The 49,610-nt window shown below is 69.5% G+C and carries 38 protein-coding genes and 1 pseudogene; 27 read left to right on the top strand and 12 right to left on the bottom strand.

The annotated features are described in order from the left end of the window. Positions 1-1,030, bottom strand: a 1,030-nt coding sequence (locus O3Q52_RS05345) for a helix-turn-helix transcriptional regulator (RefSeq protein ID WP_269647622.1), incomplete at its 3' end; no start/stop codon positions are given. 59 nt (positions 1,031-1,089) lie between these two features. Next, the gene (locus O3Q52_RS05340) at positions 1,090-4,782 is read right to left on the bottom strand and encodes a S8 family serine peptidase (RefSeq protein ID WP_269647621.1); all 3,693 of its coding nucleotides are present in this window, start codon (positions 4,780-4,782) and stop codon (positions 1,090-1,092) included. A 259-nt stretch (positions 4,783-5,041) separates the two neighbouring features. Here O3Q52_RS05340 and O3Q52_RS05335 point away from each other — a divergent pair, with 259 nt between their 5' ends. The 6 genes and pseudogenes from O3Q52_RS05335 to O3Q52_RS05310 all read left to right on the top strand — a co-directional run bounded on the left by O3Q52_RS05335 (position 5,042) and on the right by O3Q52_RS05310 (position 12,320). After that, on the top strand, positions 5,042-5,491 hold the full coding sequence (locus O3Q52_RS05335; protein WP_269647620.1) for a hypothetical protein: 450 nt from the start codon (positions 5,042-5,044) through the stop codon (positions 5,489-5,491). Further along, positions 5,488-7,230 (top strand): cell wall metabolism sensor histidine kinase WalK, encoded by a 1,743-nt coding sequence (locus O3Q52_RS05330; protein WP_269647619.1) that lies wholly within the window; start codon positions 5,488-5,490, stop codon positions 7,228-7,230. The genes O3Q52_RS05335 and O3Q52_RS05330 overlap by 4 nt, the downstream gene beginning before the upstream one ends. A gap of 326 nt (positions 7,231-7,556) precedes the next feature. Then, entirely contained in the window at positions 7,557-8,633 is a 1,077-nt protein-coding gene (locus tag O3Q52_RS05325) for a lytic polysaccharide monooxygenase (RefSeq protein ID WP_269647618.1), read from the top strand. Positions 8,634-9,222: 589 nt separating this feature from the next. Then, complete coding sequence (locus O3Q52_RS05320) at positions 9,223-10,446, top strand: RNA-guided endonuclease TnpB family protein (RefSeq protein ID WP_269647617.1); 1,224 nt, start codon at positions 9,223-9,225, stop codon at positions 10,444-10,446. 61 nt (positions 10,447-10,507) lie between these two features. Then, positions 10,508-10,858 (top strand): annotated as a pseudogene (locus O3Q52_RS05315) (glycoside hydrolase family 92 protein); the annotation flags it as partial. Between the two features lie 97 nt (positions 10,859-10,955). Continuing rightward, positions 10,956-12,320 (top strand): hypothetical protein, encoded by a 1,365-nt coding sequence (locus tag O3Q52_RS05310; protein ID WP_269647616.1) that lies wholly within the window; start codon positions 10,956-10,958, stop codon positions 12,318-12,320. Between the two features lie 46 nt (positions 12,321-12,366). Here the strand turns inward: O3Q52_RS05310 and O3Q52_RS05305 are convergent, their stop codons facing one another. Then, a complete protein-coding gene (locus O3Q52_RS05305; protein ID WP_269647626.1) occupies positions 12,367-16,107 on the bottom strand; it encodes a GH92 family glycosyl hydrolase in 3,741 nt (1,246 codons plus the stop codon). A 611-nt stretch (positions 16,108-16,718) separates the two neighbouring features. Here O3Q52_RS05305 and ngcE point away from each other — a divergent pair. The 9 genes from ngcE to O3Q52_RS05260 all read left to right on the top strand — a co-directional run bounded on the left by ngcE (position 16,719) and on the right by O3Q52_RS05260 (position 28,929). Continuing rightward, complete coding sequence (ngcE, locus tag O3Q52_RS05300; RefSeq protein WP_269647615.1) at positions 16,719-18,170, top strand: N-acetylglucosamine/diacetylchitobiose ABC transporter substrate-binding protein; 1,452 nt, start codon at positions 16,719-16,721, stop codon at positions 18,168-18,170. Between the two features lie 49 nt (positions 18,171-18,219). Further along, positions 18,220-19,146 carry a carbohydrate ABC transporter permease gene (locus O3Q52_RS05295; protein WP_269647614.1) on the top strand — a complete coding sequence of 309 codons (927 nt, stop codon included), beginning with the start codon at positions 18,220-18,222 and terminating at the stop codon, positions 19,144-19,146. Between the two features lie 3 nt (positions 19,147-19,149). Then, positions 19,150-20,073 (top strand): carbohydrate ABC transporter permease, encoded by a 924-nt coding sequence (locus O3Q52_RS05290; protein ID WP_269647612.1) that lies wholly within the window; start codon positions 19,150-19,152, stop codon positions 20,071-20,073. 195 nt (positions 20,074-20,268) lie between these two features. Further along, entirely contained in the window at positions 20,269-21,468 is a 1,200-nt protein-coding gene (locus tag O3Q52_RS05285) for an ROK family transcriptional regulator (RefSeq protein WP_055614337.1), read from the top strand. Between the two features lie 133 nt (positions 21,469-21,601). Continuing rightward, entirely contained in the window at positions 21,602-22,705 is a 1,104-nt protein-coding gene (locus O3Q52_RS05280; protein WP_269647625.1) for a substrate-binding domain-containing protein, read from the top strand. 219 nt (positions 22,706-22,924) lie between these two features. After that, positions 22,925-23,716: an ATP-binding cassette domain-containing protein gene (locus tag O3Q52_RS05275; RefSeq protein WP_186001212.1), complete on the top strand. Its 792-nt coding sequence runs from the start codon at positions 22,925-22,927 to the stop codon at positions 23,714-23,716. Beyond that, on the top strand, positions 23,713-25,005 hold the full coding sequence (locus O3Q52_RS05270; RefSeq protein WP_269647611.1) for a sugar ABC transporter permease: 1,293 nt from the start codon (positions 23,713-23,715) through the stop codon (positions 25,003-25,005). Before O3Q52_RS05275 ends, O3Q52_RS05270 begins: the two co-directional genes overlap by 4 nt. 307 nt (positions 25,006-25,312) lie before the next feature. Continuing rightward, positions 25,313-27,268, top strand: coding sequence for a 1-deoxy-D-xylulose-5-phosphate synthase (dxs, locus tag O3Q52_RS05265; RefSeq protein ID WP_269647610.1), 1,956 nt, complete (start codon positions 25,313-25,315; stop codon positions 27,266-27,268). A gap of 137 nt (positions 27,269-27,405) precedes the next feature. Continuing rightward, positions 27,406-28,929 (top strand): amino acid permease, encoded by a 1,524-nt coding sequence (locus tag O3Q52_RS05260; RefSeq protein WP_269647609.1) that lies wholly within the window; start codon positions 27,406-27,408, stop codon positions 28,927-28,929. A gap of 318 nt (positions 28,930-29,247) precedes the next feature. On the opposite strand, the gene O3Q52_RS05255 is transcribed toward O3Q52_RS05260, so the two are convergent. After that, the gene (locus O3Q52_RS05255) at positions 29,248-29,622 is read right to left on the bottom strand and encodes an NTP pyrophosphohydrolase (RefSeq protein WP_269647608.1); all 375 of its coding nucleotides are present in this window, start codon (positions 29,620-29,622) and stop codon (positions 29,248-29,250) included. 69 nt (positions 29,623-29,691) lie between these two features. Between O3Q52_RS05255 and O3Q52_RS05250 the strand changes: the two genes are divergently transcribed. Further along, positions 29,692-30,711, top strand: a complete 1,020-nt coding sequence (locus O3Q52_RS05250; RefSeq protein ID WP_269647624.1) for a hypothetical protein — start codon at positions 29,692-29,694, stop codon at positions 30,709-30,711. 281 nt (positions 30,712-30,992) lie between these two features. Next, positions 30,993-31,481, top strand: a complete 489-nt coding sequence (locus O3Q52_RS05245; RefSeq protein ID WP_269647607.1) for a helix-turn-helix transcriptional regulator — start codon at positions 30,993-30,995, stop codon at positions 31,479-31,481. A 96-nt stretch (positions 31,482-31,577) separates the two neighbouring features. On the opposite strand, the gene O3Q52_RS05240 is transcribed toward O3Q52_RS05245, so the two are convergent. The 4 genes from O3Q52_RS05240 to O3Q52_RS05225 all read right to left on the bottom strand — a co-directional run bounded on the left by O3Q52_RS05240 (position 31,578) and on the right by O3Q52_RS05225 (position 37,067). Continuing rightward, a complete protein-coding gene (locus O3Q52_RS05240; RefSeq protein ID WP_269647606.1) occupies positions 31,578-32,483 on the bottom strand; it encodes a TIGR03620 family F420-dependent LLM class oxidoreductase in 906 nt (301 codons plus the stop codon). A gap of 68 nt (positions 32,484-32,551) precedes the next feature. Next, positions 32,552-34,690 (bottom strand): 3-hydroxyacyl-CoA dehydrogenase NAD-binding domain-containing protein, encoded by a 2,139-nt coding sequence (locus O3Q52_RS05235; protein WP_269647605.1) that lies wholly within the window; start codon positions 34,688-34,690, stop codon positions 32,552-32,554. 12 nt (positions 34,691-34,702) lie between these two features. Further along, the gene (locus O3Q52_RS05230) at positions 34,703-35,905 is read right to left on the bottom strand and encodes an acetyl-CoA C-acetyltransferase (RefSeq protein ID WP_269647604.1); all 1,203 of its coding nucleotides are present in this window, start codon (positions 35,903-35,905) and stop codon (positions 34,703-34,705) included. Positions 35,906-36,011: 106 nt separating this feature from the next. Next, the gene (locus O3Q52_RS05225) at positions 36,012-37,067 is read right to left on the bottom strand and encodes an AraC family transcriptional regulator (protein ID WP_269647603.1); all 1,056 of its coding nucleotides are present in this window, start codon (positions 37,065-37,067) and stop codon (positions 36,012-36,014) included. A gap of 113 nt (positions 37,068-37,180) precedes the next feature. Between O3Q52_RS05225 and O3Q52_RS05220 the strand changes: the two genes are divergently transcribed. Next, entirely contained in the window at positions 37,181-38,320 is a 1,140-nt protein-coding gene (locus tag O3Q52_RS05220) for an acyl-CoA dehydrogenase family protein (protein ID WP_269647623.1), read from the top strand. Positions 38,321-38,577: 257 nt separating this feature from the next. Here the strand turns inward: O3Q52_RS05220 and O3Q52_RS05215 are convergent, their stop codons facing one another. From O3Q52_RS05215 to O3Q52_RS05205, 3 genes are all read right to left on the bottom strand, one after another. Beyond that, positions 38,578-40,143, bottom strand: coding sequence for an NAD(P)/FAD-dependent oxidoreductase (locus O3Q52_RS05215; RefSeq protein WP_269647602.1), 1,566 nt, complete (start codon positions 40,141-40,143; stop codon positions 38,578-38,580). Continuing rightward, on the bottom strand, positions 40,140-40,610 hold the full coding sequence (locus O3Q52_RS05210) for a cupin domain-containing protein (RefSeq protein ID WP_269647601.1): 471 nt from the start codon (positions 40,608-40,610) through the stop codon (positions 40,140-40,142). The genes O3Q52_RS05215 and O3Q52_RS05210 overlap by 4 nt, the downstream gene beginning before the upstream one ends. A gap of 147 nt (positions 40,611-40,757) precedes the next feature. Next, positions 40,758-41,525 (bottom strand): IclR family transcriptional regulator, encoded by a 768-nt coding sequence (locus O3Q52_RS05205; protein ID WP_269647600.1) that lies wholly within the window; start codon positions 41,523-41,525, stop codon positions 40,758-40,760. Between the two features lie 100 nt (positions 41,526-41,625). On the opposite strand from O3Q52_RS05205, the gene O3Q52_RS05200 reads away from it, so the two are divergent. From O3Q52_RS05200 to dmpG, 7 genes are read left to right on the top strand one after another with little or no spacing between them, the layout of a single operon-like run. After that, a complete protein-coding gene (locus O3Q52_RS05200; protein WP_269647599.1) occupies positions 41,626-42,507 on the top strand; it encodes an SDR family oxidoreductase in 882 nt (293 codons plus the stop codon). Further along, complete coding sequence (locus tag O3Q52_RS05195; RefSeq protein WP_269647598.1) at positions 42,507-43,010, top strand: cupin domain-containing protein; 504 nt, start codon at positions 42,507-42,509, stop codon at positions 43,008-43,010. Before O3Q52_RS05200 ends, O3Q52_RS05195 begins: the two co-directional genes overlap by 1 nt. Continuing rightward, positions 43,007-43,885: an alpha/beta fold hydrolase gene (locus O3Q52_RS05190; RefSeq protein ID WP_269647597.1), complete on the top strand. Its 879-nt coding sequence runs from the start codon at positions 43,007-43,009 to the stop codon at positions 43,883-43,885. Before O3Q52_RS05195 ends, O3Q52_RS05190 begins: the two co-directional genes overlap by 4 nt. Continuing rightward, entirely contained in the window at positions 43,882-44,817 is a 936-nt protein-coding gene (locus O3Q52_RS05185; RefSeq protein WP_269647596.1) for a 2,3-dihydroxyphenylpropionate 1,2-dioxygenase, read from the top strand. The genes O3Q52_RS05190 and O3Q52_RS05185 overlap by 4 nt, the downstream gene beginning before the upstream one ends. A 1-nt stretch (position 44,818) precedes the next feature. Then, positions 44,819-45,631: a 2-keto-4-pentenoate hydratase gene (locus O3Q52_RS05180; protein ID WP_269647595.1), complete on the top strand. Its 813-nt coding sequence runs from the start codon at positions 44,819-44,821 to the stop codon at positions 45,629-45,631. Further along, positions 45,628-46,575 (top strand): acetaldehyde dehydrogenase (acetylating), encoded by a 948-nt coding sequence (locus O3Q52_RS05175; protein WP_269647594.1) that lies wholly within the window; start codon positions 45,628-45,630, stop codon positions 46,573-46,575. The genes O3Q52_RS05180 and O3Q52_RS05175 overlap by 4 nt, the downstream gene beginning before the upstream one ends. Next, the gene (gene dmpG / locus O3Q52_RS05170; protein WP_269647593.1) at positions 46,572-47,633 is read left to right on the top strand and encodes a 4-hydroxy-2-oxovalerate aldolase; all 1,062 of its coding nucleotides are present in this window, start codon (positions 46,572-46,574) and stop codon (positions 47,631-47,633) included. Before O3Q52_RS05175 ends, dmpG begins: the two co-directional genes overlap by 4 nt. Before the next feature lie 242 nt (positions 47,634-47,875). On the opposite strand, the gene O3Q52_RS05165 is transcribed toward dmpG, so the two are convergent. Then, entirely contained in the window at positions 47,876-48,397 is a 522-nt protein-coding gene (locus O3Q52_RS05165; RefSeq protein ID WP_266494421.1) for a MarR family winged helix-turn-helix transcriptional regulator, read from the bottom strand. A gap of 75 nt (positions 48,398-48,472) precedes the next feature. Between O3Q52_RS05165 and O3Q52_RS05160 the strand changes: the two genes are divergently transcribed. Together O3Q52_RS05160 and O3Q52_RS05155 are read left to right on the top strand one after the other, a co-directional pair. Beyond that, positions 48,473-49,342: an alpha/beta fold hydrolase gene (locus tag O3Q52_RS05160; protein WP_269647592.1), complete on the top strand. Its 870-nt coding sequence runs from the start codon at positions 48,473-48,475 to the stop codon at positions 49,340-49,342. A 61-nt stretch (positions 49,343-49,403) separates the two neighbouring features. Further along, the coding region (locus O3Q52_RS05155) for an NAD(P)-binding domain-containing protein (protein ID WP_269647591.1) at positions 49,404-49,610 on the top strand (207 nt) is incomplete at its 3' end.

The following is a 49,610-nucleotide window of genomic DNA, read 5'->3' as shown; positions in this document are numbered from 1 at the left end:
ACACCCAGCCCCGCTGGGCGGCCCGTACGCCCAGCTGGAATCTGCTGGCCGCGCCCAGCCGTTCCTGGAGTTCGCTCACCCGGCGTCGCAGGGTTCTGAGGCTCACGCCCAGATGGCGGGCCACCGCCTCGTCCTTCATACCGGCCGCCAGCAGCCGGATCAACACCCGCTCGCCCTCGGGGAGTTCACCGTTCCCCGCCGTCTGGCCGAGCGGTGTCGCCTGCTGCCAGGCCATTTCGAAGAGCTTCTGCAGGGCTTCGGTGACCGCCGAGTGCCACACCACGACGGCGCAGTAGCCGCCCGCCGCCGAGGCGGTCAGCGGCAGCATCGCCCGGCACCCGTCGACCACCAGCAGTTTGAGGGGCACGGACGGCAACACCCGTGCCTGCTCACCGAGTTCCACCATCTTCCAGGTGCGGGACAGTATCTTCGGGTCCTCCAGGGCCGTCGCCGCGTACACCCCACGAGAGACGATCCCGCGGCGCAGCAGATCGGCCTGGAGATCCGCCTGCGGTGCCGGCGGGGCGAGATACGGCGGCGTGTCGAAGAGGCACACCTCCCGCTCGGCGCGTGCGTACATCTCCTCCAGACGTGCCGCGATGGCGCCTTCGCCGGAGGCGACCTCGATCAGCCGGGACGGTTCCTCCCGCAGCAGCCCGGCCTCGTACGCGGTGCCCATCTCCTCGGCGGTGGCGGCGAGCAGTTCGGACTCCGTCTCGCGCCGGCGGATCAGCGCGCGCACCGCGACCCGTGGGTCGACCGCCCGTAACCCGCCCATGGAGTCCGGCGGCTGGAGCAGCCCGAGCCCGAGGAGTTGGTTGCAGGTCTCGCGCACCTGGGCCGGCGAGGCGCCGGTCAGCAGGGCCCAGCCGGCGGCACCGGCGTCGGGCTGATGGAGGATCGCCTGGTACACCCGCTCCTCGAAGGCGGACACCCCCACCGCGGCCCAAGGGCTCGCGGCAGGGGCGCGTCCCGCCGTGTTCTGTCCCGCCGTGTTCTGCCCGGCCGTGCCATATGCCGTGTTCACCATGGCTCGGCACGGTAGGCGATCTTTGTTAACTCTGCTGTCGTACCGGTCCGGGCCGCCGTCTACTTCAGGCCGAAGGCCCGCAGGACGGTCTGGTCGACCGTGTTGCCCTCCCGGTCGGCGGCCCGTACGCGCAGGGACACGAACTCGGCGCCCTTCGGGTGCTTCAGTTCCGCCTTGCCGTCCCGGACCTTCACCGTCTTCCAGGACGCGCCGTCGTCGTACGACACCCAGGCCTTCAGTTCACGGGCCGTGATGCCCGACTTCTGGTCCCGCACGGAGAGTTCGAGCTTCGACTTCCGCTTCGCCTCCGCCCGGTTGAGCAGGTCGAGCCCGTCCAGGCCGTAGTCGACGGAGAGCAGCGGCAGCGCGGTCTGCTGGTTCGTGTGCGCCGACGCGAAGGACCATTCGGTGTGGGTGCTGGTGGAGTACGTGGCCCAGCCGGCCTTGCGCTGCGCGTCGAGCACGAAGCGGTACGAGGCCTTCGTCGCCGGGACGTCGAAGGTGCCGTAGCCGCCGAGCACGCTGTTGCCGACCAGCTTCCCGTCCGCGTACAACGTGCCCTTCGCGGTGTCCTGGGCGCCGTCCACACTCGCGTAGTGACCCGGTGTCGCGTCGCTCAACTCCGGCACCCTGAGGGCGAGTTTGTCACCGGTGCGCTGGGAGAGGCCGTACCGCTCGCTGGTCGCCGGGCGGACGACCTGCCGCAGCCACTCCTCGCTGGGCGCCTTGCCCGCCTTGTCGAAGGTCCGCAGGTCGTTCCACTGGCCCCTGTTGGTCTGCCAGTTCGGGGAGACGGTGTTCCAGATGCGGGTGTCGGGATCCACGTTGTAGTACTCGGTACGTGTCGTGCCGAGGGGGACGTACTGGCTGGTCTCGATGGCGGCACCCTGCCACGGGCGGTACCGGTAGACGGCGTCCCTGCCGACGTCACCTTCCCGGCTCCCGTGGTAACGGACCTTCTGCTTCACGGTGGTGGAGCTGTTCAGTGCGTACGTCTGGTTCTTCGAGATGGCACCGGTCTGCGGGAACATCACGTTGTAGACGTACGGGCTGACCGCGGTGCCGTCCAGTTTCAGCGTGACCTTCTTCCCGCTCTTCAACAGCGCGCCGAGCTTCGCGCCGTCCTCGCCGGTGGCGACCATCAGCGGGATCGTCGTGCTGTCCACCCAGGAGATCCAGTAGCCGGGCTTCTCCTGGTACGCGATGACGTAACCGGCCCCGGCCTTGGTCGCGTTGGCCACCGCCTCGTCCGCCGTCTTCCCGGCGGCTAGCCGGACCACCGCCACCTTGCCCTTGACGTCGAGCCCCTGGAAGTCGGCCGCGGTGCCGCTGCCGGCGTCCACCGCCCGCACCGTGCGCTTACCGTTGATCTTCACCGGAAGGCTCTCGCTCTGCGAGTAGTCGAGAGGCAGCGCGTACTTCTCGGGGCTGCTGACGCTCGCCGTCAACTCCTTCTCGTACAGACGGAACTTGGGGGCGAACTCGAACAGGCCCTCGGTGACCTTCTCGGTCGGAGCGACATAGACGCGGTCGGTCCACCAGTTCTGGGCGTAGGTCGCGCCGAAGGCGGTGCCGGGCCCTTCGCGGTGCCACGAGGTGCTGAAGCTCTGGAACTCGGAGTTCTCCTTCGTCCTCGGCTTGATCTCGACGGCCTTGCGGGCGTCGAAGACGACCTCGGTGTCCTTGTCGACCTTGATCTCCGGATCACCGACGACGGAGGTCGCGACCTCCAGTCCGGCCGCGTCCCGTTCCGGGATCCAGGTCGCCATGGAGTACGTACCGGCCGGCACCTTGAAGGTGTAGCCGCGGCCGAGGAACCCGTGGGTGTCCGGGTACGCGCCGTTCAGCTCCTGCAGCACGAAGAGCGACGCCGAGGTCGACGGCTGGCCACTCCGGTTCACCAGCGAGACCTTCAGGTCGTAGGTCTTCGGCAGTTTCTCGAAGCCGACGGCCGTGGTGACCCGGACGCCGTCGGCGCTCGCGGTGACATGGCCCGTGTACCGGCCCTCGGTCTCCTCGGCCGGGTCGACCGTGACCGCGACGGTGGCGGTGCCCTTCGCGGGGACCGTCACGACATCCGCGCCCAGGGCGGCCTCGGTGAGCGAGGACGCCAGCTTCAACTCCACTGCCTTGTCGGTGGTGTTGGTGTACGTGATGTCCTTGCTCGCGGCCTCGGCTCCGTCGGCCTCGTATTGGCCGAAGCTGAGCGCCGGGGTGGCGAAGACGCCCTGCCCGACGGCCCGTACGGCGTCGACGCGGCCGTCGCCCTGCTCGAACACAGAGGCGTCGGGGCTGGTCTCGGCAGTGGTGGCCAGGGCCTGCTTGATCTGCTGTCCCGTCCAGTCGGGATGCGCCTGCGCGACCAGTGCCGCGGTGCCCGAGACATGCGGGGTCGCCATCGACGTGCCGCTCACCCTCGTGTAACTGTCGCCGACAGGCGTGCTGCCGGGCATGTTGGTTCCCAAGGCACGGGCAGCCGCGATTCCCACGCCCGGCGCGGTGATCTCCGGCTTGATGGCGGAGTCGCCGAGCCGTGGCCCGCGGCTGGAGAACGAGGCCAGCTTGTCGGACTTGTCGACCGCGCCCACGGTCAGCGCGGAGTCCGCGATACCCGGGGTGCCGAGGGTCTGCTCGGACGGGCCGGAGTTACCGGCCGCGATCACGAAGAGAGCACCGGTGGACGCGGACAGCTCGTCCACGGTCTCACTCAGCACGTCGGAGGGGCCGGACGCGTCACCGCCCAGCGACATCGAGACGATCTTCGCACCGGAGCGCGCGGCCCAGTCCATGCCGTCGAGGATCCAGGAGGTCTGACCGCGGCCGTCGTTCGCCAGCACCTTGCCGACCAGCAGCTCCGCACCGGGTGCCACGCCCTTGAGCCTGCCGTCCGAAGCCGCGCCCGAGCCGGCGATCGTGGACGCCACATGGGTGCCGTGGCCGTGACCGTCCTGCACGGCCTCGGTCGGCACGAAGCTCTTCGTCTCCGCGAGCTTCCCCGCCAGATCCGGGTGGCCGGTGTCCACGCCCGTGTCCAGGACGGCGACCTTGACGCCCTTGCCGTCGTAGCCCGACTGCCACACCTCGGGCGCGCCGATCTGCGGGACGCTCGTGTCGAGGGACACCTTCACCTTGGCGTCGAGCCAGATCTTCTTGATGCCGTCGCCGAGTTGCCGCGCGGCCTTCGTGGTGGGTCCGGTGCCGAGCGCGGGGGCGATGTCCGCCCAGAAGGCGGTGGACTTCCTCGCGCTCAGCGCTGCTCCGTCGATCCCGGGCAGGGCGAGCGTGCGGCGTGCGCCGTCGGGCGTCGCGCTGCCCTTGGTGTAGGTGGCGATGAGCGGGGTGGTGCCGGTCGTGGAGTCGGTGTACCCCTGCTTCACCAGCTGGGTGATGTTGAACAGGGCCGGATCGAGGCGGCCCGCCTGTACCAGCGGGAGCGCGTCCGCCGGCAGCACGCTGATCTCGCCGTCGCGTTCGGTGGACAGGAAGGTGGCGGCCTCGCGGCCCTTGCCGCGCCGGACGTCGACGGCGTGCTTGCCGTCCGGACCGGCGGTGAGGGACACGGTGTCACCGGTGATGAGGGTGACGGTCTGTGTGGTCCCGGCGCGGGTTTCCGCGCCGGTTCCCGCACCGGTCCTCGTGGTCGCGTCGGACTTGGTGACCGGGTCTCCGGGACCGGCCGTCGCGGGCGTGACTGCCCCCGCGAGCAGTCCGGCAGCTCCGGCCACGGCCCAGAGGGCGTGGTGTCTTCGCATGGGTGGACGTCCTCCCCTGAACGCTGACAAACGCTTCCGGCCTGGTGGGCGGAAGCCAGTGATCAGAGTGGGCGCCGTGCGGCAGGGGGCTCAAGGGATTCGCGTGGCCGAGGAATGCCAATGCCCCTTTTGGCCAGGGGAGTTGGCGGGTGCGCTACGCCCGGGGACGGGTCGCCGTCTGCCCGGGCCCACCGGGTCGCACGGCTGCGGCTCAGGCGGAACACAGGGTTCTGCCAGCGAACCGGGACAGGATCAAGACATGTCTGGCATCCGAAGGGAGCACGTCCGTGTGCTGAACGTCGACGACGAAACCGGCCACACGGGACCGCGCTCCGCGGCCGGCACGGGGTCCGTTGCCGCGGCGGGCACTGGGTCCGTCACCGCGACCGGTGGGCGGCCGTGCCGGGTGGCGGACGGTGCGCCCCTGCCGCGCGTCGCGCACAACGGCAGCGCGCACGGCGGCAGAGCGCACATCGGCATCGCGCGCAACGGCATCGCGCGCAACGGCATCGCGCGCAGCCGCATCGCCCGCGGCGGCGTCCCGCATGCCGACGTCCTCGACGGAATGCGACACGACACAGCTGGGCCTGCGCACCGCACGGCCGGGCAGGAACCCCGCCCGGACGGACTCACTTCGGCGCCGGCGCCGACGACCCGCTCCGGGCGAGGTGCCGAGGATGACGGCAGATCGACGGAGGCCGGGAGATGAGTTCGCGGCTGCGGCTGCGGCTCCGGCTCCGGCCTCATGGGCGGTCGCAGCGGGACCGGCCCCCGCGCGGGCGCTCGCTGCGGGCCAGCCTTCCGCTGCTCGTCGGAGTCACCCTCGTCGCCGTGTGCGCGGTGACGGCGCTCACCGTTTTCCTCGTCCAACGCGCCTATCTGCTCGGTGACCTGGACCAGCGCGTCACCAACGCCGCCGAGCGCGTCCAGGTCGGGACCCAGGGCACGACCCGCGGTACGACTCAGACCGGACCGGCGGCCGACACGGACCTGGCGTTCCCCGACCAGCGAGGTCAGGCAGTCGGCACGATCGCGGCCACGCTCGAAGCCGACGGGTACGTATCGGCCGCCCGGGTCGTCCCCCAGGACGGCGACCCGCGAAATCTCAGCGCCGCCCAACGCGCCGCACTCGACGGCATCGAGGCCGACGGCTCCCTGCACACCCGGACCGTGCCCGGCCTCGGCACCTACCGGGTCACCGCCCTCGCCGACAGCGGGCAGGCAGTCCTCACCGGCCTGCCGATGGACGGCGTACGGGACATGATCCGGAGCCTGGTCGTGACCGAGACCGTGGTCGCCGTCGCCGCACTCGCCGCCGCGGGCTGCGTCTGCGCGGTCGTCATCAGGCGCCAACTGCGGCCGCTGGGACGGGTCGCCGCCACCGCCGCCGAGGTCTCCCGCTCGCCCCTGGACCGGGGCGAGGTCACCGGCCCGACCCCCGCATCCGGACTCACCCGCGTATCCGAACGGGACACCGACCCCGCCAGCGAGGCGGGCCAGGTCGGCGCCGCGCTCAACCGCATGATCGACCACGTGGAGTCCTCGCTCGCGGAGCGGCAACGCGGCGAGGAGGAGATCCGCCGCAGCGAGGAACGCGTACGCCGCCTCCTCGCCGACGCCAGCCATGAACTCCGTACGCCGCTCGCGGCCATCGCCGGATACGCGGAACTGATGAACCGAGGCGCGGGCATGATCGAGCCCACGCTGGCCTGGCGCAGGGTCTCCGCCGAGTCGGCCCGCATGACCGGCCTCGTCGAGGACCTGCTGCTGCTTGCCAGGCTCGACGAGGGACGGCCGCCGCGCGCGGCCGAGGCGGACCTCGCGGCCCTGGTCGCCGAGGCGGTCTGGGACGCGCGGGCCGCCGGGAGGGACCACGACTGGCAGCTCGGGCTGGTCCTCGACACCCCTGCGCTCGTCGTCGGCGACGAGGCCCGACTGCACCAGGTGGTGGCCAGTCTGTTGGCCAACGCGCGTATGCACACACCTGTGGGCACGACCGTCGTCACCTCGGTCGAGGCCACGGACGAGCGCCGCGTCATCCGGGTACGCGACAACGGCCCCGGCATCCCGCCCAACCTGCTCCCCAGAGTCTTCGAACGCTTCACCCGCGCCGACGTCTCGCGCTCCCGCCCGGACGCCAGGTCCGGCGGCTCCGGTCTCGGCCTCGCCATCGCGGCGGCGATCACACAGGCACACGGAGGCCGGATCGGAGTGGAGAGCGAGCCGGGACGCACGGAGTTCACCATCGAACTGCCACCCGTCGGGATGCCCCAACTGCTGTCCGTGGACACGGTCTCGGCCCCCTCACAGCCGCAACCCCAGCACCCGCACCCGCACCCGCAGCGACCCCCGCACTCGCCATCACAGCAGCAGCCGACGCAACCGCCGACGCGCTCATCGGTACGAGCACCTGCCCCGGCATCCTCACAGGCCCAGACCCGTTCCTGACACCAGGCACTGGCCCAGGTTTCCTGACACCGCCTCATCACCCACGTACCGAGAACGGCGAGCCTCCCAGTCGTCGCCCGGGCCGCACCCGCCCGGGTGCGGCCCTTGTGCGCCAGCCGTTTACAGGTGTAGAGGTCCGCGCTAGCGTCAAAACCACGTGGGGTGGGAGCGCTCCCACATCGGTGGACCGGAACCCGCCCAGGGTTCGCTCCCATCTCGCGCATCCGCACACGGACGCCAACCGCACACGGACGGCAACGGACACCCCACGCCCCCTGAACGAAGGGACGGTCAGATCTGTCATGGTCCTGACAAGCCCATCGCCCATGCCCACCCCACGGCCCCCACGGCGATTACCGCTCCCCGCCCGCGGCAGAGCCTTCCTCCTCATCCTGCTGGCCCTGGTCGTCACGATCCCGGCGCTCGGTCTGGTCGTATCGGCCGGCGGCGAGGCGAAAGCCCACGGCACCCCCATGAAGCCCGGCAGCCGCACCTTCCTGTGCTGGCAGGACGGGCTCACCGACACCGGTGAGATCAAGCCGATCAACCCGGCCTGCAAGAAGGCGCAGCAGGTCAGCGGCACCACCCCGTTCTACAACTGGTTCTCGGTGCTCCGCTCCGACGGCGCGGGCCGCACCCGCGGCTTCGTGCCCGACGGCGAGCTGTGCAGCGGTGGCAACACCAACTTCACGGGCTTCAACTCCCCCAGCGCCGACTGGCCGTTGACCCATCTCACGTCGGGCGCGACCGTCGACTTCTCCTACAACGCCTGGGCCGCGCATCCGGGTTGGTTCTACGTCTACATCTCCAAGGACGGCTTCGACCCGACCAAGGCACTCACCTGGAACGACATGGAGGAACAGCCGTTCCTGAGCGTCGACCACCCGCCGCTCAACGGCTCCCCGGGCACAGTCGAGGCGAACTACTCCTGGTCCGGTCGGCTACCCGCGGGCAAGTCGGGCCGTCAACTGATCTACATGGTCTGGCAGCGCTCGGACAGCGCGGAGACCTTCTACTCCTGCTCCGATGTCGTCTTCGACGGCGGCAACGGAGAGGTGACGGGCATCCGCGACCCGGGCAACCCGACCGAGCCCCCGCCCGGCGCCTGCTCCGCCACCCGCCGTACGACGGGCAGTTGGTCCGGCGGCTACCAGTCCGAGGTCACCGTCACCAACAGCGGTGAGGTGCCGATGCTCGGCTGGATGGTCGACTGGACACTGCCGGGCGGCCAGTCCGTCGCCAGCCTCTGGAGCGGCAACGCCACGTACAGCGGCCAGAAAGTGATGGTCCACAACGCCGACTGGAACGGGTCGCTCGATCCGGGCGAGAGCGCCTCGTTCGGGTACGTCGTCCAGGGGTCGGGGGGTGATACGGCGACCGCCCTCGCCTGTCGGCCGGGCTGAGCCGGTCCGGGCCGGTGAACCTGTGACTCCACCTGCTCGGACTCCACCTGCTCGGGGCGGACCCGGTGGCCGTAATCCACCGGGTCCGCGAGCCGGGCAGGTTCGGGGGAAGGTCTGCCCGGATGGAAAATGGCTTGTGCGGACCAGAGGACGCGACAACGTTGTCGAATGGTCTGGCCGAGACTCTACTCCTCCAACGGACAACGCTGTCAAACCTGTTGGGCCTTGAGGCGTCCGAGTGTCGGCCGCGCGCGTCCCTCGGAGGGCGGGCGCCCTTCCGTGGTACAGGTGCGGCACGCTACCGGGATTCATTCGCAGTGCATCGGCCTTCAGGCCGCTGGTGAAGCGAATCTGCCATCGTGACGCGGAGCGGCACGGACGCTGTCCTGCGGAGCAGGAGAGCGCAGGCGTCCGTTTATGGCCGACGCGGAGCGTCAGGGGCCCTGATCCGGCGAAGTCCGGGCAACGTCTCCCCCTGTCCGGCCTGTCCCGCCCGTCCGGCCCGTTCCGCTCCTCCCGGTTCAAGGGAGTACCGGCCGTTCATATGTTCCCTCTGGTGGCGGGTGGCGCTCGTTCGTACGATCACCGCATGCAGCTTCGGTACGCCTTCAGGCTGTACCCGGAACCTGGCCAACGCACGGCGCTGGCCAGGGCGTTCGGGTGCGCCCGCGTCGTGTACAACGATGCCGTGCGCGCCCGCGAGGACGCCCGCAGGGCGGGCGAGGCATTCCCCACGGCGGGTGTGCTGTCCCAGAAGCTGATCACCGAGGCCAAGCAGACACCCGAACGGTCCTGGCTGGGGGAGGTCTCCGCGGTCGTCCTCCAGCAGTCCCTGCGCGACGCGGAGGCCGCCTACAAGAACTTTTTCGCCGCCCTCAAGGGCGAGCGCCGGGGCGCGAAGACCGGTGCGCCCCGCTTCAAGTCCCGAAAGGACACCCGTCAGTCGATCCGCTTCACGGCCAACGCCTGCTGGTCGATCACCGGTTCCGGGCGGCTGAACCTTCCCAAGGTCGGCGCGGTGAAGGTGAAGTGGTCACGAGTGCTGCCCGCACGGCCCTCCTCGGTCAGCGTGATCAAGGACGCGGCCGGACGGTGCTTCGCCTCCTTCGTCATCGACACCGACCCGGCCGCCGACGCTGCCTGGATGCCCGACGCCAACCACACGGTTGGCATCGATCTGGGCCTGACCCACTTCGCTGTCCTCTCCGATGGGACGAAGATCGATTCCCCGCGGTTTCTGCGCCGGGCGGAGAAGAAGCTGAAGAAGGTCCAGTGGGAGCTGTCCCGTAAGCAGAAGGGGTCGAAGAACCGGGAGAAGGCCCGCCTGAAGGTCGCCCGCGCCCACGCACAAGTGGCCGATGCGCGCCGCGAGTTCCACCACCAGCTCTCCACGAAGCTGATCCGCGACAACCAAGCGATCGGTGTGGAGGACCTGGCGGTCAAGGGACTGGCGCGCACCCGACTGGCGAAGAGTGTGCATGACGCGGGCTGGACGCAGTTCGTGCACATGCTGGAGTACAAAGCCGTCCGGTACGGGCGCACCCTGGTGAAAATCGGCCGGTTCGAGCCGACCAGTCAGGTGTGTTCGGCGTGTGGGGCCAAGGACGGCCCCAAGCCCCTGCACATCCGGGAATGGACCTGTGCCGCCTGCGGTGCGGTGCACGACCGGGACCACAATGCCGCGAAGAACGTGAAAACGGCCGCCGGACTGGCGGTGACAGCCTGTGGAGCGCAGGTCAGACCAGGACTCGTCCTGGCACAGCGCGACGAAGCAGGAAGCCACGGATTCCCGTCCGAACCCCGTGCCGCGTAGCGGCACAGCAACGGACGAGAAGGCCAGAATCCTCGGGCTTCAGCCCGAGGAGCAAGTCAACGGCCAGACCATCGAACTCCCCTCACCGGCGGCCAAGTTGAGCTTCCTCGGCAGCGCGGTCAACGGCAACCAGCAGACGCGGGCGACCGTCACGTACGACGACGGCACCACCGACTCCATCGACCTCTCCTTCACCGACTGGACCGTCGGCGGCGGAGGCGGCACCGTCCAGTACGGCAACGAGGTCGTCGCCCGGGCCGCGTACCGGAACGTCGCGGGCGCAGACAAGGACCCGGTCGCCACGTACGTCTTCGCCACGAAGCCGTACGAGGCGCCGGCGGGCAGGACGATCAAGAGCGTGAAGCTTCCGGACAACGCCGACCTGCACGTGTTCACCGTCGCGGTGAGCTGAACTCCCGTTCAGGGCAGGGCGATCCGCCTCCGTCGGTGCTCCAGTCGGCGGAGGCGGTACCGTGTGCGATTCCGACGATCGCCCCGGGGGACGAGCCATGCGCAAGCGAGAGACAGTGCTGCGGCCCGCGGCCGTCTGCCTGGCCCTGGTGATGCCGCTGGGTGGACTCGCCGGGTGCGGTTCAGGCGTCGGCGCCGCGAAGAAGTCGTGGATCGCGGTGCCGGAACAGTTCTATCTCCGGCCGCCCGGGGACAAGTCGGGTCCGACGAACAAGGTGCCCTTCCACGTCCAGGCCGAGGACGTGAAAGCGAGGAGCCGCGTCGGAACGCAGGACCACCGGCTCACGGTGGACGTCACCGGGTCCGAGCACGCGGTACGGCTCAAGATCTCGGACATCCGCAAGAAGAACCCCAGGTGCGCCGGGACCGACACGCGGGTCGTCTGCCGGGTGAGCGGCGCCTACGACAGCTGGTCCGACATCGACCGCGTCTATCCGTACGCCGCCCCGGGCAGCAAGCCGGGCGACAGCGGAACGGTCCGCTTCAGCTTCACCACGAAGAAGGGGAAGAAGCTCAGCGCCCGCACCCGGGTCGTCGTCGGCGAGCCCGTGGTGAAGGTGCGGACGACGAAGGTGTTCAAGGACGTCGGCCCCGGCTCCGTCCTCAGCATGCCCGTCGTGGTCCGCAACACCGGGGAGGTGCCCGTGCGCGGCGTCGGCCTGCAACTCTCCGTCGGCACGGGCCTGCGCTTCAAGCAGCAGTACGGCAACTGCCGTTACCCGGATCCGCAGAAGGGCTCCCTCGCGATGTGCGAGTTCCCCGGCGTGCGCATACCGCCCGGGCAGGCGGTCGTCCTCCGCCCGGCCCTGGCGCTGGACGTCGCCAGGACGGAGATGTACTCCTCTTTCCGCCAGCAGGCGTGGGCCCTGGACATGGGCCCCGCGAAGAACAGCGTGGTGCCTGAGGGAGGAGACCGCGGCGACGGCCGCCGGCTGACGACCGCGACCGCCAACGGCTCCGACCTGAAGGGGACGTTCGCAGGCGGCGACGTGTGGAGCGAGGTACAGGTGGACACGTACGCCGACTTCGAGGTCTTCGCCGTCGAGGTGAGCGGCGAGCGCGGCAGCGAGCACACCGTGCGACTGAAGGTCCGCAACAACGGCCCCGCCAACCCCGGGGGCACGACACTGCTGTTCACCCCGCCGGAGAGCGCCACCGTGGTGAAGCAGCCCATGGAGGCCATCGACGAGGGCGTGTACGAGCCCTACTGCGACCTCGACCAGGGCACGTACTCCTGCTCCGTGGGAAGCGGGCTCGAAGCGGGCAGGACGCGCACCTTCGACTTCAGGCTCCGCCTCGGCGGACCGGGCGAGGGCAGCGTGCGGGTGACGGACGCCCGCGATTCCGACCGCCGGGACCCCGACCCCGCCAACGACACGGCACCGGTTACCGTCCTGCCGTAACCGGTGCCGTGTACGCCGTGCGCGTGCTGTCGAACCGTGCCGTGCGTCAGCTCAGCAGTTCCACCTCCGCCAGCGTCGCCTCACCGTCGAGGACCAGCCGGTACTTGGTGTACGACCCGGGCGCCGAGACCGAGAAAGCCCGTGTCTGCCGGTCCCAGGTGAAGGACTGGCCGGACCGCTTGTCGAGGTCCTTCCACGTGGTCCCGTCGGACGAGCCCTGGAGGACCCAGCCCTGCGGAGCCTTGGAGCGCTCGGCCGACGTCAGCGTGTACTGAACGGCCCTGGCCCGGTCGGCGGTCGGCAGGTCGACGGACTCGACGGTCGCGTTCGTCGCCGAGGTGTTGTCGAACAACTCGCCCTCGCCCTTGATGACATCGCTGCGGGGCGAAGGCACCTTGTCGTCCTCGGTGATCGAGACGGGCGCCGCGTTCTTCCCGGTACCCCACGAGGACGGCTTCGACCCCATGTCGAACTCCAGCACTGCGCCACGGGAGATGAGCGAGTGGGGGAGCGAAGTCTTCGTCCAGGCCTTGCCGTTGACCTTCAGGCCCTGCACGTAGACGTTCTTCGCGCTGTTCTTCGGGGCCTTCACGACGAGCTCCCGGCCGTTCTCCAGCTGCACGGTCGCCTTGGTGAACAGCGGTGAGCCGACGGCGTATTCGCCACTGCCCATCACCAGCGGGTAGAAGCCGAGCGAGGAGAAGAGGAACCAGGCCGACTGCTCGCCGTTGTCCTCGTCACCGTGGTAGCCCTGCCCGATCTCGCTGCCGGTGTAGAGGCGTGACAGCACCTCGCGGACGTTCTTCTGCGTCTTCCAGGGCTGGCTCGCCGCGTTGTACATGTAGTTGACATGGTGGGCGACCTGGTTGGAGTGCCCGTACATGCCCATCCGTACGTCACGCGCCTCGGTCATCTCGTGGATGACGCCCCCGTACGAGCCGACGAACTCGGGCGAGGCGGTTTCGGGCGTCGCGAAGTACGTGTCGAGCTTCTCCGCGAGCCCGGAACGGCCGCCGTACAGGTTGGCGAGGCCGCGGGAGTCCTGGGGCGCGGTGAAGGCGTAGCCCCAGCCGTTCGTCTCGGTGTAGTCGTAACCCCACACCCTCGGGTCGAACTTGGACGACTCGACCCGCCAGTCGCCCTTGTCGTCACGGCCCTGGAAGAAGCCGGCCTTGTCGTCGAAGAGGTTGACGTAGTCCTGGGCGCGGTTGAGGAAGTACTCCGCCTCCTCCTTGTAGCGCTTCTCGCCCGTCTTCTTGTAGAGGGCCTGGCCCATCTTCGAGATGCCGTAGTCGTTGAGGTAGCCCTCAAGCGCCCACGAGAGGCCCTCGTGCGTGTCGGTGCTCGTGTAGCCGAGGAACGGCGAGGTCGCCATGCCCTTGCGGCCCACGCCCGAGGCGGGCGGCACGACGGTGGCGTTCTTGACCGCCGCGTCGTACGCCGACTTCGCGTCGAAGTCGACCCCCTTCACGTACGCGTCCGCGAACGCCACGTCCGAGGAGGTGCCGGTCATCAGGTCCGCGTAGCCGGGCGAGGACCAGCGCGAGGTCCAGCCGCCGTCCTTGTACTGCTGCACGAACCCGTCGACCATCTCACCTGCCTGACCGGGCGTCAGGAGCGAGTAGGCCGGCCAGGTCGTCCGATACGTGTCCCAGAAGCCGTTGTTGACGTACACCTTGCCGTCGACGATCTTCGCGCCGGTGTGCGTCGGGGTGTCCGGGCCGGGCATAGGCGAGAACGGCGAGGCGTACTGGTACTTCGAACCGACCTTCTCGAAGCCGGAGTTGGGGTACAGGTACAGCCGGTAGAGGCTGGAGTACAGGGTCGTCAGCTGGTCCGGCGTCGCACCCTCGACCTCGACCTTGCCGAGGATCTTGTCCCACTGCTTCTGGGCGCGCGACTTGACCGCGTCGAAGGACGTGCCGTCCGGGATCTCCTGACGGAGGTTGTCCTTGGCCTGGTCGATGCTGATCAGGGACGTGGCCAGGCGGAGCGTGACCGTGCGGTCCTCGCCCGCCTTGAACCGCAGATAGCCCTTCACACCGGCCGAGCTGCCCTCGGCGACCTCCGAGTCGAAGACCCCGTACACGAAGAGGCGGGTGGCGCCCGTCGACAGGCCGGACTTCACGTCCGAGTAGCCCGTGAAGGTCCCGTTCTCCTTGTTGAGGGTGAGGCCCGCCTGGTCGGTGACGTTGTCGAAGACGACGCTGGCGTCGTCGCCGGGGTAGGTGAAGCGCATGGCCGCCGCGTGGTCCGTCGGCGCCATCTCCGTCTTCAGCCCGTTCTCGAACCGCACTCCGTAGTAGTACGGGCGTGCCGTCTCGTTCTCGTGCTTGAAGGGCAGCGCGCGGGCGGTGCGGCCCGTCTCCGGGGTGCCGGACGCGGCCGACGGCATCACCTGGAAGGTCTGCCGGTCACCCATCCAGGGGCTCGGCTCATGACTCGCGCTGAACGCCTGTATGGTCGGCAGATTGTCCGCGTTGTTCGAGCGCGCGTAGTCGTAGAGCCAGCTGAGCGAACCCGCGTTCGTCACCGGCGTCCAGAAGTTGAAGCCGTTCGGCACGGCCGTCGCCGGGAAGTTGTTGCCGCGCGAGAAGCCGCCGCTGGAGTTGGTGCCGCGCGTGGTGGACGCGTAGTCCGAGAGATGGGCCTTCGGCTTCTCGGGCTTCTTCACGCTCAGGTTCACGTCGTCCAGCCAGCCGCGGAACTTCGCGGGACCCTTCGGGGAGTCGTACGCGACCAGGATCCGGTCGACCGTCCGGCCGGCCGCGACCGAGCCGATCCGCGAGACGACGTTGTTCCACTGGTTGACGTACAGCACCTTCGACGCGCCCTGACCCTGCGGAGTCAGCGGGAACCCGTTCTGGTCCTGGGCCCGCAGGTCGCTCAGATAGGTGCCGTCCGTGAACGCCAGGTCCACCGACACGTTCGTGGCGTCGTAGTCCCGGTCGCCGTCCGCCATCGAGGGGAAGACCCGGTACGCCAGCTCGGTGTCGCGGCCCACGGCCACGTTCACGTCGAAGACCTTGTTGTACGAGTAGGCGCGGCCGTCCGCCTTGTGCGTGCCCGCGTACCGCAGGGCGCGCTTGCCCGTGAAGCCCGCGCCGGACTTCGCGGTCGGGGAGCCGCTGGGGCCGCGGTCCACCAGCGAGAGCATGTCCTTGGGCGTCGGCTCCTCGCCGCCGCCCGTGGAGAACTGCACGTCGGCGAGTTGCAGGGCGTCCGAAGCACCGTTGTTCCTGGTGATGTCGAGCCGGAAGTGCTGGTACTCGGCGGGCTCCGCGAGGTCGTACGACTTCGTCTGGAAGCGCTCGCCGAAGGACTCGCCCGTGCGGTTGTCGAGGGTCTTCCAGTCCTTGCCGTCCGTGGACCCCTGGAAGGTCCAGTCGACCGGGTCGCGCTCGTCGTGGTCGTTGGCCGACGTGAGCGCGTACGTCACCAGCTTCACCGGGGCGTCCAGCTCGAATTCCACCCAGCCGGTGGGCGCGAAGGTCAGCCATTTGGTGCCGGGCTCGACGTCGACGAGGTTCTCCTTCACCTCGCCCGAGCCCGAGTTCTCGCCGCTCGCGCCGACGTCCGTGACGTGCTCGGTCACATTGCCGGGAATGCCGGTGCTGAAGCCGCCGTCGACACCCGACGAACGCTTCGAACCATCGGGCGTGGTGTCGACCGTATTCAGCCAATCGGGTGCGGGTTCACCCGCCTCGAAGGAGGAACCGAACTCCCGGTCCGCGGCGGCGGCTTCGGCCGGACGGGCGACCGCGGCGCCCTGCGAGGCCACCACCAGCGCGAAGGCGGTCGCTCCGAGGACCGCCGTGGAACCCCATCCGTGCCGTGCCCTGATCCGAGATCTGTGCGGAGATCCTTGCCGAGATCTGTGGTGCATGCGCCAGCACCCTCCCTGTCACGTGCGCCTGGACAACGTTGTCATGTTTGCTGCGCAGGTCCAGTAGGGAGTCAAGTGGTCAGGGATGTCAAGGGTGTTGGACGTGGCGTACGGGGGTAATGGCGACAGCCGACTCGATGGCCCATCCACGGGCTCACCTGTCGGCTTCCTGTTCGGCCGCTGATCGTTCCCTGATCGCCCGCTGTGCGGCCGGGCCCCCGGCAGCTGATATTTCCGCGAGGTCTCACTTCGGGAAAGAGTGTCGGCCAACTGTGCATTCGATCTTGCTCCGCTGGCGGGAAGTGGACTATACCTGTCGGCGTCCGCCCGATCGTTTCGCCGGTCGCGGTCAGGCAATGGCCACGGGGAAGTGGAGGCGCGACGTACACACCGATCGTCGCGTGTTCCCGCTGCTCCCGGTGCCGGAAAGGCACGACCCCAGCTTCAACAACCGCGGTGCCGGGGAGGGTCCGGTTCACCGCCTGAGTCCTGATGAAGGCGAGGACTTGAGCATGGGATCCACTTCCGCCCACAACAACCGTGAGGGCGTCGGCCGCCGCGATCTGATCAAGCGGTCCGCTGCGCTCGGCCTGATTTCCGTACCCACGATGAGTTTTCTGTCGGCGTGTGCCAGCAGTGGTGGCGACGGCAACGGCGACAAGGCCAAGGCGGGCAAGAAGACCGCCAAGAATCCGCTGGGCGTCAACGACACCGCGGGGATGGAGTTCGTTCTCTTCGACGGCGGCTTCGGCAAGGAGTACGCCGAGGACGCCGTCAAGATCTACGAGAAGGGCTTCCCCGGGGCGAAGGTCAAGTTCTCCGCCACCCAGAAGATCCAGTCCACGCTCCAGCCCCGCTTCAACCAGGGCACCCCGCCCGACCTGATCGACAACTCCGGCGCCGAGCAGATGGACATGGGTGTCCTGGCCGGAAAGAAGCAGCTCACCGACCTCACCCCGCTCCTCGACGCCGCGTCCTACGACGACCCGAACAAGAAGGTCCGCGACACACTGCGTCCCGGCATCGTGGAGATGGGCCGGCTGGACGGCGACCCGGTCTGGATCATGTACTACGCCTACACGGTGTACGGCGTCTGGTACTCGCAGAAGGCCCTGGACTCGCTCGACGCGGAGTACCCGCAGACCTGGGACCAGATGCTCGCCGTGTGCGAGAAGGCCAAGAAGAAGGGCATCGCGGGCTGGACGTACGCGGGCAAGTACCCGTACTACCTCCCCTTCTCGCTCTACCCGATGATCGGCAAGGTGGGCGGCCGCGAGGTCCTCGACGCGATCGACAACCTGGAGCCGAACGCCTGGAAGCACCCGGCGGTCAAGGCGTGCTTCGACGCCTACTACGAGCTCTACAAGAAGGGCTACGTCCTCAAGGGCACCCCCGGCCTCGACCACATCCAGTCGCAGACCGCGTGGGCCAAGGGCAAGGCGCTGTTCATCCCGAACGGCTCCTGGGTGGAGAACGAGTCGGCCAACGTCATCCCGAAGGACTTCGACCTCGCGGTCTCGGCGCCCACCGGCATCGACAGCTCCGACAAGTTGCCCTTCGGCACCATCTGGGCCTCCGGCGGTGAGCCCTTCATCGTGCCGGCCAAGGCGAAGAACGCCGAGGGCGGCATGGAGCAGCTGCGCATCATGCTCAGCGAGGCGTCCTCGAAGAACTTCACCAGCAAGGTCAAGTCGCTGACCGCGTTCAACGGCGGTACCACCGGGATCACCCTCACCCCGGGCCTCAAGTCCGGTGTCGCGGCGCTGGACCTGGCCGGGCAGAACATCCTGAATCCGCGGCTGCAGGACTGGTACGTGCAGTTGCAGAAGGAGCAGATCGGTGTGGGCGGCCTCGGCGAGATGATGGCCGGCCGGGCCACCCCGGCCGAGACCATCAAGAAGATCCAGGCCTTCGCCGATGCGACCGCCAAGGACACGTCGATCAAGCACTACAAGCACCAGTGAGTGTCCGTCACCAGCGGCAGCACCCGCCCAGAGATCGGGGTAGGTAGTAATGCAGCACGGCAAGTACCGGTTCATCGTGGGGTTCCTGGCGGTTCCCCTGGGGCTTTACGCGCTTTTCGTCGTCTGGCCGTTCATCCAGTCCATCTACTACTCGTTCACGGACTGGACCGGCCTGAGCCCCGAATTCAAGATGGTCGGCTTCGACAATTACAAAAGGATGCTCGACGACGAGATCTTCTGGAAGTCGTTGCAGCACAGCCTGCTGTTCGCGTTGGTGCTGCCGCTGGTGACGATCAGTCTGGCGTTGTTCTTCGCCTTCATGATCAATGTGGGCGGACGGAGAAGGAAGGGCGGCCCGGTGATCTCCGGTGTCCGGGGCTCCTCCTTCTACAAGATCGTCTATTTCTTCCCGCAGGTGCTCTCGATCGCGATCGTCGCCCTGTTGTTCGCCTTCGCCTACAACCCGGACAGCGGCGCGATCAACGCCTTTCTGCGCGGGATCGGGCTCGACAGCGTCCAGCCGCTGTGGCTGGGCGACCCGAGCCTGGCGCTGTGGTGCGTGATGGCGGTACTCGTCTGGTCCACGGTCGGCTTCTTCGTGGTCCTCTTCTCCGCCGGGATGGCCTCCATCCCGGCGGACCTGTACGAGGCCGCTCTGCTCGACGGCGCGAACCGCTTCAGCACGTTCTTCCGGATCACCCTGCCACTGCTCTGGGACACGGTGCAGTCCGGGTGGGTCTACATGGGCATCCTCGCGCTGGGTGCCGAGTCGTTCGCGGTCGTGCAGATCATGACGACCGGGCCCGGCGGTCCCGACTACTCGACCACCGTCATGGTCCTGTACGTGTATCAGAAGGCGTTCCGTGACGGACAGGCCGCCTACGCCACCACCATCGGCGTCGCCCTGCTCGTGGTCACGCTGGCCTTCGCGGCTCTGGTGATGCGGCTGGGCCGGCGCGAGCGGCTGGAGTACTGACAGATGAAGACGACAGAGACCTCCGCCCCCCTGCCGGCCGAGCCCGGTGCCTCCATCAGCAAGGTCGACGTCCCGGCCGGCCCGCCCCCGAAGGAGAAGAAGGAGGGAAACCTCCTCAACGTCTTCTCGCACGGGATGCTCGTCCTGTGGGCGTTCATGGTCGTGATGCCGTTGCTGTGGGCGGTGATGACGTCCTTCAAGGACGACAACTCCATCTTCAGCTCGCCCTGGGCGCTGCCGGACAAACTGCACTTCGACAACTGGGCGCGGGCCTGGACCGACGCCAACATGAGCGACTACTTCCTCAACACCGTTCTGGTGGTGGGCGGATCCCTCATCGGCACGCTGGTGCTCGGTTCGATGGCGGCCTACGTGCTCGCCCGGTTCGACTTCCCGGGCAACCGCTTCATCTACTTCCTCTTCATCGGGGGCATGAGCTTCCCGATCATGCTGGCGCTGGTCCCGCTGTTCTACGTCGTGAACAACATGGGCCTCCTGAACTCCCTCCACGGCCTGATCCTGGTCTACATCGCCTACTCACTGCCGTTCACGGTCTTCTTCCTGACCGCGTTCTTCCGCACCCTGCCGACATCGATCGCGGAGGCGGCCTTCGTCGACGGCGCCTCGCACAGCCGGACGTTCTTCCAGATCATGCTGCCGATGGCCAAGCCGGGCCTGATCAGCGTGGGGATCTTCAACTTTCTCGGGCAGTGGAACCAGTACATGCTCCCGACGGTTCTCAACACCGACCCGGACAAGCGTGTGCTCACCCAGGGCCTCGTGCAGCTCGCGGCCAGCCAGGGCTACAAGGGTGACTGGTCCGGCCTCTTCGCCGGCCTTGTGATGGCGATGCTGCCGGTGCTCGCCGCGTACATCGTCTTCCAGCGCCAGGTCGTCCAAGGACTCACCGCGGGCGCGCTCAAGTAACGGTTCGGCCGTCGGTTCGGTTTGCGAGGGTGGTCCCGGATTGGAGCCGGGGCCACCCTGGTGTGTGCGGGCGCGGGCGCGCCCCTCTCTTGCTCAACCTCTTGACGGGAGGCAACCCCAACGGCTCAGCTTAGAGTTCACTAGTTGGACATAGACGGGGTCTCACTGAGGCGACCCCGTACGCAGGAGGTCGTCGTGGAGACTCCGGGGTCGCAGTCGTCGCTGCACCGAGCCAATCTCGAACGGGTCGTACGTGCGGTGCGCCTGGCCGGGTCGCTCACGCAGGCCGAGATCGCGAGGACGACGGGCCTGTCCGCGGCCACGGTCTCCAATATCGTTCGGGAGCTGAAGGACGGCGGAACGGTCGAGGTCACCCCGACCTCGGCGGGCGGCCGAAGGGCTCGCAGCGTCAGCCTCAGCGGTGATGCCGGCATCGTGATCGGCGTCGACTTCGGGCACACGCATCTGCGCGTCGCGGTCGGCAACCTCGCTCATCAGGTCCTCGCCGAGGAGTCCGAGCCGCTCGATGTGGACGCCTCCGCCGCGCAGGGCTTCGACCGGGCGGAACAGCTGGTCAACCGCCTGATCGCGGCCACAGGCGTGGACCGTACGAAGATCGCGGGCGTCGGGCTCGGCGTGCCGGGGCCGATCGACGTGGAGTCCGGGACGCTCGGCTCCACCGCGATCCTGCCGGGCTGGACCGGCACCAAACCCGCCGAGGAGCTGGGCGGACGGCTCGGCGTGCCCGTGCACGTCGACAACGACGCCAACCTGGGAGCCCTCGGCGAGCTCGTCTGGGGCAGCGGCCGGGGCGTACGGGACCTGGCGTACATCAAGGTCGCGAGCGGTGTGGGCGCCGGACTCGTGATCAGCGGCAAGATCTATCGCGGCCCGGGTGGCACAGCGGGAGAAATCGGGCATATTACTCTTGATGAGTCCGGCCCGGTCTGTCGCTGCGGCAACCGGGGCTGCCTGGAGACCTTCGCGGCGGCGCGCTATGTGCTGCCGCTCCTGCAGTCCAGCCACGGCACGGACCTGACCATGGAAGGTGTCGTACGACTGGCGAGGGACGGAGACCCTGGCTGTCGTCGGGTGATCGCCGACGTCGGCCGACACATCGGCAGTGGAGTCGCCAATCTCTGCAACTTGCTCAACCCGAGCCGGGTGGTTCTCGGTGGCGATCTCGCCGAGGCCGGGGAGCTCGTGCTCGGACCCATAAGGGAGTCCGTCGGCCGCTATGCGATCCCCAGTGCGGCACGTCAACTATCCGTTCTGCCAGGGGCACTTGGCGGCCGGGCGGAGGTCCTCGGGGCGCTCGCTCTCGCACTCAGCGAGATGGGCGATTCGACCCTTTTGGACGGCTCGCTCACCACCGCCACGCCTGCCTTCACTTAGAGAACGGATGGCACCGTTGCCATCTCGTTAAGGATTTACTTCTTGACGTCGCACTTGTGGCCGAGTTGACTTCCAGCCACCTCGGCCGCAACGTCGCGGCCTCGTCAGGGAGGTTTCTGAAGTGAATACGCGTATGCGTCGCGCCGCCTTTGCTGTTGCCGCAGGTGCGATGGCTGTCTCGCTGGCTGCCTGTGGCAGTGCCGACGAGGCCGGCGACAGTGACAGCACGAAGTCCGCGGCCAAGGGCGACGCCATCAAGGTCGGCCTCCTCCTTCCGGAGAACCAGACCGCTCGGTACGAGAAGTTCGACAAGCCCCTGATCGAGAAGAAGGTCAAGGAGCTCACGAACAACAAGGGCGAGATCGTCTACGCCAACGCCAAGCAGGACGCCACCACGCAGTCCCAGCAGGTCGACACGATGATCACCAACAAGGTGGACGTGCTGATCGTGGACGCCGTGGACTCCAAGGCCATCGCCAACGGCGTGAAGAAGGCCAAGGACGCCGGCATCCCCGTCGTCGCGTACGACCGCCTGGCCGAGGGCCCGATCGACGCCTACACCTCCTTCGACAACGAAGAGGTCGGCCGCGTCCAGGGCAAGGCGCTTCTGACGGCTCTGGGCGACAAGGCGAAGCCCTCCGCGAAGATCGTCATGATGAACGGCGCGGTCACCGACCCGAACGCCGCCCTCTTCAAGAAGGGCGCGCTGTCCGAGCTCGAGGGCAAGGTCGACATCGCGAAGTCGTACGACACCAAGGAGTGGAAGCCGGAGAACGCCAACGCCAACATGGAAGGCGCGATCTCCGCGATCGGCAAGAAGAACATCGTCGGCGTCTACTCCGCCAACGACGGCATGGCGGGCGGCATCATCACCGCGCTGAAGGCCGCGGGCGTCACCCCGCTCCCGCCGGTCACCGGCCAGGACGCCGAGCTCGCGGGTGTGCAGCGCATCGTCTCCGGTGAGCAGTACATGAGCGTCTACAAGCCCTACCCGCAGGAGGCGGACGTCGCCGCGGAGATGGCCGTCGCCCTCGCCAAGGGCGAGAAGCTCGACTCCATCGCCAAGGACTCGGTCGACAGCCCGACCACCAAGGGCGTCCCGTCGGTGCTCGTCCCCGTCGTGTCGCTGACCAAGGACAACATCAACGACACCGTCATCAAGGACGGCATCTACACCCTCGACGAGATCTGCACGGCGAAGTTCAAGGCCGCCTGCACCAAGATCGGTCTCGAGTAGTCGAACGCAAGTCCCTTACCGCGTACGGGAATTCGCCATCGGATTCCCGTACGAGGCTTGATTCCCGCAGGGAATCGATTCCGGGACTCGCACACCAGAAGCTCCTCCGGCGCCCCGCAACCACCAGCCCCGCAAGCTAGGGCGGGGCGCCGGACGGAATCCTTCCTCCCTCCCCCAATTCTTCTGCACAACCTCCCGCCGGGTCAGGCGGCGAAGGAGATGGTTAACGTGTCCGCTACGCCTGTCCTGGCGTTGCGCGGGGTCTCGAAGCGGTTCGGTGCCGTCCAGGCGCTCACCGACGTAGAGCTCGAGGTCCACGCCGGCGAGGTGGTCGCCCTGGTCGGCGACAACGGCGCCGGAAAATCCACGCTGGTGAAGACGATCGCCGGCGTGCACCCCATCGATGAGGGCGTCATCGAATGGGACGGCAGGACCGTCCAGATCAACAAGCCGCACGACGCCCAGCACCTGGGCATCGCGACCGTCTACCAGGACCTCGCGCTGTGCGACAACATCGACGTCGTCGGCAACCTCTACCTGGGCCGTGAGCTGAAGAAGCGCGGCATCCTGGACGAGGTCGAGATGGAGCGCCGCTCCCGCGAACTGCTCCAGACGCTGTCGATCCGCATCCCCAGCGTGCGCATCCCGATCGCCTCGCTCTCCGGCGGTCAGCGCCAGACGGTGGCCATCGCCCGCTCCATGCTCGGCGCGCCCAAGCTGGTCATCCTCGACGAGCCCACCGCGGCCCTCGGTGTCGAGCAGACCGCCCAGGTCCTCGACCTGGTCGAGCGGCTGCGCGAGCGCGGCCACGCCGTCCTGCTCATCAGCCACAACATGGCCGACGTCAAGGCCGTCGCCGACAAGGTGGCCGTGCTCCGGCTCGGCCGCAACAACGGCGTCTTCGAGGTCAAGACCACCTCGCAGGAAGAGATCATTTCCGCCATCACCGGTGCCACGGACAACGCCGTGACCCGTCGTGCGGCGCGCAGCAACGGGGAGGCTCAGAAGTGAGCATCGACAAGACCTCCGCCACTCCCGACGACCACGTCGTCGAGAACCCCGAGGCCGCCGCGGGCGCCGATGTCGCCGTCGACCCCCGGCTGCTGGTGCGCGAGCGCGGCTTCGCCGGCTACCTGGACGAGTTCAAGCGCAAGATGCGTGCCGGTGACCTGGGCTCGATCCCGGTCGTCGTCGGTCTGATCGTCATCTGCGTCATCTTCCAGAGCCTCAACTCGGCCTTCCTCTCGGCCGAGAACCTCAACAACATCGCCGTCGCGATGGTCGCCACCGGCATGATGTCCGTCGGCATCATCTTCGTGCTGCTGCTCGGCGAGATCGACCTGTCGGTCGGCTCGGTCAGCGGTGTGGCGGGCGCCATCACCGCCGTGCTCAGCGTCACGAACGGCGTGAACGAGTGGCTGTCGGTCCTCATCGCCCTCGCGAGCGGTGCGGCCATCGGTGCGATCCACGGCTTCTTCTTCGCCAGGATCGGCGCGCCCGCGTTCGCGGTCACGCTGGCCGGCCTGCTGTTCTGGCTCGGCTTCATGCTCCAGATCCTGGGCGAGAACGGCACGATCAACCTCGATGGCGACGGCGTGGTCGGCAAGCTGACCACGTACTACTTCTCGGACGTGGCCGCCGCCTACGGGCTCGCGGTGGTCGCGGTGGCGCTCTTCTTCGTCACCTCGTTCCTGGACAGCCGCCGTCGTGAGGCGGCGGGCATCCCGGCCCGGCCGCTCATCGACATCGTGGTGCGCACGGCGATCCTCGCGGTCGTCGCCTTCGCCGCGGCGATCATGTTCAACCAGTACAAGGGTCTGCCCCTGGCGCTGCTGCTCTTCGTCCTGGTCCTGGTGATCACGGACTTCGTGCTGCGCCGCACGACCTACGGCCGCAAGATCTTCGCGCTCGGCGGCAGCGTCGAGGCGTCCCGTCGTGCCGGTATCAACGTCACGGCGGTACGGGTCTCGGTCTTCGCCATCGCGGGCTTCTTCGCCGCGGTGGGCGGTCTGTTCTGGTCCTCGAAGATCGCGGCGGCGAACCAGAGCGCCGGTGCGGGTGACCTTCTGATGAACGTCATCGCGGCGGCGGTCATCGGTGGCACCAGCCTCTTCGGTGGGCGCGGGCGTACGTGGAACGCGCTGCTCGGTGTCATGGTGATCACGTCGATCCAGTACGGGCTGGCCCTTGAGGGCATCGCCACGCCGGTTCAGTACATGATCACCGGTGGTGTGCTTCTGGCCACGGTTGTCATCGACTCGATCACCCGGAAGACGCAGAAGACCGCGGGTCGCGCGTAGCGATTCATGGTCTGACGGTTGTGGAGAGCCGCGGGCCGGCTGTGGCCGGCCGCGCAGTTCCCCGCGCCCCTTAGGGGCGAAGTCCCTAGACGGGGCGAAGCCCCCTTCGGACAAGTGCCCGACACCAATGGCGGTGTCGGGCACTTTCGTCTGGGCGTGTGCGTTTGGTGGCGGGGGCCGTGGGCGAGATGTTTTACGGCCGAACGCGTGACGTACGACGCACAGCCCGGCCGCCGCCGTGAAAGGCGGAACATTAGACTCGACAGACCCGGCAAAGCTCGATCAGCTCTACTGCAAGGAGGCACGGGTGCCGCTGCTGACCCGCATCAGGGGACCGCGCGATCTGGACCGGCTCAGCCTGGAGCAGCTGGACCAGCTGGCAGGCGAGATCCGGACCTTCCTCGTCGAAGAGGTCTCCAAGACCGGCGGCCACCTCGGCCCGAACCTCGGTGTCGTGGAGCTCACCATCGCGCTGCACCGCGTCTTCGAGTCCCCGAAGGACAGAATCCTCTGGGACACGGGGCACCAGTCCTATGTGCACAAGCTGCTCACGGGCCGCCAGGACTTCTCGAAGCTGAAGATGAAGGGCGGCCTGTCCGGCTACCCCTCGCAGGCGGAGTCCGAGCACGACGTCATCGAGAACTCGCACGCCTCCACGGTCCTCGGCTGGGCCGACGGCCTCGCGAAAGCCAACGAGGTCCTCCGGAAAGAGGACCACGTCGTCGCCGTCATCGGCGACGGAGCCCTCACCGGCGGCATGGCCTGGGAGGCGCTCAACAACATCGCCGACGCCAAGGACCGCCCCCTCGTCATCGTCGTCAACGACAACGAGCGGTCGTACGCCCCCACCATCGGCGGCCTCGCCAACCACCTGGCGACCCTGCGCACCACCGACGGCTACGAGCGGTTCCTGGCCCGCGGCAAGGACATCCTGGAGCGCACACCCGTCGTCGGGAAGCCGCTCTACGAGACCCTGCACGGCGCCAAGAAGGGCCTCAAGGACTTCATCGCCCCCCAGGGAATGTTCGAGGACCTGGGCCTGAAGTACGTCGGCCCCATCGACGGCCACGACGTCGAGGCCCTGGAGTCCGCGCTCGTCCGCGCCAAGCGCTTCGGCGGCCCCGTCATCGTGCACTGCCTCACCGAGAAGGGCCGCGGCTACCAGCCCGCCCTCCAGGACGAGGCGGACCGCTTCCACGCCGTCGGCAAGATCCACCCCGACACGGGCCTGCCGATCGCCTCCTCCGGCGCCGACTGGACGTCCGTCTTCGGCGAGGAGATGGTCAAGCTCGGCAAGGAGCGCCAGGACGTCGTCGCCATCACGGCCGCCATGCTCCAGCCGGTCGGCCTCGACAAGTTCGCCAAGGCCTTCCCGGACCGGGTGTACGACGTCGGCATCGCCGAGCAGCACGCGGCCGTCTCGGCGGCCGGCCTCGCCACCGGCGGCCTGCACCCCGTCTTCGCCGTCTACGCGACCTTCCTCAACCGCGCCTTCGACCAGGTCCTGATGGACGTGGCGCTGCACAAGTGCGGGGTCACCTTCGTCCTCGACCGGGCCGGCATCACCGGCACCGACGGCGCGTCCCACAACGGCATGTGGGACATGTCGATCCTCCAGGTGGTTCCCGGGCTGCGGCTGGCCGCCCCGCGCGACGCCGACCAGGTCCGCGCCCAGCTCCGCGAGGCCGTCGAGGTCACCGACGCGCCGACCGTGGTCCGCTTCTCGAAGGGCGCGGTCGGCCCGGCCGTACCCGCCGTGGGCCGGATCGGCGGCATGGACGTCCTGCGCGAGCCGGGCACCGACGCCCCGGACGTGCTGCTCGTCTCGGTCGGCGCCCTCGCTCCGATGTGCCTGGAGATCGCCGGTCTCCTCGACAAGCAGGGCATCTCCACGACCGTCGTCGACCCGCGCTGGGTCAAGCCCGTCGACGAGGCCATGGCCCCGCTCGCCGAGCAGCACCGCGTGGTCGTCACCGTCGAGGACAACTCCCGCGTCGGCGGTGTCGGTTCGGCCGTCGCCCAGGCCCTGCGCGACGCGGGCGTGGACGTACCGCTGCGCGACTTCGGCATCCCGCCCCGCTTCCTCGACCACGCCTCCCGCAAGGAGGTGCTGGCCGAGATCGGACTGACCGCACCGGACATCGCCCGGCAGGTCACCGGCCTCGTCTCCAAGCTCGACGGCCTCCCCCACTCCCGGCTTCGCTCGAGCGGGGGGACCCCCACCGAGCAGCCCCACGCCACGGTGGAGTCCGCCCGCGACTGAACAGGGCTCAATGGGCCGGTTTCCACACCCTTTACGGTGGTGAAACCGGCCCATTGGCGTGAAACCGGCCGCGCCGGGGCATACGGACCACGCCCCCTCTCGATCATGTCGAGGACGACAAGCGTGGGAGGTACGCCGTGAGCAGCACCCTCTTCAGGACGAAGAAGGTCGAACAGTCCATCCTCGATACCGAGGAGCCAGAGCACGCGCTCAAGAAATCCTTGTCCGCGCTGGATCTGACCGTCTTCGGCGTCGGTGTCATCATCGGCACCGGCATCTTCGTCCTGACCGGCACGGTCGCCAAGAACAACGCCGGTCCCGCCGTAGCCCTGGCCTTCGTCGTCGCCGGGGTCGTCTGCGCCCTCGCCGCGCTCTGCTACGCCGAGTTCGCCTCCACCGTCCCGGTGGCCGGCTCCGCGTACACGTTCTCGTACGCCTCGCTCGGGGAACTGCCCGCCTGGATCATCGGCTGGGACCTCGTGCTGGAGTTCGCGCTCGGCACGGCGGTGGTCGCCGTCGGCTGGTCGGGCTACATCGCCTCGTTGCTGGACAACGCGGGCTGGCACCTGCCGGCTTCCCTCAGCGGGCGAGAGGGAGCCGACGGCTTCGGCTTCGACATCCTGGCCGCCGCCCTCGTGCTGGTCCTCACCGCCATCCTCGTGATCGGCATGAAGCTCTCCGCCCGGATCACCGCGGTCGTCGTCGCCATCAAGGTCACCGTCGTCCTCGTCGTCATCATCGCCGGTGCCTTCTTCATCACGGGCGACAACTACGACCCGTTCATCCCGAAGGCGCAGGAGGTGCCGGCGGGCGGCGATCTCCAGTCCCCGCTCATCCAGCTGATGTTCGGCTGGGCCCCCTCCAACTTCGGCGTGATGGGCATCTTCACCGCCGCCTCCGTCGTCTTCTTCGCCTTCATCGGCTTCGACGTCGTGGCCACGGCCGCCGAGGAGACCCGTAACCCACAGCGGGACATGCCGCGCGGCATCCTCGGCTCACTGGTCATCTGCACCACGCTGTACGTCGCGGTGGCGATCGTCGTGACCGGTATGCAGCACTACACCGAACTCTCCGTGGACGCCCCGCTCGCCGACGCGTTCAAGGCCACCGGGCACCCCTGGTTCGCGGGCTTCATCAGCTTCGGCGCCGCCGTCGGCCTCACGACGGTCTGCATGATCCTGCTCCTCGGCCAGACCCGGGTCTTCTTCGCGATGAGCCGCGACGGACTGCTGCCACGCTTCTTCTCGCACGTCCACCCGCGCTTCAAGACCCCGCACCGGCCGACCATCCTGCTCGGCGTGATCATCGCGATCCTCGCGGGCTTCACCAGCCTCAGCGAGCTCGCCGAACTGGTCAACATCGGCACGCTGTTCGCGTTCGTCGTCGTCGCGATCGGCGTGATCATCCTCCGCCGCACCCGCCCCGAACTGCCCCGCTCCTTCCGCACCCCGCTGGTGCCGTTCCTGCCGATCGTCTCCGTCCTCGCCTCGCTGTGGCTGATGTTCAACCTGCCCGCCGAGACCTGGCTGCGGTTCGGCATCTGGATGGCGATCGGCTTCCTCGTGTACTTCCTGTACGGCCGCTCCCACAGCCGTCTCGGACGCGGCGAGGAGGCCACGGCCGACGCGACCGTCAAGCCGCAGGGCGGAGACACCCAGTAGCCAAACCCTGCGACTGACCGACCCTCGCGATCGACCGACCCTCGCGATCAACTGGCCCCGTACGTCCCGCTTCGGCGGGGACTGCGGGGCCGGACCGCGTGCGGTGGGCGCGCTGACTGCCGTTGCCACGGCGGCTCCTGACGGTCCGGTACGGGCAAGGGGGCATGGTTGGGCGGGGCGGTGCCGTACACGCGTGTGAGGCGGCTCCCAGGGGCCGGGACGGGGCGCGGGCGCGGCGGGTGAGAGCGAGCGGGTGCGGTGTACGGGTCCGCGGGATGCGGGATGCGGGATGCGGGATGTCGGGTGAGGGCTGCGGTGCTAGGGGCGGACCGTGCGTGGGCCCGTGACCTCCGCGCCCAACTCGGTCACCCGGCGGCGCAGTTCACGGTCGGCCGTGACCACCAGGCGCGGGCGGTCCGCGGCTTCGGCGGTCACTTCCACGATGCGGTCGTCGCCGCTGCCGGGCGCCTCGTCGACCCGTACGCCCGGTACGGAGGCGATGCCGCGAGCGCCTCCCTCGACCACCAGGACCAGCTCCAGGGGACCCGGGTGTCCCGGCAGCCCGTCGGTGGTGTACGGGACGAGCAGGTCCCGCAGGCGCTCCGCGGCGCCCCGGCGGTCGCGCCACCAGCCGTCGGGTACGGACCCGACCACATTGGCGGCGTCGACGATCACGAGCAGCGGGGCGTCCATGTGGCCAGGGTCGCACGGAGGGGGATCACACGACCCGATTAGAGTGGGGGAGTGTCAATGGTCCGCACAGTGAACGGTGACTGGCTCATACGCGGCCGGGACGGCAGACTCGGTGCCTACGCTCCACGTGAGGAAGCGGTGTGGTGCTGGGCCGAGCAGCACCCGGGCGGCGCCTGGTCGGCGCCCCGTACGGTCGGCGGCGACCAGCGTGTCCACCCCGCGCTCGCCGTGGGGCAGGGGACCGACGGTTACGCCCATCTGGTGTCCTGGCGTCCCACCGGCGGGCAGGAGTCGGGGCTCGTCCACGCCACGCACTTCCGGCCCCATCTCGCGGCCCTCGACTGGAATCCCCTCGGGCATCCCAACAAGAAGGGCGGGGCGACCGGCGTACCGGCCGTCACGGTCGACGCGCAGGGCCGCGCCCATGTCTTCGTACCCAACAGGGGCGGCGGCGTCAGCATGCGCGGCCAGAAGGAACGCGGCGGGTGGGGCCCGTGGCGCGACCTCAAGGGCCGCGAGGTCGAGGGCGAACTGGCCGCCGTGACCCGGGCGTCCGGGCTCGTCGAGCTGTACGCGGCCTCGCCTGCGGGCATCCTGCGCTGGACCCAGCTGGGCCCTGGCCACATCCCCGCCATCGACGAGGAGCCGCTCAAGGTGGCGGCGCGGCCGGGGACGCTGCGGGCCGTCACCACCTCCGAGGAGCATGTGACGCTCTTCTTCACGGACGAGTCGGACACGGTGTGCGCGTGGCGGGCCGGGAGTGAGCCCGTGGCGCTCCTCACCTGTGCCGGGCCGGGGCCGGTGTCCGCGATCCGCTGCACGCTCGACGGTGTCGACTGCACGTTGCTCGCCCAGCGGTCCTTGAGCGGGCGGATCGCCTTCGCCGCGTATCCGACGGAGCGGGAGTCGGCGGGGGCCTGGTGGACCGAGTCCGGTCCCCAACTTCCCGCGGACGTCCAGCTGTCGTTGGGCCACGACCACGAGGGCCGCGTCACGGCCGCCACCCTCCAGCCGGCCACCGGCCGGCTCCTGCTGACCCGCCGAAAGGAAGAGCCGGGCTTGGCCTTGGAGGCGTGGCGGACGATTTAGCTGCCCCGCCCCCGCCGCCCCTACCCTCCCCCACTCTCGGCTTCGCTCGAGCGGGGGGACCCCCATCGTCCCTTTCTGGGGGCTGCGCCCCCAGACCCCCGTATCGCGCTGAACGCGCTCGTCCTCAAACGCCCCGCAGGTCAGGCCCCATCCCCTGCGAAGCTCCCAAACGCCGCAGCCCGAATCCCCCACGTCGCTTCCCCGTTTTCGCAGCTCATGACACGTGTCGCCCTCGACAGGGCACTGTGCACACGCTCGGCTTCGCAGCCCACGATGTGCTGTTGAGGTCCGAGGCGCCGATCGTCGTGGCCGTGGACGCCCTGGTGCGCGAGCTGATCATCGCGTGCAGTGAACCGTCCCTGCCGGAACAGGAAGCACGGCGCCTGCGCGCTGTCCTGCGGGACCGGTTGCGGCGGGCCCTCGTCGAGCCGTTGACGTTGCCCACCCCTACCAACTCCCTGCTGCGGCAGGCGTGTTCGCTGGTGACCGACGATCTGCGGCAACCGCGAACCGCCGACTGGCTCGCACGGCGCATCGGCGTGAGCGAGCGCACCCTGGCCCGGCTGTTCAGGACCGAGTTCGGCATGACGTATCCGCAGTGGAGGACCAGCATCCGGGTCTTTCACGCCATGGTGCTGCTGGCGGAAGGAGCAAGCGTCAGCGAAACGGGACGACAGTGCGGATGGGCCACGGCCAGTGCGCTCATCGACACGTTCAGCCGCACCATGGGCCAGACGCCGGGAACGTATCGCATCGGGCCCGGTGGGTAGATCCACAAGCCGCCTGATGATCCGAACGAAACGGCCTGACCGCTGACGTGACCCGAAGGTATGGGCCCGAAGGTATGGGGGTGGGAGTTGCGTTGGTCATGCGCCGACGAGTGCGGGTGCGAGCTCTCGCCACGGTTCGGTCGGTACGTCGAAGGGGGATTCCATCAGGACCTGGACGCAGACGTGGTCGGCTCCGGCGGCCAGATGCTCGTGTACGCGGCTGAGGATCGCCGCTTCGTCGCCCCATGCGACGAGTGCTTCGGCCAGCCTGTCGGAGCCGCCGCGGACGAGGTCCGTTTCGTCGAAGCCGCCCCGCAGCCAGTTGTTGCGGTAGTTCGGCAGACCGGTGTAGATGTCCAGGTGGGCGTGGGCCCGGCGCAGCGCGGTCTCGCGGTCCGAGGTGAGTACGGCGCCCATCTCGACGGCCACGAGTTTGTCCGGCCCCAGAGCTGCCCGTACCTCGGCGGTCTGTGCCGGTGTCACCAGATACGGGTGGCTGCCGTCTGCGAGTTCACGGGCCACCTCCAGCATCCGGGGACCGAGGGCGGCGATCAGGATGGGCGGGCGTGGTTCGTTGGCCTCCGCGGCGTAGAAGGTCGCTCCCGCCATCGCTGTGAGGTACTCGCGCATGGCGGCGACCGGTTTGGCGTAACTGCCCCCGCGCACCCGCTCGACCAGCGGCCGGTGGCTGACTCCGAGCCCGAGTACGAACCGCCCGCCGTGGGCCGCGGTCAGGGTGCGGGACGCCGCGTTGGCCGCGATCGCGTCGCGTGCCCAGATGTTGGCGATGCCGGTGGCCACGCGCATGCGCCCGGTGGCGGCGAGGAGCAGCCCTGCCTGGGTGAAGGCCTCCCGTCCGTAGGCTTCGCCGAACCACAGGGTGCCCCAGGCCTGGGCTTCGAGTTCGGCCGCGATCTGCCCGGCCGCCGCCGGAGGCAGCGCGTCCAGGCTCGCAGTCCAGATCCCCACGCGCCCGAGCCCTGCTTCTTCGGCCACTGTCATGCCGCACCTCTCCTTACTCGATACGTGACGTCGATAGGTGACATCGATATACCTGACGGGTCGCCCGGTCAGAAACGCTCGCCGCGGCCGGCCCTTTCGCGCAGGACGGCGGGGGGCCGGAAGCGGTCGCCGTACGCGTCGGCGAGGTGGTCGGCGCGGGCGACGAACGCCTGTGGGCCGTAGGCGTTGATGAGTTGCAGGGTGCCGCCGGTCCAGGGGGCGAAGCCGATGCCGTAGACCGAACCGATGTTGGCGTCGGCGACCGAGGTGAGGACGCCCTGGTCGAGGATACGTACGGTCTCCAGGGCCTGGACGAACAGCAGCCTGTCGTGGATGTCCTGTTCGGGCACCCCGGCATCGTCCGGTGTGGTCCAGCGTTCGGCCAGGCCGGGCCAGAGCGTCTTGGGACTGCCGTCGGCCGGATAGTCGTAGAAGCCGGCGCCGTCGGCCTTTCCGGTGCGGCCGAGTTCACGGGCGAGCGTGTCGAGCAACTGGTAGGCGGGATCGGCGTACGGGACACCCGGCTCGGCCTGGTCGCGGGCCTGGAGCGGGAGGGTCAGGGTGACCTCGTCAAGGACGGCGAGCGGCCCGACGGCCATACCGGCCTTCTTGGCCATGTTCTCGACCAGCGCCGGGTGGACGCCCTCGGCGACGAGCGCGGCGCCTTCGGTGATGTACGTGCCGAAGACCCGGGTGGTGTAGAAGCCACGGCTGTCGTTGACCACGATCGGCGTTTTATCGATCTGGAGGACGTAGTCGAAGGCGCGGGCCAGGGTGGCGTCCGAGGTCCCCTCGCTGCGGATGATCTCGACCAGCGGCATGCGGGCGACGGGTGAGAAGAAATGGAGGCCGACGAAGCGATCGGGGTCCGGGACGGCGTCGGCCAGGCCGGTGATGGGGAGCGTGGAGGTGTTGGAGGCGATCACCGCGTCCGGCAGGGCTGCGGTCTCCGCGGCGGCGAGGACCGTGTTCTTCAGCCGGTGGTCCTCGAAGACCGCCTCGATGACCAGGTCGCATCCGGCGAGATCGGCGTCGTCGCCGGTGGGGGTGATCCGGTCCAGGGCGGTGGCGTGACGCTCGCCCAGTGCCTCGGCGATCCGGGCCCGGCCGCGCTCGGCGGCCTCGGCGGTGACGTCCTTCAGCACGACGTCGATGCCGGCGAGTGCGCTGACCTGGGCGATACCCGTACCCATCATGCCCGCGCCGAGCACGCCGACCTTGCGCGTGCGGTAGGGGGCGTGGCCGGACGGCCGCGAGCGGCCCGCTTTCAGCTCGCCCAGCTGGAACCAGAAGGTGCCGATGAGGTTCTTGGCGACCTGGCCGGTCACCAACTCCAGCAGATAGCGGCTCTCGACCTGTAGGGCGGTGTCGAAGTCCAGCAGCGCGCCTTCGACCGCGGCGGCGAGGATCTTCTCCGGTGCCGGGTAGCAGCCGTGGGTCTTCTTGCGCAGGACAGCCGGGGCGACGGCGAGCAGGTCGTACGACGCCGGGTCGAGCGGCTTGAGGTCGGGCACCTGGTGGCCGGGGGTGTCCCAGGGCTGTACCGCGCCGGGGTTGGCCAGCACCCAGGCGCGGGCCTTGTCCAGCAATTCGTCATGGTCGGCGGCGAGTTCATGGACCCAGCCGACGTCTTGTGCCTGGCCGGGGCGCAGCCGCCTGCCCTCGGTCAACAGCGGCAGGGCGGCCTGGACGCCGAGCATCCGTACCGTGCGGGTGACGCCGCCCGCGCCGGGGAGGAGGCCGAGGGTGGCTTCGGGGAAGCCCAGGCGGAGGGCGGGGTCGTCGAGGCAGACGCGATGGTGGCAGGCGAGGGCGATCTCCAGGCCGCAGCCCAGCGCGCTGCCGTTGACGGCGGCGGCGACGGGGCGGCCCAGGGTCTCCAGGCGTCGCAACTGGTCCTTGATGGCGGCCAGTTCGGCCGCGAAGGCGTGTGCGTTGTCCGGGGTGACGCTGATCAGGGCGTCGAGGTCGCCGCCGGCGAAGAACGTCTGCTTGGCAGAGGTGACGACGACCCCGGTGATGTCGTCGCGTTCGGCCTCCAGACGGTCGACAGCCGTGGCCATGGCGGTGCGGTAGTCGGTGTTCATGACGTTCGGCGAGCCGGGCAGGTCCAACGTCAGAGTGACGATGCCGTATCTGTCGTGCTCGTAGCGGATGTGCTGACTGGTCTTGTCAGTGGTCTCGTCGGTCGTCTTGTCGGTGGTCATGGCGTACGGCCCTCAGATCCGCTCGATGATGGTGGCGATGCCCATGCCGCCGCCGACGCACAGGGTGGCCAGCCCGCGGTGCAGGTCACGGCGTTCCAGCTCGTCGAGCAGAGTGCCCAGGAGCATGCAGCCGGTGGCGCCGAGCGGGTGGCCGAGTGCGATGGCACCGCCGTTGACGTTGACCTTCTCCTCCGGGACGCCCAAGTCGCCCTGGAACTTCAGAACCACGGCGGCGAAGGCCTCGTTGACCTCGAAGAGATCGATGTCGTCCAGGGTGAGCCCGGCCCGGTCCAGGGCCTTGCGGGCGGCCGGTGCGGGGCCGGTGAGCATGATGGTGGGCTCGGTGCCGATCACGGCGGCGGCGACGATACGGGCGCGAGGGGTGAGGCCGAGTTCCTGTCCTGCACGCTCGTTGCCGATCAGCATGGCGGCGGCGCCGTCCACGATCTGCGAGGAGTTGCCCGCGGTGTGGACATGGTCGATGCGCTCGACGCGCGGATAGCGGTCGATGGCGACCGCGTCGAAGCCAAGGCCGCCGGGGAAGGCGAAACCGGGCTTCAGCCTGCCCAGCCGCCGCAGTGTGGTGCCGGGCCGGAGGGCCTCGTCCTGGTCGAGCAGCAGGGTGCCGTTCTGGTCCGTGACCGGGACCAGCGAGCGGGCGAAGTACCCCTTCTCCTGGGCCTCGACGGCTTTGGCCTGCGATGTCACGGCGAAGGCGTCGACGTCGGTGCGGGTGAAGCCCTCCAGGGTGGCGACCAGGTCGGCGCTCACGCCCTGCGGCACGAAGCCGGAGGCGAGGCCGGTCTCCGGGTCGGTGACCCAGGCACCTCCGTCGGAGCCCATCGGCACGCGTGACATCGACTCCACGCCGCCTGCGACCACCAGGTCCTCGAAGCCGGAGGCCACCTTGGCGGCCGCCATGTTGACGGCCTCCAGGCCCGAGGCGCAGAAGCGGCTCAACTGGACTCCTGCCGGACGGAGATCCCAGCCGGCCATCAGCACCGCCGTGCGGGCCAGGTCGGCGCCCTGCTCGCCGACCGGCGAGACGACGCCGAGCACGACATCGTCCACGGCTGCGGTTTCCAGCCGGTTCCGCTCCGCGAGTGCATGCAGCAGCCCCGCGGCCAGCGTGACGGGCTTGACGCTGTGCAGCGCCCCGCCTCTGCCCTTGCCGCGGGGGGTGCGCACGGCGTCGTAGATCAGCGCTTCGGTCATGACGGGACGGTACGAGCCGGGGCCGGGCAGGTGCCGTGACCGTGCCGCTCAAGGTCGTTGACCGGGGCGTTCACTCGACGGCACGTTGCTCAACGGTGAGTCGCTCTCAGCCTCCCGGTTGGTAGGAGCGGGGAGCAGAGCCGGTCCAGCGTTTGAAGGCGCGGTGGAAGGCGCTGGGTTCGGAGAACCCCAACTGCCGCGAGATGTCCTCGATGGAGACGGTGCCCGTGGCCAGCGCCGCGATGGCCACGTCTCGCCGCAGTTGGTCACGGATCTGCTGGAAGGAGGTGCCCTCTGCCGCCAGTCGGCGGCGCAGGGTCTGCGCGCTCACCGCCAGCCGTGCCGCGACGTCCTGCGGGTCGGGCATCCGGTCCGGCAGCGACTGCCCGAGCAGCCGGCGCACCTGGGCGGCGGCGGTGCTGCCGTAGTCCAGACGGGCGAGGACATCGCCCGGGGCTCGGCGCAGGAAGGCGTGCAGCCCCGCCTCGTCCTGGAGCACCGGTCGGTCGAGAACGGAACGGTCGAAGACGAGGGCGGTCCGGGGAGCTCGGAAGGAGCACGGGGCACCGTAGAGCAGGTCGTACTCCAGAGCATGGCCAGGCGCCGGATAGCTCAACTCCACCCGGGTTAGGCCGATCCTCCGGCGGATCAGCCAGCTGGCGACGCGGTGCGCGACGACGGTGGCGGATTCGGCGAGGTAGTGATCGGGATCCTCGAAGGCCGTGAGATCGAAGACCACCCGCGCCTCGTGGGTCTCCTCTGCCGGTTTCTCCTCCAGACGGAACTGGGGTCCGCCGGGGAACAGCCGGTAGAAGGCGCTGCTACGGTCCAGCGCGGTGCGCAGATCGGGGCTGCAGTGCACCACGGCATGGCACATCATCGCGAAGGTGCCCACCTTCAGGGGCTGTGGCCCGAGGCCCTGCAGCTCGTCATCGAGTGCCTGCCACACCGCTTTGGTGAGCCGGGCGAACTGCCGGGGCGACACCCGGGCGAGCGGGACCTCCAGCAGACGCGGTGGAATGGCCGCCCGTTCGAGGAGCGGGGTGATGTCCACGCCGTGCCGCTGGGCTCCGCGCAGTGAGGCCCGCACGTGGTGGATGGCGACCGAGCGGGCGGGCGCGCCGTACGCGGGAGGCGCGTCGTCCTCGGGAGGTGCGGCCATGACCGCCGATCGTACGGGACTCGGCCGGACACTCGATCGGACACACGGGTCAACGACTGCGAGCGCTGCGGTCATGACGGCCCGCTGTGCCGCCCGCCTACCGTCGGACCGTGATCAGAAACGGATATTTCGACGACGCCCACGAGGCGTACCGGACCGCATGGCGCGGCTTTGTCGAGCACGAGGTCGTGCCGAGGCAGGCCGCCTGGGAGCGCGAGGGGATCGTCGGCAAGGACGTCTGGCGGCTCGCGGGCGAGCAGAACCTGCTGTGCCCATGGGCCGATTCCGCCTACGGCGGCCTGGGCCTGGCCGACCTGCGGTACGAGCAGATCACGATCGAGGAACTGGCGAACGCCGCCGAGTCCGGCTTCGCGGTCCCGCTGCACTCCGGCATCGTCGCCCCGTACCTGGCCGAATTCGGTACGGAGGACCAGAAGACCCGCCACCTCACCCGCGCGGTTACTGGCGAGACCCTGCTTGCCATCGCGATCACCGAGCCCGGTACCGGTTCGGACGTGGCCGCCATCCGTACGCACGCGGTGCGGGCCCCGGACGGGGACGGCTGGCTGCTCAACGGGGCCAAGACCTTCATCTCCAGCGGCATCAACGCCGATCTCGTCATCGTCGCCGCCCGCACCGGCGAGGACCACTCGATCGGCCTGTTTCTCGTGGCCGCCCACGCCCCCGGCTTCACCCGGGGCCGCAAGCTCGACAAGCTCGGCCTGCGGACCTCGGACACCGCCGAGCTGTTCTTCGACGACGTCCATGTCCCGGCCGCCGACGTGCTCGGCGGGCCGGATCAGGGCTTCGCCCTGCTGATGCGGCAGTTCGCCCTGGAACGGCTCGTCGTCGCCATGGGCGCGGTGGCCCACGCAGCGGCGGCACTGCGGGAAACGGTCGCCTACACCAAGCAGCGCTCCGCCTTCGGGCGTCCGCTGGCGAAGTTCCAGGACACCCGCTTCCGGCTGGCCGCGATGCGGGCCCGGATCACCTCCGCCCAGGCCTTCGTCGACGCCTGCGTCCTCGCCCACAACCAGGGCACGCTCACCGCCGACCAGGCCGCCGAGGCGAAGCTCGTCGCCACCGAACTGCAGGGCGAGGTCGTCGACGACTGCCTGCAGATGTTCGGCGGATACGGCTACATGTGGGAGTCCGTGATCTGCCGCAGATACGCCGACGCCCGCATCCAGCGGATCTACGGCGGCACCTCCGAAATCATGAAGGAGATCATCAGCCGCTCCATGGACCTGTAACCCCCGACCGCACTGCCCACGGCAGTGCCTCGCCGCGGGCGGTCCAGCCGGGCAGACGTGTGCTGCGAGGCATTCTCGGACCACTGCCCGATCGCACGTACGAGTGCGCGCCGACCACCACCGGCAAGGCCGCGACCAGCACCACCGCCACGAACGGGTGACACACGCCGCGCCGCCGACGCGGATCGGGCAGCATCCGCAACTTCTCCATCCGGGGAAGCACTGCGAGTGCTTGACGTGGTCCGGGAGAAACCCCGTCATCGCAGGTCGAAAGGCACTTCTTCGTTTCCCGAGACACTGTCCACAGGCATCAAGCCGGTGGGTCCGGGCTCAGGTCGCGGCTCGCTCGGTGTCAGCCGCCGCAGCAGCGACGGGGTCACCCGCCGATAGGCCGCGGGATTGACCGCGCCCAGCCAGTGTGATGCCCGGACCGTGGCGCCGATGTTCAGATCGAGGTCGCCGAGTACCTCGTCGACGTTGTGCATCGAGAACGGGATGATCTTGGTGCCGCGGCAGTGATGCGTGTCCGTGGCCTCGTCCATGAACGCCAGCTGCTCGACGACCGCCCGACGCATGGCCTCGGGGTCGGGCAGCGCCATCGCCTCCGCGAGGTCGGCCGCGATCCAGAGGGCCGCCATCTCGGCGTTGAGCGGGCTGAAGAACGAGGAGTTGTAACCGTTGAAGTAGAGCCCGGGAACGCCGAGGGGCAGGATCTGCCGGTAGAGCATGAAGTTCCCGCGCTCGTCGAGCAGTTGTCGCCGGGTCTCCTCGGGCAGGAACGGCACGCCCTGGGTGAAGCCGGTGGCGCAGAGCACCAGGTCGGCGCGGAGCGTGCTGCCGTCGCTCAACTCGGCTGCCGGGCCGTCGGGTTCGGCGAGCAGCCGCGTGATGGTCCGGTCGCGGTGGACGGCGATGCTCCCGTCCGCGACGCCCTCGAAGAAGCCCTCGCTCGCCAGCCCGATGGCTCCGCGGACAATGTCCTCCATGTGGCCGGCCGGAACCAGGTCGAGCTTCGCGAGGCCGAACTGCCGTACCGAGACCGAGCCGATGGAGTTGATCATCCGGCGGCGCAGGCCGTTGCCCGGGCCGTGCAGGAACTTCTCGAAACCGCGCAGTCGCAGGTAGCGGAAGAGTCCTTCGCCCAGCCGCGTGAGCAGCAGCAGCTTGAAGTTGACGAACCCGCCGATCTTGCGCGGTACCTTCCACAGCAGCTGACGGGCGATCACATCGGTGCCGGCGGCGACGCCGCTGATCGCCGCAGCGACATCGCAGGCCGACTTGCCGTACCCGACGACGAGGACGTGCTGGTCGCGGGCCTCCTCCGCGTCATGGAACTCCGTGGCCGCGCGCAGCCGCCCGCCCGCCGCGGTGAACTCCTCAAGGCCCGGATACGCCGGGACCAGGGGTTCGCAGAACACCCCGTTCGCGACGACGAGCCGGTCGAACTCCTCGACGGACTGCGCTCCCACGGCGTCGCGGGTCTCGAGCGTCCACCGGCCGTCGCCGACCGGGCGGGCCGCCGTCACCTCGGTGTTCAGGCGCAGGGCGGATTCGAGGCCGAACTCGGCGGCGTACTGGGCGAGGTAGGCCTGGACCTGGGCGCCGCTGGGCCATTCCGGGTAGCTCTTGGGCATGGGGAAGTCCGAGAGCGAATACTGCGCCTTCGGGCTCTGCGTCGTCACGCCCGGGTAGCGCCGGGTCCGGCTCCACACACCGCCGACGTCCGGGGACTTGTCGAACACCCGCACTTCGTGGCCGGCCTGGGTCAGCACCTTCGCGGTGGCGAGACCGGCGACGCCGGCTCCTATGATCGCGATCCTCATGGCTGGGCGACCTCGGGCGGCAGCTGCAGCTCGATGCCGAAGTCTTCCATGATCTTCTTCATCAGCGAGATGTCCTTGGGGCCGGGCGGCATGTCCGCCAGCGCCTGGTAGTAGCGCTCAAGCCCGGCGGGCGAGACCACGGAGATCACCCGCGACTCCTCCTGGTACGGGTTACGGAAGGCGTGCACCACGTCTCGCGGCAGGAACAGGTAGTCGCCGTGTTTCAGGACGAAGTCCTCGCCGCCGAGGTGGACGTCGAGGCGCCCGGCCAGACAGATGAAGGACTCGTCCTCGCGGGTGTGCAGGTGCGGGGGCGGCCCGTCGGTCTCAGGAGGGATCGTGTACTCGAACAGCGAGTACGCGTCACGGGTCGACGTGCCGTCGGTCTTCGTCGTGATGCCGAGCCCGATCGCCGCGATCGCCTGTCCCTCGCGCGAGGGCAGCATGTAGCCGCCGCCTAGAGTCATCGTCGTCTCCTTGAGGTCGCCGCACCGGCCGGCCGTCGGTGTGTCAGCGCTCACAGCGTGCGGGCCGCGCGGCCCGATCGGCAATCAGAAGTCCCACACAGCGGGACTCCGGTCCGGTCTGCGGCGGTCAATGACAGTCGGCGACGGTCATCGGCGCGAGCAGTAGGCCCGGGACGCCGCCGCCGCGGCCAGGCGTACGGCGGTGCCGATCGCCTGCGCCCGGATCAGGCCGGAGGGGCCGGTGACGGACAGCGCGGCCACGACCTCGCCGAGCGGGTCGAAGACCGGGGCGGCCACGCAGCTGACCCCGATGTTGCCCTCCTCGCGTTCGACCGCCCAGCCGCGCGGCGGGATCGCGGTCAGCTCGCGCAGGATGGCCACCGGATCGGTCAGCGTGCGCGGCGTCCTGCGTTCGAGGCCGGCGGCCAGCACCGCGTCGATGGTCGCGGTGTCGCTGTAGGCGAGGATCGCGCGGCCCAGCGCCGAGCAGTGCGCCGGGATGATCCCGCCGACCTGAGAGAGCATCGGCATCGGCCGATGACCGGTGATCTTCTCAACGACCAGGATCTGCGCGCCGTCGAGCACCCCGAGCTGCACGGTGACCTTGGTCGCGCTGTGCAGGTCCTGAAGGAAGGGCAGCACCGCCTCGCGCAGTTGGAGCCGGATCGGGGCCAGGCTCGCGATCTCGAACAGGCGGTTGCCGATCCGGTACCGGTCCTTCGGCTTGTCGAGCCAGCCGAGCCGGATCATCCGGTCGGCCGTGCGGTGGGCGGTGGAGCGCGGCAGACCGCTGCGGGCGACGAGGGCGGCGAGGGTCAGGTCGCGGTGCGTCGCGTCGAAGGCGCCGAGGATCGCCGCGGCTCGGTCGAGGCTGCCCGCGGGCGGAGCGCCACCGTCCCGCTCAGCGGGACTCAACGTTGGTTCCCGGGTTCATGCGGCCCACGATAGACCCGTCGCGACCGGTGACCCGGTCCGGAAATCCCAGGGCCCGCACACCCCGGCGTCGGAACGAGCGGTGCGCGAAGAACAGCGGCGTTCGAAAACAGTCGTACGCGAAAACAGTCGTACGCGAAGAACAGCGGCGTTCGGAACCAGCGGTACTCGAAACCAGGAGGCTGTCATCAACGCTCGCAACGCCCTCGTCGGCGGGGGCAGCGCCGGAATCGGGTACGCCGTCGCCGAACAGCTCCTGCGGTCGGGCCACCGCGTCGTCATCACCGGACGGCGAGCCGAGCGGCTGGGGTCCGCGGCGCTGCGGCTCGGCGGGGACACGGGCGGCACCGTCCACGCGCTGGTCAACGACGTGTCAGAGCCGAAGTCCGCAGCGGCGGCCCTCGACGAGGCGGAGAGCCGGTACGGCGCGCTCGACGTCCTCGTGCTCAATGCCGGCGGACCCCCGCCCGGCCGTGTCCTGGAGGTCGAAGACGAACGCTGGCAGCAGGCCTTCGAGTTGCTGCTGCTCGGCCCGCTGCGCCTGGCGCGGCTCGCCCTGCCGCGCATGGCCGCGCAGGGCTTCGGCCGGGTCGTCTTCGTGACCTCCACGGCGGTACGCCAGCCCCAGCCCGACCTCGCGACGTCCGTGGTCCTGCGGTCCGCGCTCACCGCGGCCGCCAAGCTGCTCTCCCGGGAGTTCGCGGCCGAAGGAGTCACGGTCAACTGTGTGGCGCCCGGCGCCACGGCGACCGAGCGCCGCCGCGAGATCCTGGACGCTCGCGCCCGAATCACCGCGGTCTCGTTCGAGGACCTCGACGCGGCTGACGCGGCGGGCATCCCGGCCGGTCGGGCCGGGCGGCCCGAGGAGATCGGGGCGGCCGTGACCTTCCTGGCCTCGGCGGCCGCAGGCTACATCAACGGGACCGTACTCACGGTCGACGGCGGAAGGACGGAAACGATCTGATGGCCCAGTCAGGAGACGGATTCCAGCTGGCCGACTTCCTCGGCGCAATCTCCGACAGCGTGCGGCCCGGCGCCGCCCGCCCGGTCGTCGTGCACGCGGCGCAGCTGGAGACGCTGCCGGCCGACCAGGTGCACAACCCGACCACGCTCTCGATCGCAGGGAAGCTGCCGACCACCACCTTCGAGATCTTCCGGCAGACCATCCCGCCGGGGCTGAGCTCGGACATGCAGCGGCACCACCACGAGACGGTGCACTTCGTCATCAGCGGCGAGGGGTACAGCGAGGTCGAGGACGAGACCGAGTCCTGGTCGGCCGGCGACTTCATCTACACCCCACCGTGGACGTGGCACCGCCACTACAACGCCTCAGCCACCGCGCCGGTCGAGTTCCTGACCATCGAGAACTCGCGGCTGCTCGGCCTGCTGGGCGTCGGACGGCGGCAGAGCGCGGGCCTGGCCACCGTCGCCGAGGCCCGGGCCCGCTTCGGAGAGGACTCACGATGAGCACGCTGCCCGAACACATCAGCCTGTGGGGCGAGTTGGCCGACGTGGACCACGAACTGCGGCACATCGACGTGGGCGGCGTGCGCACCCGGGTGCTGCGCGCCGGGTCGGGCCCCGACCTGATCCTGCTGCACGGTACCGGCGGGCACCTGGAGGCGTACGCCCGCGACATCGCGGGACTGGCCGCGGACTTCCGCGTGACGGCCTACGACATGGTCGGCCACGGCTGGTCCGACCTGCCGGACAAGCCCTACACCATCGACGTCCTGTCCGACCATCTGCTCGGGCTGATGGACGCCCTGGGCATCGGCTCGGCGCACCTGTCCGGCGAGTCGCTGGGCGGCTGGGTGGTGGCCTGGACGGCCGCGCACCACCCGGACCGCGTCGAGCGGCTCGTCCTCAACACTCCCGGCAACATCACCGACAAGCCGGAGGTGATGGTCCGGATGCGCGAGAGCACGCTGGCCGCCGTCCGGGATCCGAGCGACGAGACGGTACGCCGTCGGGTGGAGTTCCTGTTCCACCACAAGGAGATGGTGACCGACGAGCTGGTGAACCTCCGCCGCGCGGTCTACGGCCGTCCCGGCTTCCTGCGGGCGATCACCAACACGCTCGTCCTCCAGGACCCCGAGGTGCGCAAGGACTTCGCCTGGCGCCCGGCCTGGGTCGGCCGCGTCACCGCGCCGACGCTGCTGCTGTGGACCGACCACGATCCCACCGGCGGGCTCGACGAGGCCGAACTGCTGCTGCGCTGGCTGCCCGACGCCCGCCTGCACGTGATCACGGACGCGGGCCACTGGCCGCAGTGGGAGAAGCCGGGCGAGTTCCTGCGCGCCCACCGCGATTTCCTCGTCCTCGGCAAGGATCCCGCATGAGCGAGATCATCGGCCTGGTCGGCATCTCGCACTCGCCGTTCGCCACCATGACGCCACCGCGCGGGCCCTCGGAGCCCGGCGGCAGGTTCCTCGCCGACACCGCCCGGGTGGCCGAGGCCGTGGCCCGGCTGGCTCCCGACGCCGTCGTCGTCATCGGCCCCGACCACTTCCACGCGAACTTCTACGACCAGATGCCGCCGTTCGTCCTCGGCGTCGAACAGGCCGTGGGATTCGGCGACTTCGGCAGCCGGTCCGGGCCGCTGCCGGTCGCCGCACAACTGGCCTGGTCGGTGCGCGACGCGCTCGCGGAAGCCGGATTCGACCTGTCGCTGTCGTACGCGCTCACCGTCGACCACGGAGTGACGCAGGGCTACGAGATGGTCTGCGGCGGGCGCTTGGTCCCCCTCGTACCGCTGATCGTCAACACGGCCGCCCCGCCCCTGCCGAGCATGCCGCGCTGCGTACAACTCGGCAGAGCCCTCGGCGAGGCCCTCCGCGGCGCCGACTTCCCCGGGCGCGTCCTCGTCGTCGCGGGCGGCGGGCTCTCCCACTGGCTTCCGCCCAACGATCCGCGCGATCCCGCGGTGGCCGGCGAGCGGCGGGAGGCGGTCATCCACGGGCGGGCGAATCTCCAGGCCTTCGCCGCGGCGCGCGAACCCCGGGTTCGGGCCATGGGCGGCGATCCGTACGCGCACGTCAACTCCACCTGGGACCGCTGGTTCCTCAAGCAGCTGGCTGCTCCGGACCTCACGCCGATCACCGCTCTGGGGGACGAGGGCCTCGAAGAGCAGGCCGGGAGCGGCGGGCACGAGATACGCACCTGGCTCATCGGGCAGGCCGCCGTGGACAGGCCGTTCGTCTGGACGAGCTACGAGCCGGTCCCCCAGTGGATCACCGGCATGGGCATCGGCACGACCTTCGAGGTGAACTGATATGCCCGTACCCGCTTCCACACTCGACACCGGCGCCGCCGAGGCGCTGAACCGGCTCAGCGAGGCCCGCACGACGCGGCGCCCCTGCGCCCCGGTGCGCGACCTGCTGCCCGCGGGCGACCTGGACGCCGCGTACGCCGTCCAGTCCGCCTGGGCCGAGCGGCAGGTTGCGGCCGGGGCGAGGATCGTGGGCCGCAAGGTCGGGCTCACCAACCCAGCCGTGCAGAAGCAACTGGGCGTCGACCAGCCCGACTTCGGCGTCCTGCTGGACACCATGGCGTGCCTGGCCGACGTACCCGTCGGCATCGCACGCACCCTGCAACCCAAGATCGAGGGCGAGATCGCCTTCGTACTGGCCCACGACCTGACCGCTCCGGTGATCGGCCCCGCCGACGTGGCCGCCGCCACCGCGCACGTCGTCGTCGCACTGGAGATCGTGGACAGTCGGGTCGCCGCCTGGGACATCGACATCGTGGACACCGTCGCGGACAACGCCTCCTCGGGCCTGTTCGTGCTGGGCGACCGGCACGTCGGGCTCGGCGATCTCGACCTGCCCGCCTGCCTCATGACGCTCCGGCGTGACGACGAAGTGGTTTCGACAGGCTCGGGAGCCGCCTGCCTCGGGGATCCGCTCGTCGCCGTCGCGTGGCTGGCCACGACCGCGCGGGACCACGGCCGGCCGCTGCGGGCCGGGGAGATCGTGCTGTCCGGCGCGCTGGGCCCCATGGTGCCGGTCGCGCCGGGCGACAGTTTCCACCTGCGGATCAGCGGCCTCGGCGAGGTCCGTACGAGCTTCACCGGAGGCGCCTCATGAACGACGGACCGGCTCTGAAGGCGGCCGTCATCGGCTCGGGGAACATCGGCACCGACCTGATGATCAAGATGCTGCGGTCCGGCCGGGGCCTGGAGATCGCGGCGATGGTCGGCATCGACCCCGCCTCGGACGGCCTCGCGCGTGCTCGTCGACTCGGCGTGCCGACGACCACGAAGGGCGTCGAGGGCCTGATCGCGCTGCCCGGCTTCGAGGACATCCGGATCGTGTTCGACGCGACCTCGGCCGGAGCCCACGCGGCCAACGCCCGCGCACTCACTCCGTACCGCAAGCAGTTGATCGACCTGACTCCGGCGGCGCTCGGCCCCTTCGTGGTCCCCGCGGTCAACCTCGAAGAACACGTGGACGCGGCCGACCTCAACATGGTCACCTGCGGCGGCCAGGCCACCATTCCCGTCGTCGCGGCAGTCGCGCGGACGGCGCCGGTGCGCTACGCCGAGATCGTCGCCTCGATCGCCTCCCGGTCCGCCGGCCCCGGTACCCGTGCCAACATCGACGAGTTCACGCAGACCACCGCGACCGCGATCGAGTCCGTCGGCGGCGCCGAGCGCGGCAAAGCGGTGATCATACTCAACCCGGCGGAACCCGCCCTGATCATGCGCGACACGGTGTTCTGCCTGGTGGACGCCCCCGATCCACAGGTCCGCGGGCGGATCGCCGAGGCCGTCGAGCAGATGGTCGCGGACGTGTCCGCCTACGTCCCCGGCTATCGGCTCAAGCAGCCGGTGCAGATCACGGCCATGGACGGCCCAGTGCGCACACTCGTCGGGGAGCGTCCCGTCACTCACCAGGTCACCGTGCTGCTCGAGGTCGAGGGAGCCGGGGACTATCTGCCGGCCTACGCAGGGAACCTGGACATCATGACCTCGGCGGCTCTGCGGGTCGGCGAACTGATCGCGGCCCGAACCCCGCAGGAGGCGCGATGAGCACCAGGCTGTTCCTCCAGGACGTCACCCTTCGGGACGGCATGCACGCCACCCGGCACCGTATCCGCCCCGAGCAGGCCGCACGGATCGCGGCCGCGCTCGACGCGGCGGGCGTCGACGGCATCGAGGTCGCCCACGGCGACGGACTCGCCGGAACGAGCCTCAACTACGGTCCGGGCAGCCACACGGACGCGGAGTGGATCGAGGCGGTGGCGCGGAGCCTGACCACGGCCCGGCTGACCACCCTCCTTCTCCCCGGCATCGGCACCGTCGAGGACCTCAAGCGGGCGTACGGGCTCGGCGTGCGCCCGGTGCGGATCGCCACCCACTGCACCGAGGCCGACATCTCCGCGCAGCACATCACCACCGCGCGCGAACTCGGCATGGACGTCTCGGGGTTCCTGATGATGAGCCACATGGCCCCGGCCGCGGATCTGGCCCGCCAGGCCGCCCTGATGGAGTCCTACGGCGCTCAGTGCGTGTACGTCACCGACTCCGGCGGCCACCTGACGATGAACGCGGTGCGCGAGCGCGTCCGCGCCTACCGCGACGTACTCGATCCCGGCACCGAGATCGGCATCCACGCCCACGAGAACCTCTCGCTGTCCGTCGCCAACTCGCTGGCCGCGGTCGAGGAGGGCGCCACCCGCGTCGACGCCTCGCTGGCCGGGCACGGCGCCGGGGCGGGCAACTGCCCGATCGAGGCGTTCGTCGCCGTCGCGGACATCGAGGGCTGGGAACACGGCTGCGACCTGCTCGCCCTCCAGGACGCCGCCGACGATCTGGTCCGCCCGCTCCAGGACCGGCCCGTGCGTGTCGACCGCGAGACGCTCACGCTCGGCTACGCCGGGGTCTACTCCAGCTTCCTGCGCCACGCCGAGACCGCGGCCGACAGGTACGGCGTGGACGTCCGCACCCTGCTCCTCGAAGCCGGCAAGCGAGGCCTGGTCGGCGGCCAGGAGGACATGCTTGTCGACATCGCACTGGGGATGTCGTCTCCCCACGGTGAGGGGGACGAAAACGAGGAAGTGAATCCGGGGGCTGAGGAGCGGCCGTGACTGCTCGCGAAGGCCGAGCGGATGGGCGACGACGCCAGACTCAAGGCCCTTCCTCAGCACCGACGATGAGGATGACGACGGCTGGCAGGAGCGAGCGTCTGGAGAGGCCCGGGCGCTGACCGCCTTGCGCGCGGTCGCCTTGCTCGGCTTCGCGGCGGTCGCGGTCCGCTCCCGCACGCTTGCGGCTCGATCCGGCGGAGGGTCCGAAACCGGCGCTGTCGTCGGCCGTCGGCATGGCGCTGCTACCGGGGGAGGCCGGAGGACTGCTGTCGGTGCGGGCCCTCGGCGAGTTTGGCCAGTGTTTCGGCGATGCCCGGCAGGAGCTCGGCCGGGATGTGGTCGAGGACCCGGCGCCGGGCGCTGGCGAGGTGGGCGGGCTGAGCCGCGTGCATGGCCCGTAGCCCGGTATCGGTGAGGACGGCTTCACTGCCGCGTGCGTCCAGGCCGTGGCGTTCCTTGCGCACCATGTCGTGGCGGGACAGGCCCTCGATGATGCGTGTGATGCGCGGCGGGGTGACGCCGGAGGCCGCCGCGAGGGCGGACATGCGCATGCGGCGGTCGGGCGCCTCGCTCAGCAGCAACAGGACGGCGAACTCGGTCATGGTCACGCCAGTGCGAGCCATGTCCTGCTCCAGAGCGCGCGGCAGGGAGTGCACAAGACGTCCCAGGCTCTGCCACAGCAGAAGCTCGTCGGCGGTCAGTGGATCACTGGCGGGAGTGGTGTCGGTGGCCGTGGCGGTGGCGTCAGTGGCAGTGGGCTCCATGTGACCACTGTATTTGACTAGTTAAGCAAGCAGTGGTGTGATGCTTGCTTAACTAATTAAGTATGAGGTGGTCATATGTCTCCCCGAGCACCCGCACCGGACGGATTCGAGCACGCTGTCGCCGATGTCGGCGGGGTCCGGCTCCACTACGTGACCGGCGGATCCGGCCCCGCCCTGGTCCTCATCCACGGCTGGCCCTTCAGCTGGATCGAGTGGCGGGCGCTGATGCCATTGCTCGCGGCACGGGGCTTCACGGTCATCGCGCCCGACCTACGAGGATCCGGCGACTCACAGATCCCGGCCGACCACTGGACCAAGCGCGAGGAGGCCGAGGACCTCCACCGCCTGCTGAGGCACCTGGGCCACGACCGGGCCTACGTGGTCGGCACCGACGTCGGCGCGATGACCGCCCACGCCTGGGCCCAGAGCCATCCCGACGACGTGGTCCGGCTGGTGCTCGGCGAGGCGTTTCTGCCCGGCTACGGCCTGGAGGAGCACATGAACCCCGCCACCGGCGGCTCGTGGCACTTCGGCTTCCACGCCCAGAGCGGCCTGGCCGCCATGCTCACCGCCGGCAAGGAGGAGCAGTACCTGTCCGGCTTCTGGTCGATGATGACCGGCGGCGGCATCACCGCCACCGACCGCGCCGACCTGCTGCGCACCCACACCCGCCCCGACGCGATGCGCGGCGGCTTCGAGCACTACGCCACCCTCGTCCAGGACGGGCAGGCAGCCCGCGCCGGCGGTCGGCTGCCCATGCCCGTCCTGGTCCTGAACGGCGAACACGGCCTACCCCAGGACGTGTTGCTCAAGGGCGCCCGCGCGGCCGCGGCCGACGTGCGCCACGACACCGTCCCCGGAGCCGCGCACACCTTCGCGGCCGACAACCCGTCCTGGACGGCCGACCGGCTCGCCCGGTTCTTCACCACCACCCCCGCCGCCTGAACCCCGTCACCTGACCCCCGCCGCCTGATCCGCGGCGCGACACAGCACACGGAGCACTCTCATGCAGATCCTCGTCATCGGCGCCACCGGCTACGCGGGCCGCCGGGTCTCAGCCGCCCTCGCCCGCGCCGGACACACCGCCCGGGCCTGGACCCGCTCCCGAGACAAGGCCGAACCCCTCCCCGCCGACGGCGCACACGTCGTCGACACCCCCGCGGAGGCGCTCGAGCGCGCCGATGTCGTCCTCACCATGCTGTACGACGGCCCC

The sequence above is a fragment of the Streptomyces sp. ActVer genome, assembly GCF_027270795.1.
Taxonomy (GTDB): Bacteria; Actinomycetota; Actinomycetes; order Streptomycetales; family Streptomycetaceae; genus Streptomyces; species Streptomyces umbrinus_A.
Note: the sequence above shows the minus strand (reverse complement) of the source record. Positions and strands in the feature narration are given on the sequence as shown.

What these genes read in the sequence shown, in the direction of transcription:
- O3Q52_RS05340 (WP_269647621.1), bottom strand. Translation starts at nt 4,782, where the DNA reads ATGCGAAGACACCACGCCCTCTGGGCCGTGGCCGGAGCTGCCGGACTG.
- O3Q52_RS05335 (WP_269647620.1), top strand. Translation starts at nt 5,042, where the DNA reads ATGTCTGGCATCCGAAGGGAGCACGTCCGTGTGCTGAACGTCGACGAC.
- O3Q52_RS05330 (WP_269647619.1), top strand. Translation starts at nt 5,488, where the DNA reads ATGAGTTCGCGGCTGCGGCTGCGGCTCCGGCTCCGGCCTCATGGGCGG.
- O3Q52_RS05325 (WP_269647618.1), top strand. Translation starts at nt 7,557, where the DNA reads ATGCCCACCCCACGGCCCCCACGGCGATTACCGCTCCCCGCCCGCGGC.
- O3Q52_RS05320 (WP_269647617.1), top strand. Translation starts at nt 9,223, where the DNA reads ATGCAGCTTCGGTACGCCTTCAGGCTGTACCCGGAACCTGGCCAACGC.
- O3Q52_RS05310 (WP_269647616.1), top strand. Translation starts at nt 10,956, where the DNA reads ATGCGCAAGCGAGAGACAGTGCTGCGGCCCGCGGCCGTCTGCCTGGCC.
- ngcE (WP_269647615.1), top strand. Translation starts at nt 16,719, where the DNA reads ATGGGATCCACTTCCGCCCACAACAACCGTGAGGGCGTCGGCCGCCGC.
- O3Q52_RS05295 (WP_269647614.1), top strand. Translation starts at nt 18,220, where the DNA reads ATGCAGCACGGCAAGTACCGGTTCATCGTGGGGTTCCTGGCGGTTCCC.
- O3Q52_RS05290 (WP_269647612.1), top strand. Translation starts at nt 19,150, where the DNA reads ATGAAGACGACAGAGACCTCCGCCCCCCTGCCGGCCGAGCCCGGTGCC.
- O3Q52_RS05280 (WP_269647625.1), top strand. Translation starts at nt 21,602, where the DNA reads ATGCGTCGCGCCGCCTTTGCTGTTGCCGCAGGTGCGATGGCTGTCTCG.
- O3Q52_RS05275 (WP_186001212.1), top strand. Translation starts at nt 22,925, where the DNA reads ATGGTTAACGTGTCCGCTACGCCTGTCCTGGCGTTGCGCGGGGTCTCG.
- O3Q52_RS05255 (WP_269647608.1), bottom strand. Translation starts at nt 29,622, where the DNA reads ATGGACGCCCCGCTGCTCGTGATCGTCGACGCCGCCAATGTGGTCGGG.
- O3Q52_RS05240 (WP_269647606.1), bottom strand. Translation starts at nt 32,483, where the DNA reads ATGACAGTGGCCGAAGAAGCAGGGCTCGGGCGCGTGGGGATCTGGACT.
- O3Q52_RS05235 (WP_269647605.1), bottom strand. Translation starts at nt 34,690, where the DNA reads ATGACCACCGACAAGACGACCGACGAGACCACTGACAAGACCAGTCAG.
- O3Q52_RS05230 (WP_269647604.1), bottom strand. Translation starts at nt 35,905, where the DNA reads ATGACCGAAGCGCTGATCTACGACGCCGTGCGCACCCCCCGCGGCAAG.
- O3Q52_RS05225 (WP_269647603.1), bottom strand. Translation starts at nt 37,067, where the DNA reads ATGGCCGCACCTCCCGAGGACGACGCGCCTCCCGCGTACGGCGCGCCC.
- O3Q52_RS05215 (WP_269647602.1), bottom strand. Translation starts at nt 40,143, where the DNA reads ATGAGGATCGCGATCATAGGAGCCGGCGTCGCCGGTCTCGCCACCGCG.
- O3Q52_RS05210 (WP_269647601.1), bottom strand. Translation starts at nt 40,610, where the DNA reads ATGACTCTAGGCGGCGGCTACATGCTGCCCTCGCGCGAGGGACAGGCG.
- O3Q52_RS05195 (WP_269647598.1), top strand. Translation starts at nt 42,507, where the DNA reads ATGGCCCAGTCAGGAGACGGATTCCAGCTGGCCGACTTCCTCGGCGCA.
- O3Q52_RS05190 (WP_269647597.1), top strand. Translation starts at nt 43,007, where the DNA reads ATGAGCACGCTGCCCGAACACATCAGCCTGTGGGGCGAGTTGGCCGAC.
- O3Q52_RS05185 (WP_269647596.1), top strand. Translation starts at nt 43,882, where the DNA reads ATGAGCGAGATCATCGGCCTGGTCGGCATCTCGCACTCGCCGTTCGCC.
- O3Q52_RS05180 (WP_269647595.1), top strand. Translation starts at nt 44,819, where the DNA reads ATGCCCGTACCCGCTTCCACACTCGACACCGGCGCCGCCGAGGCGCTG.
- O3Q52_RS05175 (WP_269647594.1), top strand. Translation starts at nt 45,628, where the DNA reads ATGAACGACGGACCGGCTCTGAAGGCGGCCGTCATCGGCTCGGGGAAC.
- dmpG (WP_269647593.1), top strand. Translation starts at nt 46,572, where the DNA reads ATGAGCACCAGGCTGTTCCTCCAGGACGTCACCCTTCGGGACGGCATG.
- O3Q52_RS05165 (WP_266494421.1), bottom strand. Translation starts at nt 48,397, where the DNA reads ATGGAGCCCACTGCCACTGACGCCACCGCCACGGCCACCGACACCACT.
- O3Q52_RS05160 (WP_269647592.1), top strand. Translation starts at nt 48,473, where the DNA reads ATGTCTCCCCGAGCACCCGCACCGGACGGATTCGAGCACGCTGTCGCC.